The sequence below is a fragment of the Lachnospiraceae bacterium GAM79 genome, assembly GCA_020735665.1.
Taxonomy (GTDB): domain Bacteria; phylum Bacillota; class Clostridia; order Lachnospirales; family Lachnospiraceae; genus Coprococcus.
Genome location: CP085928.1, coordinates 2,092,501 through 2,150,171 on the forward strand (window position 1 = coordinate 2,092,501; position 57,671 = coordinate 2,150,171).

Consider the following 57,671-nt stretch of genomic DNA (forward strand, 5'->3'; position numbering starts at 1 on the left):
TTCATCTTCCTCTTTTTCCTGTTTACCGCATGTTTCATTCTTCAAACTTTAACGTTGTCTCCATCCGATCTTTTCCTGCAACCGCAGCCGGAAATATCTTTCTTACTTCATCTATATACTGCATCGGTTTGATCAGCGACGGACTGTAATGCGTCAGCCACATCCGTTTTACTTCTGCCTCTTTCGCAATCTCTGCCGCCTCATACATCGTCATATGCCTGTGGGAGACTGCTTTTTCATATTTATCCGGCTCCCCATACATACCTTCGCAGATAAACAAGTCTGAGCCTGCCGCATGTTTTGTAATAAGTGGTGTCGGACGAGTATCTGTACAATATGTGACCTTAAGTCCTTTCCGGTCCGGTCCCATAACCATATCCGGTGTATAGAGCCTGCCGTCCACTTCTATCGTCATGCCCTTCTGCAATGTATTCCAGATCTGCATCGGAACCTCCTGCGCACGCGCACGTTCCACATCAAATTTACCGGCACGGTCAAGTTCAAATGAATATCCATAACAGGTAACATTATGGTTTACTCGATATGCATTTGCCCGCAATCCACATATCTCAAATTCTTCTTCCTCTTCTGTCAGTTCTTTGAACTGAATCTCAAACGGAAGCTCCGGCGCGATCACACGTAGAGAATTCACTACTCGCTCCAGCCGTTTCGGACCGACCATCAGAACCGGGTCCTTTCGCTCTGCGTTTCCGATCGTCAGAAGCAATCCCGGCAGTCCACTGATATGATCTGCATGAAAATGCGTGAACAAGATCACATCGATCGGTTTAAAACTCCACCCCTGCTGTTTGACTGCTACCTGCGTTCCTTCACCACAATCAACTAATATAGAGCTGCCATTATATCGTATCATCATGGATGTCAACGCTCTGTACGGAAGTGGCATCATTCCGCCTGTACCAAGCAAACATACATCTAACATATTCTATCCTCCAACTTCTATCTCCGCTCTGTCTGTAAACCGCTTTTCCCGTAAGGAAAAAAGAGTCATTCTATATACAAATGACTCTCTGGTTCTACATATATTCTGCCGTTTCTTCTCTCTGTACCGGTACTGCAAAGCTGCCTGACAACCGATCATAGCAGTCTTCACATATACAGATCCTGTGGGTTTCTCCATCTTTTTTTGAGAAGTAGCCCCACTTTTTTGAAATTATAATTGCATCTTCCATCAAAATGTCATTTCTGACTGACAATTCTTTCCCACACATATTACAACGTATTACTTCTATCATGATCTCCTCCTGATCCTCCGATTGCCCGGTGGTCTCTGTATCTTTTCTATTGTCGATTATAATAAAAAAGGCACATCTTTTGTAGTGGGAATTCCTGTCATCTATATATTATGAATGTGAACACTTCAGTTCCATAATAACAGCATCTTCTGTTGGTTTTTTATAATAATCTTTCCTTCTGGAAATCTCATCAAAGCCTAGCGATTCATACATTGATATTGCTGCATCATTAGACTCACGAACCTCTAAGAAAATCTTTTCTCCATCGTCTTCTACACACATACGAATCATTTCCTTCATCAGTCTGTGTCCGATTCCGCATTTCCTGTAATCTTTATCAACAGCAATTCGAAGCAGTTCACAATCCTCGCATGGTGCGGTAAAAATGCAATAACCAACCACCTTATCATCCTTCGTTGTGTCAACTGCTGTAAGTACAGTATCATATGTTCCATACATGGATGTAGCAACCATCTGCTCATTCCAGGAACTCATAAATACTTTTTCTCCCAGAGAAACAATATCAAGCAACTGCTCCTCATCGCCTTCTCTTATCTCAATGTTGTCTAAATAGGGCCCCGCCGCCCCGCCATCACTGACGCTATTACTCATTTCCTTCACCTTTCTCTTTTCTTTCTCTTTCTGCCTGAGACATTCTCAGATATTCAGGAGCAAAATCGTCTCCATTTATATACTGTTCATGCGCATACCGGCAAGCTCCGGCATATGCGACTGATCCGGCTCTCTGTTTGTTCAGATGTGCCGGTGCCAGACACGCATGTTTCATCTTTGACAGGATCAGAGATCCATACACCTGTATGCCATCACCTGTAAACTGCACTTCTTCATCTTTTTCAAGAAGCAGATCGATCAATTCATTCACATCCATCGGTATCTGCTCCATCTCTGTAACCAGATTGCCTGATTTATCAAATCTGTACAATCCGGTATAGACCTGATTCCTTCTGGCATCCATGATCGGACAGATAAGTCTGCCACTTCCCCAGAAATTATATGCAAGCCCTTCCAGTGTCGGTACAGGTATGATCGGCTTATCAAGTGCAAGCGACAAGCCTTTTACTGTCGCCGCTCCGATCCGCAGTCCTGTAAATGAACCGGGTCCTGCTGCGATTGCTATCGCATCTACTGTATCAAGCTCAATGCCTGCTGCTTTTACAACCTCATCCAGCATCGGAAGCAAGGTTTGTGAATGTGTCTTTTTATTGTTTACCGTAAATTCTGCAACCAGATTGTCATTTTCTAATAAGGCAACGGATGCAACCAGCCCTGAGCTGTCCAGAGCAAGGATCTTCATAGTTTTAAACCTCTTCTATCGTTATCTTTCTATAATCTACCCCTTTTTCAAGGTCTTTTTCAATCGTTATCTTCTGATAATGTTCCGGAAGAATCTCTTCGATCAGATTTGCCCATTCGATCAGACATACGCCATTACCATATACCATCTCATCATAGCCAATCTCTTCCATCTCATCTACATCTCCGATTCGATAGACATCAAAATGATATAGCGGAAGTCTTCCATCATCATACTCCTTTACAATCGTAAATGTCGGACTGTTCACAATATCATCGACACCTAGGCCTTTGGCAAATCCCTGCGAAAATATCGTCTTTCCGACACCCAAGTCTCCAAAGAAACAGAAAACCTGCCCCGGAGCAGCCTGTTCGCCAAGCTCCCGCCCGATTCTGTATGTGTCTTCTCTGCTGTTACTTTCCTTTACAATCATCATAAATCTATCGTAATCTTCTTTCCTTTTACTTCGTATGGTCGATAAGCAACCCCGGCCATATCAAACATTCTCTTCGATGCCATTGTACTGTCAGTACTTGCATATTTATCCGACAGATAGATAACCTCCTTTATTCCGCACTGAATGATCGCTTTCGCACATTCATTACAAGGGAATAAGGTTGAATAAAGTCTTGCATCTTTTAAACTGCCGCCTCTGTAATTCAGGATGGCATTCAATTCCGCATGGCATACAAAGAAATATTTATTGTTCAATGGATCACCGATCTTTCCCCATGGCATGATGTCATCTTCGCATCCGGCAGGCATACCATTATACCCTTCCGACAGAATACGATTATTATCGTCTACGATACATGCGCCAACCTGAGTTGACGGGTCTTTACTTCTCTCTGCCGACAGCAGTGCAATTCCCATAAAATACTGATCCCAGCTAATGTAATCGGCTCTTTTCATCGGTGTCCTCCTTTTCTTTCTATCTGAGTATCTCGTTATTTCCATATGCAGATAACACATTTTTCAACGGTCATCTAAGGTTATACAACTTTTTTCTCTAAAATGCTACTCTGATTATGCTGTAAATTTTATCAATTTTAGCTATAGCATCAGCAAAACTGCCCTCAGTCATGGCTGAAGTTATAAATGCAAGTTCTCCATCTATGCCTTCTGCTGTTACATATGTCACATCACCAAATAATTTCTGAACCTCTTCTTTGGTAATAGAATCCGCACTCACACGCACAAAGAAACGATTAACCGCATCTCTGAAATCACCGATCGGAAGCGGCTCTGCATCCCAGCTTGCCATAATATTCTTACCCATATGTTTTACTTCGTCTACAACATCGGATACAACGGCGGATGCTGTTGGAAGCTTTCCTGCTCCTCTGCCGTAGAACATAATATCATCTACAACATTTCCATGTACAAATATTCCATTGAATACATCATGGATACCGGATAACGGATGATTCTCATCTAACATCATAGGTGCAACGAAGGAATATAAGGTATCTCCTTCCTTTTTAGTCGTACCTACTAATTTGATCGATACGCCAAGTGCATCTGCATATTTGAAATCTTCTGTTGAGATCTTTGTGATTCCTTCTGTATGGATCTTAGTATAATCCAGATGTTTTCCATATACGATAGAAGTCAGGATTGCGATCTTTCTACACGCATCTCCACCTTCTACGTCTGCTTCCGGATTTCTTTCTGCATATCCCAGATCCTGTGCCTGCTTCAGCACTTCATCATAAGATGCACCTTCCTGATCCATCTTGGTCAGGATATAATTTGTTGTTCCGTTTAAGATACCTGTGATCTCTGTTACTTCATCTGCTGTGATAGAGGTATTTAATGGACGGATGATCGGAATACCACCGCCAACAGATGCCTCAAATAAGAAATTCACATTGTTCTCTTTTGCGATCGCAAGTAATTCCGGTCCGTGAGAAGCTACCAGTTCCTTATTGGATGTTGCTACACTCTTGCCTGCTGCAAGGCACTGTTTTACAAATGTATAGGCAGGATTGATTCCTCCCATTACTTCAACAACAACCTTTACTTCATCATCGTTTAAGATGTCATTGAAGTCATGTGTCAGTATCTGCTGTACAGGATCTCCCGGGAAATCTCTCAGATCAAGAACATACTTGATGTTAATCTCTTCTCCTGCTCTCTTATTGATGATCTCATGGTTTGTATTGATAACCTCAACCACACCTGAACCAACTGTACCATAACCTAACACTGCTATATTTACCATGTGGATGTCTCTCCTTTTGCATTCTTTTTTGTATATTACTACTCACTCCGGCTGCACCATTTTAAATATGCATTCATAAATCCGTCGAGTTCTCCATCTAAAACTGCGGCAACATTTCCGCTTTCTTCGCCTGTCCGGTGATCCTTCACCATCGTATACGGCTGCATAACATAAGACCGGATCTGGCTTCCGAATCCATTCTCCAATATCTCACCTCGAATGTCCGAAATCTTATCCAGGTTCTCCTGTTTCTTGATCAGATACAACTTAGACTTCAGCATCTGCATAGCCTTGTCCTTATTCATATGCTGTGAACGCTCATTCTGGCATTGTACTACGATACCGGTCGGAATGTGCGTGATACGAACCGCCGATGATGTCTTATTGATGTGCTGTCCACCGGCTCCGCTCGATCTGTAAGTATCGATTCGGAGATCATCTTCATTGATATCCACTTCCAGATCTTCCTCTATCTCCGGTATCACATCGCAGGAAGCAAATGAAGTCTGTCGCTTGCCTGCTGCATTGAACGGTGAAATACGAACCAGACGATGTACGCCTTTTTCTGATTTCAAATATCCGTATGCATTCTGCCCGCTGATCTGGATCGTAACCGACTTGATGCCAGCCTCATCACCTTCCAGATAGTCAAGTACTTCCACCTTAAAACCATGTTTCTCCGCCCATCTGGTATACATTCTGTATAACATCGATGTCCAATCACAGGACTCTGTTCCACCGGCTCCTGCATGAAGTGTCATAACGGCATCATAACCATCAAACTCACCCGACAGCAGAAGACTGATCCTGTAATTTTCGAATTCCTTCTGAAATGCAGTCAGCATCTCACCGATCTCCTCTATCATAGAGGAATCGCCCTCTTCTTCCGCCATCTGAATCAGGGTTTCGATATCCGAAAAATCCTGTTCCAACTTCTGATATTCCTCCAGCGAATCCTGCAGCTTCTTTAACTGCCTAGAAACACTGGTTGACTTTGCTACATCATCCCAGAAGCCAGGCTGTTCCATCTCATATTGTAATTTTCCTATGCTGTCTTTTCTGCCAGCGATGTCAAAGTGAATCCCTTACTTCCATTAATGGTTGTCTGTACTGATTCAGTGTGAACTTAAACTGGTCTGTCTCTATCATTAATTTCTCACCTACTTTATCGGTTGCAGCTGCAACACATTATTTCTATTCGTTCCGTCCGCAGCAGTTCTTATATTTCTTACCGCTGCCGCATGGACACAAATCATTTCTTCCGATTTTTTTTGCTTTCTTTACAGGTCCTCTGGATACAGTATCATCCTTGTTTGTTCCTGTAACCTTATTTACTTCTTCACGTTCAACCTTCTGTTCAACCTTAACACGGAGAAGCAGTTTTACTGTATCCTCCTGAATTGCTCTTGTCATCTCATTGAACATGTCATAACCGGCAAACTTGTATTCTACAACAGGATCTCTCTGACCCAGCGACTGAAGCCCGATACCCTGCTTTAACTGTTCCATATCGTCGATATGGTCAGTCCATTTTCTATCAATTACCTTCAGAAGGATAATACGCTCGATCTCACGCATATCTTCCGGACTTGGGAATTCTTTTTCTTTCTCATGGTAGAGTTCCACAGCCTCATTATACAATCTCTCTTTGAGTTCTTCTGTGTCACCCTTTTTAATCTCATGCTCAGTAAGTGCGATTGGTTCTGTAAATGGAATGATCTCACGGATCATATTGTCAAGCTCTACAATATTCCATTCTTCCGGTGCCGCTTCTGATGAGCATACGATATCCACACATGCACCGATATCATCCTTGAGCATCTTCAGGATAACTTCATGCATATCTTCACCATCTAAGACTCTCCGACGCTCCTTATAAATGATCTCTCTCTGTTCGTTATTTACACGATCATACTCTAACAGATTCTTTCTGATCGCAAAGTTGTTACTTTCAATCTTCTTCTGCGCCTTTTCTACGAAGTTCGAAATCGTCTTATGCTGAATCTCCTCGCCCTCCGGAATCTTCAATGTATCATAAAGGCTCATAACACGTTCGGAACCAAATAATCTCATCAGATCATCTTCCAGAGACAGGTAGAATTTGGATTCACCCGGATCTCCCTGACGACCGGAACGTCCACGGAGCTGATTATCGATTCGTCTGGACTCATGACGTTCTGTACCAATGATACGAAGTCCGCCAAGTTCAGCAACGCCCTCGCCAAGCTTAATATCCGTACCACGACCAGCCATGTTCGTTGCGATCGTAACTGCATTCTTCTGACCTGCTTCTGCAACGATCTCTGCCTCAAGCTCATGGAACTTTGCATTTAATACCTTATGTGGAATCTTTTTCTTGCTGAGCATATGGCTGAGTTCCTCAGATGCATCAATATTGATCGTACCAACCAGAACAGGCTGTCCTTTTCTGTAACTCTCATTGATCTGCTCAACAATAGCGTTTAATTTCTCTTTCTTTGTCTTGAAGATAGAATCCGGACGGTCAATTCTCTGTACAGGAAGGTTGGTCGGGATCTCTACAACATCCATGCCGTAGATCTCTCTGAATTCTTCTTCCTCTGTACTTGCTGTACCTGTCATACCCGCTTTCTTCTCAAACATATTGAAGAAGTTCTGGAATGTGATCGTCGCAAGTGTCTTGGATTCTCTCTTAACCTTTACATTTTCCTTTGCCTCGATCGCCTGATGCAGTCCATCTGAGAAACGACGGCCCGGCATGATACGTCCTGTAAATTCATCAACGATCAGAACCTCATCATCCTTTACAACGTAATCACGGTCACGGAACATCAGGTTATGTGCACGAAGTGCAAGAATAATGTTATGCTGGATCTCGATATTCTCAGGATCGGACAGGTTCTCAATATGGAAGAACTGCTCTACTTCCTTTACACCGTTTGCTGTCAGCATAACGTATTTGTCTTTTTCATTTACAAGAAAATCTCCGTCTTCCTCGATCGCTGTATTCATCAGCATATCCATCTTGGATATCTCGCCATCACCTTCACCACGCTTCATACGTCTTGCAAGGTAATCGCACATTTTATAAAGCTCTGTTGATTTACCACTCTGTCCTGAAATGATCAGAGGGGTTCTCGCCTCATCGATCAATACTGAGTCGACCTCATCGATTACGCAATAATGAAGTCCTCTTAACACAAGCTTTTCTTTATAGATAACCATGTTATCTCTTAAGTAATCGAAACCGAGTTCGTTATTTGTTACATAAGTGATGTCGCATGCATATGCGTCACGTCTTTCATCATTTGTAGATGAATTCAAAATAATACCAACTGTAAGTCCAAGAAACTCATGAACCTTACCCATCCATTCCGCATCACGCTTTGCCAGGTAATCGTTAACTGTTACGACCTGAACACCCTTGCCCTCCAGTGCGTTTAAGTATACAGGAAGTGTAGATACAAGTGTCTTACCTTCACCGGTTTTCATCTCGGCGATACGTCCCTGATGTAATACAACACCACCGATCAACTGTACTCTGTAATGCTTGATGCCAAGCACTCTGTATGCAGCCTCTCTTACAACTGCAAATGCTTCTACCAACAGATCATCAAGAGTTTCTCCATTTGCAAGTCTATCTTTGAACTCTGTTGTCTTTGCTCTTAATTCCTCATCGGACAATGCCTGCATATCAGAATCAAGTGCTTCTATCTTGTCCACAATAGGAGCGATCTTCTTCAGTTCTTTCTCACTATGTGTGCCAAATACTTTTTCAAATAATCCCATTCTATTATTCTCCTAACTGTTTTCTTGGTTTCGTATCCAAATCTTGTTACTCAGGGTACATAATACCATCATATGAAATTTATATCAAGAATGAATCTGAAAAGCTTTGGTAAAGCATTATGAAATAACGCTAAAGCCCGATAACTTTTCACGCAAAAAAGAGCCGCCAGCGTTGATATTCTGGCGACCCTTCTCTTTATCCATAAATCTCTGCAGCTACACATCTGCCAATCCTTTCGGATCTGCTTCTGTAAGCTTCCTGTGTGGCAGGTTGAGATTAAAATTCCGGTTCGATCAATCCGTATGTGTTACCTTTTCTCTTATAGACAACATTTACTTCTTCTGTCTCAGCGTTTCTGAATACATAGAAATTATGTCCAAGCAGATCCATCTGGATGCATGCATCTTCCGGATACATAGGCTTTACTGCAAATTTCTTGCATCTTACGATCTTGATCTCGTCATCTTCATCTGTTTCTTCTTCTACAAATGAATTCTGGAGATATGCTGCATTCTGCTCCTTGTCGATCAGCTTCTTCTTATGCCTGTTCACCTGTCTCTCAATCACTTCCAGCACAAGATCGATCGATACATACATATCATCACTTACCTGTTCTGCACGAATGATATGTCCTTTCATAGGAATCGTAACTTCTATCTTCTGTCTGTCTTTCTCTACACTAAATGTAACCTGTGCAACAGCATCTTCTGCGAAATATTTCTCAAGCTTGGACAGCTTGTCATATACTGCATTCTTTAAGCCTTCAGTAACATCGATATTTTTTCCACTAATTATGTAATTCATGTTGCCCAACTCCTTCTTTTTCGGGGATTCCCGAATTGATAGTCTTATTATAGCATAAACCATCATTTTTTCAAGTCATTTTAAACAAAAGGAAGGCGTCTTCTTTCTGTTTTTTAGTCAAATTAACAATTAATTTATATAATTTATGAAAACTACACAAATACATCTGTATCTTTTTTCTGTATGAAAATATATCTTTAGCTGTAAAGACTCCTTTCGATAAAAATAAAAAAAGAAAAGCCGGTACATATCGGGAGGAACAACATATCCTCTCACTATATACCGGCTTTTCTTCTATTTCTGTAGTCCTTTATTGTCCAAGCAGTCTGACTGCCTTAACAGGTGTTCTGTAGTTATATACCGATGTCTTGATACCGGTTGCTTCTGTACTTGCATGTACTACCATGCCGCCACCTGTGTAGATCGCCACATGTCCGATATCTCCTTCTGAACCATAGAACAACAGGTCACCCGGTTCCAGTTCTGAAAGACTTACTTCTGTTCCGTAATAAGACTGAGCTGTTGCGGAATGTGGAAGTGAAATTCCAAAGTGTGCATATACTGATAATGTAAATCCTGAACAGTCAGCACCGTTTGTAAGGCTTGTACCACCATATACATAAGGGTTACCGACAAACTGTAATGCATAATTTGCAAGATCAACACCGGTCGATCCACTGGATGGTACAGGATCCGGAGTAGATGGAGCCTCTGTTGTAGGAGCTTCCGTCGCAGGTGCTTCTGTTGAAGGAGCCTCTGTCGTCTGTGAGCTTGAACTGCTGCCGTTGTCTGATGACTGACCGTCACCTGAGCTGTTGTTCTGAGCTGCCTGCTGCTGTCTCTGTCTCTCTGCCTCTGCTTCTTCCTGTTTTCTCTTTGCTTCTTCCTCTGCTGCTATTCTTGCAGCTTCTGCTTCCTCTACTGTTACAGCCTTTACCGTATTGTAGGATATCTCAACGTAATCGGAACTTACATATCCGCTTACACTGTCATCGATCTGGAGCTGTGTCCATCCGTCTGACTGACTTAACACTTCATATGTCTGTCCGCCGGGAATCTGGGTTACGCAATCACTGTCACCATCTGCCTGCTCACGAACATTCAAGGTCTCTGTTGTTATGGTAGCAAGCTTGCTGCAATGTTCTTCCGCATATGCTCCTGCATCATCACCGAACACCAGATAATCATTCTTTATGTATCCCTCGCAGTTACCGGATGCGATTTTCGTCCATGTATCACCTTTTTCTTTTACAAGAGCAATTCCGTTTGCTGCAAGTGTTCCAACCAGCTCGCCATCTTCACTTGCGGTTGCTCTGATATTTACAGAATCGGAAACTGTTGTAAGGCAACGATCCTGAAACTGCGGATACTTACATGTCACTTCTTCCGCCTGTGCAGATACTGTTTTATCCTTTTTTGTTGTCTTCTTGCTATTCTTCTTATCAGCTGTCTCTGTCGTTGTCTGTTCTTCTGTCTTCGCAGATATTGTATCCTCTGTTGTATCCAACTGAACAGATTCTACATAACGATCAAGAACGGACGAGATACCGATATTGGAATCATCATAAACACTGTTTGCTTTTATCACACCAAATGCTGTCGTTGCTGCCAGACTTACGGTCATAACTGCAACTGAAATTCTTCTGGTTGTCTTCGACATTTTATTACCTCCCATACAAATGCCATGTTGCCAAACATTTGTTACGAAAATGTTACATTTCTGGTTCATTATAGCAACATTACTAATGCTTGTCAACATGGCAATTCATGGATTTTATACGTTTTCCCTTAATTTCTTAAAATTTAAGATTTGTTACAGAGCTATGAAACAACTACTCCGTCTTTTGCTTTTACCGTAACAATTGCTCCGGTTTTCAGAATCTGTGTTGCATTTTTCGCTCCTATAATAACCGGGATATCCCTGCTTAAACCAACAATTGCTGCATGCGAATTCTTTCCGTCCTTCTCACATACGATCGCTGAAGCAGTTTTTAACTGCTCCATGATATTATTGCTGGTTTCTTTCATAACGATAATATCACCGGAATTGTAGTTTTTTATTAATTCTTCCTCTGAATCAGCTACACACAAGGGGGCACATACAGATTTTTCGTTTACAGAAACTCCCTTAACCAGAATGTGTCCAACTACATGTACTTTGATCAGGTTGGTTGTTCCGGTAACGCCAAGCGGAACCCCCGCAGTAATAACAACGATTTCTCCATCCTTAATATAATGGTTTCTCTTAGCCGCCTCTACCGAATGCTCAAACAGATCATCAGTATTATTCTCCTCTGCGATCAGAAGTGGCTGAACACCCCATGAAAGGTTCAGCTGTCTGCAGACCTTCTCAACCGGTGAACATCCGATGATCGGGCATTTCGGTCTGTATTTGGAGATCATGCGGGCAGTTTTTCCGGATTTGGTTACAGTTACGATTGCCGCCGCACCAAGATCGATCGCAGTTGTGCAAGTCGCATGAGAAATAGCGCTGGTGATATCCGGATTCTGGATATTTCCTCTCTCATAAAAACGTTTTGTATAATCAATATCTTCTTCTGCACGCTCTGCAATCTTGATCATGGTATGAAGTGCCTCTACCGGATACTTACCTGCTGCAGTCTCACCGGAAAGCATGATTGCACTTGTTCCGTCGTAGATCGCATTTGCAACGTCTGTCGCCTCTGCTCTCGTTGGTCTTGGATTCTTGATCATGGAATCAAGCATCTGTGTCGCTGTCACAACCTGTTTATCAGCATTGTATACTTTCTTAATGATCATCTTCTGGATAACAGGGACATCTTCTAACGGAATCTCAACACCCATATCGCCACGGGCTACCATAATACCATCTGACACGCGGATGATCTCGTCGATATTCTCAACTCCCTGCATATTCTCAATTTTGGAAATGATATTGATATTATCGCATCCATGCTCATCTAAGATCTTGCGGATCTCCAATACATCATCTGCAGTTCTTACAAAGGAAGCAGCAATGAAATCAAAATCATTTTCTATACCGAATATAATGTCCGAGCGATCCTGGTCGCTGATATATGGCATAGACAGATTTACGCGTGGTACGTTTACCCCTTTGTGATTTGATACCGGTCCGCCATTTACCACACGACAAACTATCTTACTCTCTGATACCTGTTCCACTGTCATCTCGATCAGTCCGTCATCGATAAGGATCGTATTACCCGGCTTTACGTCATTTACAAGGTTCTTATATGTGATCGAAACCATCTTCTCATCACCCTCTACCTCATCGGTTGTAAGTGTGAATGTCTGACCCGGTTTCAGTTCGATCTTTCCGTTTTTGAAATCTTTAACACGAATTTCCGGTCCCTTTGTATCAAGCAGTGTTGCAACAGGAAGATTCAGTTCTGTTCTGAATTTCATAATACGTTCCATATTGCGTTTATGCTGTGCATGATCTCCATGTGAAAAGTTAAATCGAGCAACATTCATTCCCTCGATCATAAGCCGTCTTAAAATATCATCATCATCCGTTGATGGTCCTAATGTACATATAATTTTTGTTTTACGCATACTGCCTCCTAATAGTTATTTTATAATATAATGAGAAACTGTTATCAGTCTCCATAATAATCTTCATCCGGTACATGTTCTTCCTGCGCTCCTGTTTCCGGTTTCTCCGGTATCCGCAGGATCTGATCTGCATATAATTTAATTGCTGCTATCAAATAAACAAATGTTATGATCACACACAGAATATACATAAATACAAACTGACCTTTTAATACATATCCGGCGATCAAAACAGCAGCCGCAAACCATGGGGTTCTGACAAGCGTTGATGCCTTTACAATATCTGAAAAACTGACCTCGTCACTTATACCAAATATTCGTTTTATTGCATTTATGATAAAGCCCCATATCAGAGTTGCAATATAATAAATAAATATTAACAATACTGCCATCACAAGCGTAATACCTATCAGAAACGGTGTATCATAGCGTCTTGTAAACGTAAGCAGAATCTCTTTATCATATATATCCCTCTTCTCGATTGACCGGAGATGACTGTATACGCTGCTCCAGCTGATACGAGTAGGCGCATCATCACTGTATAAAAGAATCTCCTGATTCGATACAACAACCATTGTTCTATAATGTCCCTCTTCCAACAGCTCATCGATCTCATCTGATTCTGTATCATAATCAGTAGAATCAATCCGGATATAAGCACCACCCGGTCGCTTCATCTCATACTTTTTCTTACAGTAAAAACCGTCCTGACTAACACTGAAATAAGCAATCCTGTCATCAATTGCATCTGCCAGTCGATTATATCCGATCTTTTTACTCACAGGAATATAGAAAACAACCATCGGCAGCAAAATACTGACACAAATAACCAGCACATGTATAGCAAACCAAGAGCTTTTCCTTCCTGTCTTTATATATTCCGACGGACGAACCAGGCCTTTGAACATTCCGGCAACCGTCTTAAAAAAACCTACTTTTTCTTCCATGTGTTTTTCCCTTCCGTATCAATTATTTTGTCGTTTTATTCCACAGATATTATAAGTATAACATCATCCGATCATCTTTTCACTAAAAAAATCCGTCTTTTGGGTAAATATTCAGTAAAGGCTCTTGACATATGTTTTACAAACGCAGCTTTTCTTTATATTGTAAATCTTAAATCACGTCCATATATTGACTTTTGTATGTAAAAAAAATATTATGTTTCTGTATGTAAAAATACAAAAACGTCTTTTTTACAATAGCAAAGGATTTATTTTTACATATGCTTATAAAACATTTTCACTCAAAACAAATGGGAGGTTATTTATCTTGAAAAAACTAGTCACAACCATCCTGTGCGGTATGCTTACCGGCCTTGCAGCATTCTCTATGCCAAAAAATGCCGGACATGTATCCGCACAGACAGCTTATACCTATCAATCACAATCCGGCGTTTCCGCTTCCGGCAGCCATACGGACTCATCTTATGAAGACGCAATCAACACTATGGTTGCAAACGGAACCTTTGATCGTTCGTCCCTGACGGATGCACAGGTTGCATATATCAATCAGAAATACGGCGAAGATCCTGAGGCATTCAGCGAACTGCAGAAACAGTCAGATTATAACAGCAGTCCATCTCTCGCAGCCATCAACACCGGCAGTTATTCCCATGACAGCCAGTTCGACGGCTACGATGTGATCGATGGTATCGACATCTCCAGATGGCAAGGAAAAATTGACTGGAAAAAAGTAAAAGCAGATGGTGTCAAATTTGCGATCATCCGTGTAGCGCTTCGCACAACAGAATCCGGTGTACTGGAAGCAGATGCATTATATAAGGAAAACTTACAAGGTGCTATCGACGCGGGTCTGGATGTAGGCGTCTATATCTACTCACAGGCAATCAGCACAGCGGAAGCCAAAGCGGAAGCTGACTTTACAATGAACCTGCTCAAGGGTTATGACATCAACCTTCCTATTGTTATGGATTTTGAATATTATACAGGCAACACCGGCAGACTTGCACGCGCACATCTAAGTGTTGCTCAGGCAACAACGATCTGCAATGCTTTCTGTAAAGAGGTGGAAAGCAAGAATTATACCGCTATGGTATATGCCAACAAATCCTTACTTACAAATGATGTGAATTCAAATGCGATCGCAAAGAACTACCAGATCTGGCTCGCCCAGTATCCGGGATGGGACAGTGCGACCGGAAGCATTCATGCATCATTTGATGGTAAGTACTCCTACTGGCAGTACACATCTTCCGGTTCCGTCGATGGAATCGCAGGCAGAGTCGATATGAACTTCCGTTATGTCAAGAAACCTGCCGCTGTCAAGAACCTGACAAGAAAGACCGCCAGCATGTTAAGTATAACTTTGAAATGGAATAAGGTTCCATATGCTTACGGCTATCAGATCTATCGTTTGAATAAAGAAACCGGAAAGTATGAGAAGATCGGCAAAACAACCGGTGCCTCAAAGACGACCTACATCGACAAGGATCTCGAGATCAATACTTTATACAGTTATCAGGTCCGCGCTTATTATAAGTTGAAGGATGGCAACTATTATGGTGCATATTCCACTCCGGTACATGCAACCACACAGAAAAAGACAGTTACAAATGCAGCTGTATCCAAAAAGGCAGAGACATCCCTCACAATAACATGGGACGCGCAGACAGAAGTCAGCGGCTACCGGATCTCCAGATTGAATGCGTCAACCGGAAAATATGAAACCGCTGCCTATGTAGAGGGCGCTTCTTCAAACACATGGAAAGACACAGATCTTAACTGTGGTACTTCTTATTCATATAAGGTTCGTGCCTACTATGTAGAAGACGGCAAAAAAGCTTATTTTGATTACTCAAATGTCGCAACAGGAAACACAAAACCGGGCAAGGTATCCGATGTAACGGTATCTGCAACAAAGAATTCCGCTACAATCCGCTGGAATCCACAGGTAAATGTATCCGGCTATAAGATCTATGTGAAAAACGATGCAAATAAATGGTCACATCTCAAAACGATCAAGAACAAAAATACAACATCCTTCACACACACAGGTTTAACCGGCAATAAAGAATATACTTATTCCGTCATTGCTTACTATACAAAGAGCGGCAAAAATACAAACACCGATCGTTCCGATTCCGTAACAGTACTGACCAAACCGGCAGCTGTTAAGAATTTCAAAGCCGAAACCATCAAGGCTGACACCGTGAAGCTGACATGGAAGAAGGAAAGCAATATCGACGGCTACCGTCTGTATGTAAAAGAAGATGTAGCCGGTTCTTCATGGACAAAGATCGCAACGATCACATCTGCAAAAACTACAACATTTACACAGAGTGGTCTTACATCCAATAACGGCTATAAGTTCCAGATCAAATCATACAGGAAATATAACGGCAAGACGTACACCGGTGAAAGTGTTACAACATCCGCAAAGGTAATTCCCCAAAAGGTAACAAATGTAAAGGTTAAGAGCTATGGCTCCAAACAACTCCTGTCATGGGAACCTATCAAAGGTGTGAATGGCTACTACATTTATCGTTATGATACTAAAGCAAAGAAATATAAGAAGATCAAAACGATCAACAATGGAACCCAGTTCATCTACTGTATAAATGCAAAGGCATCATCCAAATATAAATATCATGTTACTGCATTTAACAAGATCGGAAAAACTGTATATAAAGGAAAGCGTTCCGCTGCCGCTTCAACTGTAAAAACAACTCAGAAGGTTAAAGTTGCATGCGGTGTATTAAATGTAAGAAAGGGTGCAAATACAAGCAGCAAGATCCTGACAACCGTTACAAACGGCAAAACGCTCACTGTAAAGGGCATCCGCACAAGCCGCGGCACAAACTGGTATAAAGTTTCCTTTAAAAAGGGACGCAAAAGCTACACCGGCTATGTATCCGCAGACTATGTAAACCTTAAATAAGCAATTCAACTAATAAGTAAACATACAGTATAGTATATAAAAAAGATGTCATTACTATTATGAAGCAAGCCTTATCCGAGGCTGGTACTTAAGCAGCGTATTTTGCTGCTTTATGTACCACTGCACGAGGATTAGAACGGAAGTGTCTTGCGTAATAATATGTAATAGCATCTTTTTTATTTTAATTTATAATATATATTTACTTATTAGTTGAATTGCCTAATGAAAAGGTATAGCCGATTCCGCGGACAGTCTGAATGTAGACCGCATCCTCTTCCAGCTTATCGCGCAGACGTTTGATATAAACAGACAAGGTATTATCATCTACGAATGCTTCATCTACATCCCATAGCCGTTCAATCAGCTGTTTTCTGGTAAGTACTTGATCCGCATGTGTCACCAGTTCTTTTAATAAACGGAATTCGCTCGGTGTACAGTCTACATTTCGTTCTTTCTGATAAATCTTATAAAGCCTGTTATCAAGTCTTGTATGTCCGAATATAATGTCCGCTTCCGTTTCTTCCTTCTTTTCTTTTGTATCGGAATTATATTTCTGCCGACGCAAGATAACTGCAATCCTTGTCAGAAGTTCTTTTACGCGATAAGGCTTTGCAATATAATCATCTGCCCCAAGTTCCAACCCCTGTACCAGATTCACCTCATCAGAAACCGCCGTCAGGAATATGACAGGAACATAATTATCATGTTCTCTTATATATCGGCAAAAATCATAGCCATTTCCATCCGGAAGCATCACGTCTAATAATACAAGATCAATGTCCGGCTGTAACAGTGCTTTCGCTTCTGCCAGATTCGAGGCTTTCACGACTTCGTAATTTTCAGTTTTTAATGTATATTCTGTTCCCATTGCAAGTGCAAAATCATCTTCCACCAACAAAATCTTTTCATTTGCCATCTCTCATACCTCAATTATTTATCAAGTGCAAAGAAGCATACCGCACTCACCAGACTGATCATAACGCCCGCTGCCAATAGATAAAATCCTGCTCCGTATCCGGCAGATCCTGTATAACCGCTTTCGTGCATACTCTCTGTAGTGTCGTTCAATATTTCACGAATTGCCCGGATCGTCTGATGGTGTCTTATAATAAATAATCCAACACCCGAAGCTACAACAGGAATAAACATATTCAGATTAAATATATTCCATGTATCATGGTCTCCTGCAAAATAGATCAATATCAATACAATTCCGGCAATTCCCGCAAGTAAAATAAAATATGGCACAACACGCGTAAAAAAGTTGATTTCTCCCATACCGCTATATTGTGTTGCCAGCTTTTTCAGATTCAATAAAGGATACCCCTGCTTCAAAGTTTCTACATCCTGTATCGTAAAACGATATCTGAAATACGGAAAAAAACCGGACAAAAGTATACAGATCATGCCAACCAGATACATCCGGCTGAACTTATTTACCTTCATACACCCTCCATGTCAGATATTATTTGATACGGAATGTTGCCTTCACATATCCATCTGCAAACAATACATAATCCCTGCCATCATATGCCCATTTCAGTTCTTCTTCTGCATATGATGGTTCCACAAACTTCACATCGATTCTCGCCACATCATCTGCCTTTACAGCGGCGGTACGAAGGAGAAGCATCCCCTGTACAACCGGATGGTCGGTCAGATGAATCTTGTTTTGATCACCCGTCTCCTTACTGAAGCTGTAAACCTCTTCTTTTGAAAATGTATGAAAATCCTCTGCATTATCATAAGAAGCCGCTTCCACTCGTTTCAACTCTTTCTCTTTATCAGATGGTTTTACCAGAGTTACCGTAAATTTCTCTACAGGTGACTCTACACCATCCACATAACCAAGGATCGGAAGAATATACATAAATGCATTCTCCTTTACGGCTCCGAATTCGTAGCGGATGCTGCCTGCCTGTCCTGCCTGCTCCTTCTCTGCCATATATGATATCTTCCCGATAAATGCTCCCTGATAAGTGGAGGCATCCATCTCTGTCATCTTCGTGCCAATCGCCATCATTCTGTCATAAATATTCATGTTGTACCTCTTTCTTCTTAAAACAAATTATTTGTCCGTAAATCCTTTATGCCGGATCTTATTTTCATTCTTTTTTATAATATAATTTTCTTCTCGAAAATTCAACAACCGCAGTTAAATCTTACATCCCGACACTGTTTCGTCCCACCGGCCGACTGAATCCTCTGTATATAGACATTAGCAATATTTTCGTTATGAATTGTACTTTGCCAGCGAATGCGGGTGCATGTCCGAGCCAAAGGCGAGTTTGCACTGAAGCATGAGCGGATCAGGCAAGTGCAATGCATAGAAAATATGCGAGTCTAATACAGAGTATTCAGTCGGCCGGTGGGACGAAACAATATCGATTAAAAGTCCATGCGGCTGCCGGGCTTTGGTGCTCCGACCTCATACCCCTGCTCACGTATCATCTGCAGATCTGTCTCAAATGTAATTCCTGTCGTTGTCAGAAAGTCACCGCTGATAACCGCATTTGCACCGACTCGAAGTGCCGCCTTTCCATTATCAGGCAAAAATGCCCTTCCGGCAGCCAAGCGGATAAATGTATCCGGCAGAACAAACCGAAAGATTGCAACCGTACGAAGAAATTCATCTTCTTTCATCGGTTCCTGATGCTCAAAATAAGTTCCCGGAATCGGATTCAACATATTGATCGGAACAGAATCCACATCCAGCTCTCTCAAGGAAAATGCCAGATCAATTCGATCAGAAAGTGTCTCTCCCAGTCCGATCAGCCCGCCACTGCACACCTTCATGCCGGCTGCTTTCGCCGCACGGATGCTTTTTCTCTTATCATCTGAGGTGTGCGTAGTACATAAGGTCTTAAAGAATTCATCCGATGTCTCCATATTATTATGAACCATCGTCATCCCTGCTTCATGCAGCTTCGTGAAATCCTCCTTATCCAACATACCAAGGGATGCGCACACATGGATATCCGCAGTTTTTCTTATATCCGCAACATTTGAAACAGCAAGCTCTACCTCTTTTTTCGACAGTCGCCTGCCAACAGACACCAGTCCATAACGATAAGAGCCTCTGCACTTATCCTGAACCGCTATATCCGTCAATACCTTCTCGCCCAGCACACATTCTGCCGGAACTTTATCCTTTGCTCTTGTTGACTGTGCACAGTACAGACAATCCTCGCTGCATTGTCCTACCTTGACCGCCGCCACAGAACAGACATCACAGACATTTCCACAAAAATGCAGTCGTATCCGGTCTGCTGCTTCAGATAGCTCTGTCAGGTCAGCTTCCATAAGCAATCCGGCTTCCTCTCTGCTGATGCGATAACCATTCACTATTCTTTCCTCTAACTCTTTCAGTTCTTCCTTTTTCATCATTTGCTTATTGTCCTTTATTAAGAAATATTGCCCTTTTCTTTAAAACACATAATAGCTTAATAACTTCATCCAATCTTTATTAATATACCATCTAAACAACATCTTGTGAACTCCCCAATGTTCCGCATCGCCCCCTCTCGACTTGTGTTTTGCTCCACCTCGCGCCTGCCCCCCCTCACGGCTGTCCACCACCCCCCACTTCATGTCTGCTCCCTTCCGGTCGGATTCTTTGCATATAAACATAAAGCAATATTTTCGTTATGAACTTGTACCTTGCCAGCGAATGCGGGTGCATGTTTGAGCCGAAGGCGAGTTTGCACAGGAGCATGAGCAAATAAGGCAGGTACAATTCATAGATAATATGCGAGTTTATATGCAAAGAATCCAGCCGGAAGGGAGCAGACATGAAGTGGGGGGGTAGTGGACAGCCGAGAGGGACAGGACAAAACCTTAAATCTCATTTTTTCGGCATTATTCTCTTTTATGTTTTTCTAAAATATAGTAGAATTAATTCGTATGGGGTCATTTAAGGTCGACCCGCTGGAGGTTATGTATTTATGATTAATATTTTAGTAGTTGAAGACGAAAAGCCAATCGCCAATCTGATCAAAATGAGTCTTACAAAGGCGGGATATTCCTGTACCTGTATCTATGACGGTCTGGCTGCAGCCGATATATTAGAGGAAAATCCGTTTGACCTGGTTCTGCTCGACATCATGCTTCCGGGTGCATCCGGTTATGATGTCCTTGAATATATCAAGCCGTTAAAAATCCCTGTAATCTTTATCACAGCAAAGAATTCCTTAAACGACCGTGTTATGGGTCTGAAGATGGGAGCCGAAGATTATATCGTGAAACCATTTGAGATTGTCGAGCTTCTTGCAAGGATCGAGGTTGTACTCCGGAGATATAATAAGCTGAATACAACGATTGCCATACGTGATCTGATGATCGATACTGTCGCAATGAGCGTTACCAAAAACGGCAGGGAGATTCCTCTGACAAACAAGGAATATGAACTGCTGCTGTTATTTGCACAGAATCCGGGCGTTGCCCTCTATCGTGAAACGATCTATGAACGTATCTGGGGCGGCGACTATCCATGCGACAGCCGCACAGTTGCGCTCCATGTTCAGCGTATGCGTAAAAAGCTCGGACTGGAGGACTGCTTAAAAACCATTAACAAGATCGGATATCGTCTGGAGATCTAAAAAGGAGTTTCTATGAAATTTAAGCATAAACTGGTATTATGTATGGTTGTACTTCTGGGACTGTCCTTCGGTCTGGGAGGAACCATACTGATCCACCGATCATTCAAAACCTCGTTATCTTCCACCATCGACAGCGACCTGCTAAATTATGAGAGTATTCAGAGTACTCTGCTGATTGCTGTTGATACAAATTCTGTATCATCTTATATCGACATGTCTAATATCATCAACCAGCTTTCCGCCCAGGGCAACTCCAACCGCAAGAATATCATTCTTCGAAATTCGGATATGGAAGTCGTAAGCATCATGAATTCATCCTTTACATATAAAGAAATGAAACCATCGGATGAAAATACCTGTAATTCAATCATTTGGAGAGAAAATAATAACTACTATCTGCAATTATGCAGTTCCATGGATATCAATACAGAAAATCTGGACATCTCACAGATGGACATTGTCTATGACATCACTTCCGTGTATGCTGCTCGTGCGCAGGAACAGAATACATTCCGTCTGCTGTTGATCGTGATCTTCGTTGTCGGAAGTATCACATCCATGATCGCAGCCAGCCTGCTTACAAAGCCGTTGGAAAAATTATCATCACTTGCGCAGCATATCTCCCACGGTGATTACTCTGCCCGTCTGCACATCCACTCCAGCGATGAGATCGAGGCACTCGCAAATGATTTCAACAACATGGCAGATACTATCGAAGATAACATCTCAGAGCTTCATTTCTCTATGGAAAAACAGGAACAGTTTATGGGAAGCTTCGCACATGAATTAAAGACCCCTATGACTTCGATCATCGGTTATGCCGATCTTCTGCGAAGCCAGAATATGAGTGAAGACGAAACAAATGAAGCAGCCAACTATATTTTCTCAGAAGGAAAACGTCTGGAGAGCTTATCCTTGAAATTACTAGATCTGCTGGTCGTTAAGAATCAGGAAACTATATTGACACCGACTGATCCGGCTCTTGCGGTCCGAAATGTAATCAATGTTATGAAGCCGGAGCTGGCAAAGGAACATATCACATTAAAGTCAAGCTGCCGAAAGGGCTGCTGTATGATGGACATTGACCTCTTTCAGTCTCTGATCATCAATATCATTGATAACGCCAGAAAAGCGATCGACGACAATGGTCTTATCCATGTAGCCGGAACTGTAAGGGATGATAATTATGTAATCATTATCAAAGATAACGGACGGGGAATGCCACCGGAAGAAATCACACGAATCAGTGAAGCTTTCTACCGAATCGACAAATCCAGATCCCGTGCGCAGGGCGGCGCCGGACTCGGACTTGCTATTTGCAGCAAGATCGCAGAGATCCATCAGGCTAAGATCAAATACAAGAGCGCCGTCGGACGTGGTACGGTTGTCACTATTACATTACCAAATATAAAGGAGGCGGCACATCATGAGTAACAAAGAAAATAAAGAATCTGTCATTGCTTCCTATGAACTGACCGCTGCCCATAAGGAAGACGATGATATCTCTGAATCAGAAGTAAATGATATGATAAATGAGAGTGAAGAAGGTACTGTTCCCTCTGTCGAGCATACCGGAAAAGCACGCGGTATTCTTCATTTCCTCTACAAGAATCTTCTCTGGTTTATAATATGCATTGCAATTTTTATGATCTGCATCGTTGCCTCGAATCTGTATTTTCGTATTCAGGACTGGAAAACATTGAATTCCGTATCCAGCCATGAGATCAGTCCGAACAATCTCGATGTAACAAATAAACTGACACTGCTGGAGAAGATCAACATCATAAACGGAGAATGTTATTACACCGATCTGAACTTTGATTATACGGACAAGCATTCCTACAGTGAGATTCATGATATAACCGTAAATGAACTGACATCGTATTTCTCAGATTATTTTTCCTGTGATTTTACTGTAAATGGTATCTACGAGATGTATATATCCAAATATCTCGCAACCTCAGACGAAGATTCTTACCGCAGTTTTACGATATGGGTGGTTAATATCTACTATTTTGGATTTGAAATGAATTGCCTCCTGGATTATGACACAAACAAACTGATTACATTTACAATGAATCTGGATCCTAATTCCAACACTTTCTATAATGAAGAAAGTCTGGTAAAACTGAAATATTACAATGATTATATACTTCCACTGTATAACTTTTTAGGAAGCCATGTCGGTAATTCAACTACGTTCAGTGACACTTGTTTCGACCCCCTATACGATATATTAATCTCTTATTATGAGCTCAGCTTTGAGAAAGGGTCCGGAAGCGGTGCAGGTATGACTCCAACAGAGATACCGGATTCTGATCTGCAGCTATTTGAAAAGCTAACAGGAACACCTCTGACTGCTCATACCTATTATACTTACACTACTGAGATCACTATGGAATTAGACGTCGATACAACAGAAGAATACAACTTTTATATGAAAAACGGATTGTTCTTCTACCAGATGAACCGATATTTTTATAATTAACAGATGCTTAATACTTCTTTATAAGAAATATGCAGAATTGATGCATTTTTTTGCAGATTATGATGCATAGAGGTTTTATAGTAACATCATCAAGACAAGGGATGGTGCTTATGGAGTATTCAAGCAAAGAACAGAACAGGAATGAGCGCAGCACTTACGCTGAGACAGAGAGGTCTTTCGCCCGCTGCAATTATCTCAAAGTTAAGTTTGGTATCTTTGCAACATGTTGTTTTATTTTGTTTGTTGCCATTTTGCTCAAAGGTACCATCCTATAATCTCTTGAGCCCCCTCATATTTCAGACTAGCTCCAGATGCGTTTCCCGGCATCTGGAGTTTTTCATTTATCATCTTCATTTACGGTCTCATCTTTCCTGTTATTTTTTTGACGCTCAATCTTATACTGCGTCTGTCTGCGCTTCGCTGCGATCCTTTTCTGTTTCTTTTCGGCTTCCCGCTCAGCCGAACGGTCGGGAAGAATCCCACCGGCTTCCAAGGCTCTCGGCCATGGTCCAAGAAATGATTTGATCGCCGCAACTTCTTCTACCGTAAAATCTGATTTCTTCGGATACCTGTTCAACCTCTTATAAGCTTCCTGAAGCATTTCTATACAGTCTTCTCTCATCGTAAATCTGTCAGCCATAAAATGAATATGTCCCCTTTCTGCGTAATTGCTCTTTCTATAATAAATACCGGCTGTCACATCGTCAGATTTGTATATCCAACTTATGACAGCCGGTATCAAGATCCTGTTATGATCTTATATTATGATCCAATCATTTGCAATTCCGTATTACTTTGTCTTTACGGTCTTTACCTTACTGTAAACGCTGTAATACTTCTTGCCACCGATCTTCTTATATGATCTTACCTTTACATAATATTTCTTACCCTTTTTCAGGTTCTTTATAACAGCACTTGTCTTCTTGCTGCTTACTGATGCGCTCTTAGCGTTCTTGAATGACTTATTTGTTGCATATGTGATCTGGTAACCACTTGCGCCGGAAGCTTTCTTATAAGAAACCTTGATTGCCTTGGTCTTATATGCTGCAGCCTTCTGTACAGTCGGTGTTGCAGGTACAACGATCAGGGTGATCGTGCCTGTTCCCTTCTTGTAATTAGCTGTTGCTGCGGCTGTTACTTTGATCTGTACCTTGCCCGGCTTCTTAGCTGTAACAAATCCGGACTTCTTGTTTACGGTTGCAACCTTCTTATCAGAAGATGTGTAAGTAACTGTACCCTTAACAGATGGTCTTAATGCAATATATTTATTATATACATAGATTGTCTGTGATGAGATCGTCTGTGGTGCCTTCTTGATCACAAATGTACTCTCTGCTGTACCTGTATAACTACCCTTACCTGTAACAACTACTTTTGCAGTTCCTGCATTCTTGTTATCAGAATATTCTACAGTATAATCATCTGCTGATAATTCTTTGCCACCAACAGTAACTGTAACAGCCGGCTCCTGTTCTTTGCCGGTATATGTAACATCCGAAACTGTGACTACTGTATTTTCAGCAGTAATCTGAACGCCCTCATTCTTCTTAACAGTCAGACTTATAACCAGTTCTGCTGCCTCATAATTATCTGTCTCAGCCGCCTTGATCGTAATATCAGCAGTACCAACTGCCTTTACTGTTACCAGACCAGTCTCGTCTACAGAAGCTATGTCATCCGCTGAAATAGTGTATGTAAGTGCACCCTTAGCCTCAACTGCAAGAGCAAATGGTTCTGCACCCTCTACTACTTCCAGCGTTGTAGATGCAACTACGATTTCCTGCTTTGCCTTTTTAATCTCAAAGGTTGTCTGAACCTGTCCACTATATTCATTCTTACCTTTGATCGTACAGGTAGCAGTTCCTGCATTTACATTATCGGTAAATATCACATCATAGTTCTCTGCTGTCAACAGCTTATCATCCAGATATACCTTTACTTCCGGTTTTACTTCTTCTCCTGTATAAACAGCTTCTGCAACTTCAATCTTTGTATTGTCTGTTGTCAATACCTTTTCTATTGCAAGCTTATAATAAGCGGTTCTTCCTGCTCTGGATGTGATATGGAATACAACTCCATCTGTCAGATCCACGCTGTCTGAAAGACCATCTACTGTTACATAATGAGAATCTGCTTCTGTCTTATAATTAACTGCTAACTTCGTAATATCTGAACCAGTTATACGATCTGACTTAATCTTTACAACAAATGGATCTGCTTCTGTACCGGCTCCGGCAAGTGTCTCACCATTTACTTTATAAGTATAACTTGGCTGCCAGTTGTCATCATATGCTGTCTCTGTCTCAAATGCAAATGTATTATTCTCAACTGTAAGTTCTTTTAATACCGGGAGTCCTGCATATGCAGATGCTACATCCGCACCTGTAAGCTCATAATGGAATTCCAGTGTATCTCCATCATTTAATGTAACTGTTCCCAATCCACTATTTGTAAAATCATCATGGTTATATGAGAACATCCAGCCTGACATTGTATATTCAGCCTGAACAGTCAGTCCATTAATAGATTCCATATATGGTCCATATCCTGTATCTGTCAGAACATATGGAATATTGTTCTCCTTTAATGCCTTTTCGACAGCATCCACTGCAGTCGCTGCATCAACTTTTACTTCATCAAGGACAACACCATCAGAAGATGCTCCCTCAATTCCTGCATTTACTGCGGTATAATCATATATACCGACCTTTACAGTTCTTACTTTATCGATAGCTTCATTCAAATCATTATATAATTTTATAAATGCCTGTTCATCCTGTGTTGTCAGAACCTTTGAAAGAATATCGATAACAGGAGCAACACGATCAAGTAATTCTTTATCTGAAGCTCTGGAAACAGTCTCTGTTGTCAGTGCTTTTACCGCTGCTATATCAGAAGCAGCTACAAAAGCAGCCTGATCCTCAGTATATGTATTTCCTACCTCATTCGTACATGAATATACAGATCCGGATATTATCATATCCTCTGCCTCTCCTGCAAATGCTGTAACATCTGTTGTAGCACCGCTTCCTGTAACCGTTCCGGCACTGTAGCATCCTGTCATCTCTGTGCTGGCATTATTTGATTCTCTACCATTGAAGATACCTGCGATTCCTCCAACATACTCCTTACCGGAAATCTCACCTGCATTATAGCAGTTAATAATCTTGTCTCCAGGAGCAAATGCATTGTATTCATCATGAGTACCAAGAATGCCACCCACTCTGCTCTTTGCTGTAATAGTACCATAGTTTGTACAATTCTTTATCGTAATATTGCAGCTGGACATGGATCCTAAAATACCACCTACAGTTCCACCATTCTCAGCTTTGATCGTACCATAGTTTACACAATTCTCTATTACTGAATTCGTTAAGCTGCTTGTATTACAATATCCTACAATTCCACCAATATTAGCATAAGAATTTGTTCCTGTGTATGTAATATTTACTTTAGAAACACAGTTTGAGATCAATGCCGGATTATCTTTTGTTCCCTGATTGAGATAACCAACAATCGCACCGGCAGCTGTCTTGGTAGCTATATAAATATTACCTTCTACTGTCAGGTTTCGTACCTGTCCCTTTTCCAATCCAAAGATTCCTGAATAAGATGTATCGTTCTGATACAGATTCTTAATCGTGTGCCCCTGTCCATCAAAAGAACCCGCATAAATAGTATTAAAATCACCAATCGGAGTCCATTGATAACCTGCAAGATCAATGTCTGCCGTTAACACTACATCAATTGAAGCCTTCTTATTCACATTTACTTCATTTGCAAACCAGTAGAACTCAGCTCCGCTTCCGATCTGATATACACCATCAACCTGCTTTGGTTCTGTCTTTGTCGTTCCATCCCATGCAAGTTCAGAAGATGGAGTCAGGTATAACTTCTGCACAAGACCGCCTGTTGTATCCTCCGGAATCTCAAAAGATCCTTCTTTATACATATAACCTGCAGCCTTAATAGCATATGAATATGTTCTGCCCACAAGTCCCTTGAATGCGCCGTCTGTTACAGTTGTAACATTTCCTTTTTCATCCTTTACGCTGATTGTGTAATCTTTAATCTCATTCTGTGTCTTTCTGTCATTAACACTTAATGAAACATTTACAAATCCTGCATCTGCAAGCTTAAATTCCATCTTTGGAAGTCTGCCCATATATGCGGTACCTGTACCGGCTGCCATCTGCATAGGTTTTCCAACAGAATGTTTGATCTGTCTGTGTGAACCATAGACTGAACCGAATCCTGATTCAAGAAGACATCCGTCTAAAGTAAATGTATCCTCTGTATAATAAGTTGGAACAGTAACTGTTACTGTCTGTGCAGCCGGAGTAGCCGCATATGGATACTGAGTTGTCTTGCTCTTATATACATTACCCTCATCATCTGTCAGATAGATAGTACCATACATATTATATACACCTGCCAGTTTGTTAGCAGGAATATATGTACCATTATAAGAACGCTTTCCGTCTTCTGTTCTCTCACCATAGGAAATCACAATAGAATCACCTGCTGTAAGCTTATCCGCAGTTATATCATTTCCATCGGCATCTTTATAGGTATATGAAACCTCTACCTCTTTTGCACGAATTACCTGATAGGTACTAACTCCGTTCTTTGTAACTTTAACAACATTAGGACCTTCTGTCAGTCCTGCAATCGTATAGCTTCCATCCTCATTCTCTGTAATATCTTTTGCCGAGAAACCACCATATGTCAGTTTTCCACCAACGATCTCCGGACGAAGAACGGATACAGATACTCCGCTTTCCGGTGCAAATGTATACTCTGCACCTTCTGTTCCCTTCAGATAATAAAGAACATCAAGCTGTGAATCGATTCCGTCTGCTGCAGTTTTTGCCTTTTCTGAATTCTTTCCTTCGTTGATTGTCATATTGGTCTGAATGCCGGTTCCATCCTGATCAACAGTTACTACAACAACACCTGTATTTTCCGGCCAGATCGCACTGAAGTTTGTTCCGCCCATATTTTTGCTTGCCATATTGATCTCTGCATCATATGTTACCAGAAGAAGTGCTGTTCCTTCGGATTTCGCCTGAATCTCTGCGACCTCGGAATGGGCTCCCGGTGTAACTGAAATTACATCGTTGGAAGGGTTTCCATTTTCATCAATAACTGTATAATGGAAATCCGGTTCTGCTATTTTAGAATTCATAAAGCTTTCAATCGCCTGCCAGTTACGGAAACATTCCAGACTATACTTCTCACCCTTCTTCATAGAAAGATATCCACGCTCATCTGATGTAAGATAAATATCTGCAACATCATACAGGTTCTTGGATAGATCATGATATACAGTATCCGGATTGTAGGAATCATCCCCAATATACATATCTGCTTTTGTAACTGTATAATCTGCATCCTGACTTGTTGAAACCCAGTTCCAGTAAGTTACACCGCCTGCACCGGATACACGATAATAATAAGTAGTACCACTTCCGAGATTATACTCATATGTATCATAACCTTCTTCGTCAGATTCTATCTTTGTACCTGTTTCATCTCTGTAAATATAATAGGTTGACAGGATTCCGACACGAAGCTCAGCTCCTTCCGGTACAGTAAATGTTACCTTTCTTGCTGCCGGTGCGGATATAGAATATCCATAGGAACGGCTTGAAGTGATTGTATTGGATACCACTTTCGAAGCATAAGCTGACACATGCTCTCCTAAAGGTGTAACCGTCACCTCAACCATATCAGCAGCATAACAAAGTGCTGCATATCTCGCATAATCAGTTGCAGTTGCTGCCTGCATCAGTCCAAGAGACACATGACGATCTACACTATCCGGTGACATAACCTTAGATGTGATTGTATAATCTTTGCCTTCTGTCCAGTATACCTTTGAACCGTCAACTGTGTCTGCATTTGTACAGGCAATTCCTGTTACGCTATATAATGTATATGACTGCTTAGCATCATTGGTAACAACCAGATCGATTGAACCCATATCTACCTTTTTATCATTCACTAATTTATAACCTGATAAACGATATGTTCCTTTTTCAAGTCCAACTGTATATACATGATTACTGTCCGGATGTCCAGCCGCCACTGTCTTTCCATCTGCATCTGTAAGAGTCATATATGGTGCATCGTTATTCATTTTGATTGATACAAGATTTCCGTTAAGTTTTTTGATTTTCAATTCCGCATCTGCAACATCATCTGCTGATGCATTCAGGTCTGTCATAACTGCCAGAAGCTCTGCATTTAATGATGCATCTTTGGCAATTTCTTCTTCATTCTCTGCATATAATGTATACAGATCAGTCTTATCCTGTGTTACATAATATGCCTCATTTCCTTCAAATCCACATCCAATATCTGCTCCATAACCGGCAAGTGTAAACTGCCAACGAAGAACATTGGTATTTGCTCCGGTTCCCTGGTCTACAAGATATGCTCCTGCACTTGTGTTGCAAGATACATTATCATCTGTGATCATCCAGCCTGACCATGATGTGTAATCAAATTCTCCGAGTCCGGAACCGGTTTTGTCATCCAGCTCCAGATCATTTCCATTGTTACGTGTCTTATATGCATCCAAGAGTGCTGTTGGAACTTTTACAGTTCCTTTATCAATGCCTTTGATATTTGCCAGATAAAAGTTGCTGTCATTGTAGGCACTTGATCCTGCAGGCTCTGTCTGAAGTCCTGCTTTCTTGAAAAATGCATAAGTTGCCTGTGAAACGGTCAATTTAGACAGATCAATGTCTATCCCTTCCTGTTTCCAGACATTTCCAATCTCTTCATAAGACATACGAGTCGGTGTGATATAAAATCCCTGTCCGATCGTAAAGCCCTCAAGAGACAGCACAACATATTTTGTGCTGTAATCGGTCGTACTTTCATCTTCTTCCGCTGCCGCAACATTCTGAATACCATAACCTGCATTTACTGCAAATGGCACGAATAAAACTGCGCACGCAAATAAAAACGAAAGCACCAGTGTCCTGATTCGTTTCATTTCGTAGATTCCTTTCTTTATAAATATGTAATTGTTGGTTCCAAGCAGGGGATTATTATTCTTCATCATCTGCTTTTCCCTCGCCCAAAAGCTGTATAGGCAATAATGTCTTACTGCCCATCTCCGCCGATCTGGTTCCTGTCTTATACAGGTGGCGGAAAAATCTCATGAAATCTGCGGGTATTCTGACTGAAAGGCTGATGCCTTAACACAGTAATGGCGGTTGCACCGGATTCTCACCGAATTTCCCCCTGATCAGATACGAAAAAGACTGCATCTGAGCAGATTCTATCATTATGAAATTTACATGCTTTATCTTAATTCCTGCCCTGCCAAATGTCAACAAATATCCTGTTATTTGCGTTATATTGTCATGTACTCCCTATTCTCTGCATAGATATGAATAACAGCGTATACCGGGTGATTTCCATGAAGCCAGCAAATGCCTCTATCCTAAGAAAAATCAATCGCAAACTTGTATTCGGTCTGATCTTCTTCTGTTCCTTATCGGTTCTCCTGCTTTTTTATTATAAGCCGGGTACTTCTCCTGATACAGATAATCAGTCAGCGCCGGTTCCCGAAATAGTTCCTGATACTTCAGAGACAAATGATACGTCATCCAAATATGTCATTACTCTTGACCCTGGACACGGCGGCTATGATCCGGGAAAGATCGGGGTAGATGACTCTCCGGAAAAAAATATCAATCTACGTATCACCCTTGCCTTAAAACAGAAGCTGTCCGACATGGGCTTTATCGTCTATATGACCAGAGAGGATGACAGTTCCCTGAATACCGAAGCAACAGGAACGATGAAAAACTCAGACTTGAACCATCGTATTCAGATTGTTGCAGATCATCAGTCTGATCTGTTCATCAGTATCCACCAAAACAGTTTCACCGATCCTTCAGTACATGGCGCTCAGGTTTTCTATTTTACAGGCTCAAAACAGGGGAAGCTGCTCGCCGAAAGTATTCACAGCTCGATTCAATCCAATATCGATCCCGATAATGAAAGGCCTGTAAAAGGAAATGCCGAATACATGATCCTGAAAAAAAGCCCCTGTCCTGCCGTCATTGTTGAGTGCGGTTTCTTAAGTAATCCGGATGAATGTAAGGCACTTACTTCTGCCGATTATCAGGATGCCATGGCAGCGGCGATAGCGGAAGGCATCTGGTATTTTATAACAGAATACGGTGATACACTGACAGAATAGAAAAAGGCAGGGACACCTTATATGCGCCCTGCCTTCAATTATTTTGTGCATGGTCATATCAGCAAATTTTTCTTTTTGTAATCTTCTACAAATTATCTGCTGATATCTATTTTGATTTATTTGGTTAAAGTTTCTTTCTTATATGGAAAATTGACTCTGTCTGCCCACCGATTCCCATGTGCATTCTTACATAATCAAACTGTGATGTGTGAATATTAATCATATCATGGACAACCCTTTAGGCATAAACAGCATTTGTCATATACAGATCATTAAACGGATATTCACAGGCATAAAAAATCCACCTGTGCCGAACCACATGAAAGGTTCATAAGACGTCTGTATTTATATTACCCTATCTGAAGCCGTTTGCCAACCCATTTTTTTAAAATTATGGTCAAACCGCAGTCAAATATATGAATTATGAACCCAATCTCCTTTTGTTACATAATTTATACTGTGGATATATCTTTATTCATTACACACAGATTTTTTATAAATTATTTCATATTTTTTCACATTATACCCTATTTACTTGTTCGTTAAATATGGTAAACTATAGGTGCGTTTTAATACACAATTGCATGACTTGTTTTCTACCCATCCGGGTAACTATCAGAAATGGGGTGATCCTATTGAAAATTGAACGCTTAAGTGAAAATCAGATCAGATGCACATTGAATAAAGCAGATTTAGCAGACAAACAATTAAAAATATCCGAACTCGCATATGGTTCTCCAAAGGCAAAGGAGCTGTTTCGCGAAATGATGCAGCAAGCATCCAACGAACTCGGATTTGAAGTTGATGATATACCTCTGATGATCGAGGCCATCCCAATCTCATCAGAATGCCTTATATTGATCGTAACCAAGGTTGAGGATCCGGAGGAATTAGATACCAGATTCTCAAGGTTCACAAAAGATACGGATGCTGATGATACCGACTATGACGATGAAGAAGATGATTACGATGACGAAGATCTTACTTTTTCCTCCGATGACGACGATAACGTCATATCCGGTCAGATCAATATCGGAATCAACGGAGATTCTTCTCAGGTACCGGAAGCAATCTTTAATGCTCTGGAAGGCTTCGTAAACAGCTTATCAAGTATCGCAGGTGATAATGCAGAGATCACAACGAATTTTGATACCCCTGCATCCACTCCTGAATCAAAGGAAGAAGAAACACAGAAAGCCTTGACAAGACTTATCGTGTTTGATTCATTGAATACTGTGATCCAAGCCTCCAAGCAGATTGCCGGCTTTTATTTCAGTACCAACACATTATATAAGAATCCGGTAGATAAGCGCTTCTATCTTCTGTTCACAAACGACCAGAATACCATACCGGAATTCAATCGTGTCTGCTATATACTCGGTGAATACGGTTCATCTCAAAAGATGACGTCAGCGACACCTTATCATTTCAAAGAACATTATAAGATGGTTATTGAAGATGAGGCAGTACAGACACTGTCTGCTCTATAAATATTTATTCATGGGAAGCTTGATTCCTGTATATTTTTACAATTGAAAAGATTCAGATACAGCATTTTCTGTTACATCCGAATTTCTGTACAAAAAAAGAACCATTCCTGTCAATACTCTTTCGGGAATGGTTTCTTTTTTACAGATCTGCTGCTCGGGCTGTTACAAATCACTATGCCTGCTGCTCCTCTTTCTTTGCAAGATAATCATTAATCTCAACTTCCAGCTCTGCAGCATCTAAACCGTGAACGGCTGCTGCTTCCTCTAATGTCTCTCCTGCTGCTGCAAGGCATCCGATACAATGCATACCTGCCGCCATAAGAATTGCAGCATTTCCTGCATCTACTGCTAAAATATCATTTATAAGCATATCTTTACTGATCTTTGCCATGTGGATATTTCCTCCTGTTTCCTGTATTCTTCATTGATTTTATGACATTTTTCGATTCCAAAAATATCTTCATTATTATAGTATACACAATTTTAATTGTCTATCCTTTTATATGAAAAAAAGCTAGGCAAACTCAAGTTAGCACAGACTAATTTTTTACAAATCACTTCATTTCACTTGATATAAAAAACTTTTTGATTTAGAATAGGTAACGAGATGTGATTATTATTACTAAAAGGAGGACAATCATATGGCATTCGTAATTGGTGATTCATGTATCGGTTGTGGTTCATGTGCAGGTTCATGCCCAGTTGGAGCTATTAGCGATAACGGTGGTGTTTTCGTTATTGATGGTTCACAGTGCATTTCATGTGGCGCATGTGCAGGTTCATGTCCTGTTGGAACAATTTCAGAGGAGTAATCCACACAGAACGTTGTTATCATAATATAGAAAAGCTGCCGGAATCGGCAGCTTTTCTTTTTATTTTATATACGGCAGAACTCAAACCTTTTGTGTAATGTCTTTGACCCCTTCTGTATATCTTTTCAATTCTACTCCTGAACATAGGAATAAAGTTCATTATTTCCCTTACTCATAGAGGCTTCATATTCTTTTCTTGACACCCGCACTTCTTCATCCAGTACAGGATCATAGTATCTGACCGCCTCACTGTTATAGCTGACGATCAATACATACCTTCCGTCATTTATCCTGCTGATAACCGGAATACCCCTGCCGATATATCCAAATACAAGATCTAATGAAATACCGGAGATATCTGCACCCGGATATTTACCGAGTACAGTGAGTGTCTCTACCGGATCTGTATACGATGCCTTCATCTCATCGTATGTCAGATCTGTAACGCCCTCATAGATCAGTGTCATATAAACGCAATCCCAAATGGAAGCTTCCACACTCTTTGAGCTCTGATGATAGATTGACGATGCAATCGTATTATACTCCTGTGTCTCTGACTGTCTGTATACGACTTCGCCATCTTTGGATACTACGATACCCGATATCTTTGTTGCCCGATTGATTGCATCTCCTGCCTTATCATAAATACCTGTCAGCCCCAGGTTATCATATACCATATATCCTGCATACTCATCTTCAACTGTAATAAGCATATCTGAGGAACGATTCGTTACAGTATTCTTCGTTATATTCAGATATGGTACATATGTCAGATAAATATTCGATGGAACCGTAAAATAAAGCTTTGATATACCACCGGATGAACTTCTTGTCACAGTCTGTATTCTTGCTACAGCATCATCTTCTTTGAAAGTGATGAAATCATCGTCTGTCTGCTTAAAATTTTCTCCTGACTTCACTCCTCTGGTCATATAGATCAGATTATCTTCAATCCGAACATCTACAATATAAGTATCGCCCTTTTCGTACTCTTTGATCTGTTCTCCATTTTCATCCACAATAAACAATTTATAAGACGGTATCTTGCTGTATACAGATTCTGCCAGTCCCGCCTTTGCAAATGATTCCTGATCCAACTGCATAGAATTATCTGCCACATCACAGATTCCATAAATCATATCTGAATTCTTAAAGCCATAACATATCAGACTCTTACCTGCACCGGAATCAAAAGTATATGTCTGTCCGGTTTTCAGATTCACCATTGTAAGAACGGAATTATCCGTACTGTTATCAGAACTGTCATATGCGATCACTTCCATATTATCTGATACATATACATGATCGAGTGATACCTGATCTATAAAATAAGATAACTGTTTCTGATCCACATTAATGCAATTCACTTTATTTCCAAGCATAAAATAAAAATTAGTACCATCATAATAGGTAAGTCTGGATACTTCATCCTTCATTGCTGCATATGGCTCATTGCATTCAGCAAATACCAGTTCAGTCACTTCCATAGTTGCAGCATCATAAGAACACAGACTGATTCCAAGCTTGCCTTCATGTGCGCCACGGTTCATATAACCATATACCGCAAACTTGATATTTCCATCATCATCCATCGATATAATGTTAATATCATAATGATCATATGTGTTTCGAACATTCTCCACATCATCCATCCAGAAACCAAATACCATAGATATCTGATTTTCAGAATAATTATACAACCACAATTGTCCATTTCTTACAAATGCGATTTTCTTATTATCTGAACTGTATTTGTAGTCTAATTTCTTATCCAGAACAATACCGATCTCATAGACATTATTCTTATTATCGACACCGGTTCTGTTGAAATATTCATCCACATACCGATCAAAGTTCATAACCGAGATCGTACCCTCATCAGCAGATGCTTCGCCATCTCCGGAGCCTGTATCTCCGGTTGAGTCCTCTGCTCCGGCACCAGTCATATCACCGGTTTCCGCACCGACTGTCGTGTCATCCGGCTGCAGTTCTTTGTAACTCACACGATAGTATTCCCTGATAGAGTAATAATCTGTTTCTCCGTTTGAATCCTCTGTCATCGTTACATAGTCTAATTCGATCACGGCATAATTTACATCAATCTCTTTAATCTGTGGAATGATCGATGTAATACGAATCGGGTTCATTCCGCTCCAGATCAGATCCTTGTAACTGCTGTTCAGATTCATATGTCCCATGGATACGCTATCATCATCTTGCCCTTTATATGCCTGCATATACGGATAGATCAGGGATGCTTCTTCATAAGTATCAAACTCAAATGTTGCAGCATTGAATTTCTGTACAAAATCAAGCAGCTCATCTGCGTGATAATTGTCATTGATCACAATTCTTGTATAATATCGAACCGTTTCTTCATCCTTTCCGTCAAGCTTGAATACAAGCATATATTCTGTATCCGGCTTTATATCCATACGAATCTCGATATCAAACATCTGATAGCCGTTTTCTTCCCCATCCGATTCAAGATCACCATTCTCGATCAATGAGTCACCCGATATCGATCGAAGCTCATAGCTGTAATCTTTTGCATAACCATTCTTATCATCTACTGCAAGCCGCACCTTCTTATCATCTGTAACCGGGGTAATGCAGTCTCTGAACAGAGTGGTATCAACTACCGTTGTATAACCATGAAGGCAGTTAATATATCTGCCCTCATAGTCTACATATACTAAAGGCAATGTGGCATTCTCCATTTCCATTGCCAGATTCTTATATTGTCTATTCTGAAATTTATCAACTAAAAAAATAGTAATCACAAAGAAAACTGCCATTACTATTATTCTCATAATAAGTGTTCCTATTTTCTTCACAGGTAAAATCGTCTCCTACATCTTCTGTAGCGCTCACGTCTACAGTAAAATTCATTACAGATCAATGTTTCTATCAAATTACGCATCATACAGTTACCACAACCATTTCCCCTCGGTACATACGGAGGTTCTGATGGTGCCGCTTCCATATCCAAGTGGATATCAATATCCCGATCGGGAAGTTCCGCATAGACATCTCTTGCTATTTTACGGATAACCTCTGCATCCGGATATTCCGCAAACATCGGACTTCCGGCATATTCCAATTTATCACATTCTTCTTCTACCATTGCACTGATGCGCCGTACCCGTTCAGGGTACATCTCTTTCAGATATGCCCAGTCCTTTTCCGCACGGCTGAGATCTTCATTTGGATCATCCGGCAGGAGCAGACCTGACATACCTCTTGTCAGACTATATACATTTCCATTCTTTATCAATCCTCTTATATTCGTATCCTTACCGTCATATGGAATGTATTTGAATTCGTTCTGCATACAAATCTCCCTGTCTACAATCTTAATTACTATTAGTATATATGCAGACAGAGAGACTTATGTTACTGAAAAACTGTTTTTCTCTGAATTTAATCGCCAAATGAGATTCCAAGCGTTTTTGCCGCCAGTACAATATCGTCATCCGGAGATACATATTTGAGCTTTCCTGCTGATTCTGATAATGGAATAGCAGTTACCATATTATCCTTGAATACAACGAGCTTTCCGAAATCCTTTGCCTTGATCAGCTCCGCAGCCTTTGCACCGAATCTGGATGAGATCACTCTGTCATATGGGCATGGGCTTCCACCTCTCTGTGTATGACCGGGAATCGCGATACGGATATCCTGTGTTGTGAACTCCTTGAGCTTGTCTGCCATCTCATATGCAACAGATGGATACGGAGAATTTGCGATTACTTCCTTTCTCTTTTTCTTTGGAAGCTCAGCAACCTCTTTGGAGATTGCTCCTTCTGCTACTGCAACGATAGTAAAGCCTTTATTGTTCTTCGTTCTCTTATCGATTGCTTCATATACTTTCTTGATATCATATGGGATCTCAGGGATCAGGATAACATCTGCGCCACCCGCAATGCCTGCGTGTAATGTGATCCATCCAACCTTGTGACCCATAATCTCTACAATAAAGATACGATTATGGGATGCTGCTGTCGTATGAATACAGTCAATCGTCTGTGTTGCCACATCAACAGCACTCTGGAAACCAAATGTCATATCGGTTCCCCAAAGATCGTTATCGATCGTCTTTGGAAGACCGATTACATTTAAACCTTCCTCGCTTAACAGATTTGCTGTCTTCTGCGAACCATTTCCTCCTAATACACACAGACAATCCAGCTTCAGCTTCTTGTATGTGTCCTTCATGGATTTCACCTTATCAAGACCATCCTCTGTCGGTTCTCCCATAAGTTTAAATGGCTGTCTGGAACTACCAAGAATCGTTCCACCCTTTGTCATAATGCCTGAGAAATCATCCGGCTGCATCTTGATATACTGTGCTCTCATCAAGCCCTTATATCCATTCAGGAAACCATAAATCTCTACTTCATCAAATAACTCGTACAAACCCTTTGCTACACCACGCATGGTTGCATTCAGTGCCTGACAATCGCCGCCACTGGTAAGTAATCCAACTCGCAACATTCCTAAACACCTCTTTCTTCTTTTATATGTAAAACATTATTTAATTGTCCCTATAAATATACTCTGCCTTCTAATGCCCGAAGAAGCGTCACTTCATCAATGCATTCCAGATCTCCGCCTACCGGTACACCACTGGCTATCCTGCTCACTTTGATGCCTGCCGGCTTGACCAGCTTCGATATATACATCGCCGTTGCTTCACCTTCCGGTCCCGATCCTGTTGCAATGATCAGTTCATCTACATCTCCCTGTAACCGCTTCATCAATTCTGCGATCTTGATATCTGCCGGTCCGATTCCCAGAGATGGATTGATCACTCCATGCAGTACATGATACACACCATCATACTGATTCGTTCGTTCATATGCTGCCAGATCCCTCGGAGTCTCAACAACCATGATCACCTTATGGTTTCGATTTGCCGATCTACAGATCGGACAGAGATCACTGTCGGTAATCGTATAACAGTTATTGCAGTATCTTATCTTCTTCTTTGCATTTACAATCGAATCTGCCAGTGCCTGCGCACGTTCCTCCGGCATACTGATTATGTGGAATGCCAGTCTCTGTGCTGTCTTTGCTCCGATACCCGGAAGTCTGCCAAGTTCTTCGATCAGACGGTTTACTTCACCACCATATATATCCATTAGAACGGTAAGCCTCCAAGACCCATACCGCCGGAAATCTTATTCATATTCTCCTGATAATCTTCATCCTGCATACGGAATGCTTCATTGACAGCAGAAATGATCAGATCCTCTAATGTCTCGATATCATCAGGATCAACAACTTCTGGATCCAGCTTGATCTCCATTAATTCCTTCTTACCGGAAACCTTTGCTGTAACAACTCCGCCACCTACAGAAGATTCATATATCTTGTCTTCTAATTCCTTGGTAGTTGTCTCCATCTGTTTCTGCATTCTCTGTGCCTGTTTCATTAAGTTGTTCATGTTACCAGGCATCATACCCATATTATAGCCGCCTCTTTTAGCCATTTTATATGTCCTCCTTGATTCTTAACTCTTTTTTATGTTTTTATTCATACTGAATAGCAAAATTGATTTTCGTAAGATCATTCGCCTCGATCTCCTGTGCTGCATCACTGTTCTTTGAGACAACCTTCAACTCGATCTTTACCTGTCTTCCGGTCACTTTCTCTATATGCTCCCGTAATGCTGCCATTCGTTCTTTTCCTTCAAAATAAGCGATTGCCTGCTTATTATCTTCATTCTGAACATATGCCAGATACAGACCATCCTTGGCTTCATTAATATTGATTCTTGCTTTCTCCAGAAATTTCTTCGTAATATTCTGATATCCATCCATGATGATATCCCATTGCTCTACGAACTCTCTTAATTCATTATAATTCGCTTCCGGCAGTTCTTTCTTCAGCTGTTCTGACAGTTTCTTCGATGCTGCTTCTATATCTGCTTCTCCCATTGCAGGTGCCTTTCCTATCTGCATTCCTTCCTGCTTCAGTCTTGTGCAGATCTGATCCAGCAATTCCTGTGATACTGCTCCGGCACCCTGCACTGTTGCTCCTGCCGATGCTGTAACACCTTCTGATACCGAGCTTCCTATACCATTGTTCCCGGCAACCACTAATCCGGCAGCTCCACTCTCTAACTTCTGTTCCAGAACTCGGACCCGGTCAAGCAGTGCACTGTAATCTGTCTCCATCTCCGGTTTGCATAATTTGATCACTGCAAGCTCCAGAACGATACGCTTCTGAACCGCATATTTGATATTTGCCGATGTATCCGAGAATATATTGATATAACGAATGAGTGCATCCGTATCGATCTGTGCTGCAAGCTGTCTTAACCGCTCCAGATTCTCTGCTGACATATCAAGCTTCTGATCTGCCTCCGGTGAAACCTTCACCAGCAGTACATTTCGAAGAAACCATGTGAATTCTGAAACGAACCGGGACAACTCACGTCCCTGCCATACGACCTCATCTACCAGATCGATCGCGCCGACAACATCGAGCTTTATCACGCAGTCAAGCAATCGGGCAAATACATCGATATCGACTGCACCGATCGTATCCAGAACATTCTCGTATGTCAGTTTTTTACCTATATTAAAGGCTATACACTGATCCAGAATACTAAGTGCATCTCGCATAGAGCCATCCGCCGCTTTGGCGATATAATCAACTGCTTTCTTCTCAGCTTCGATCTGCTCTCTGCCAAGCAGCTCCATCAGACGATCACTGATCGTTTCTACTGAAATCCTGCGAAATTCATACTTCTGACATCTTGATGATATCGTAATCGGAATCTTATGTGATTCTGTTGTTGCCAATATAAAGATGACATAAGCCGGTGGTTCTTCCAACGTCTTTAACAGAGCATTAAACGCTCCCTGTGTCAACATATGAACCTCATCGATGATGTATACCTTATATTTTCCTTCCGATGGCGAATACTGAACTTCCTCTCGGATCTGTCTGATATTGTCTACACCATTGTTAGATGCCGCATCGATCTCGATCACATTCATGGATGATCCATCGGCGATTGCACGACATGCCGCACACTCATTACATGGACTACCATTTATCGGGTGCTCACAGTTTACTGCCTTTGCAAATAACTTAGCTATGGATGTCTTTCCGGTTCCTCTGGTTCCACAGAACAGAAATGCATGTCCGATCCTGTTATTTATGATCTGATTCTTTAGTGTTGTTACAACATGATCCTGACCCTTGACTTCTTCAAAAGTATCCGGTCTCCATTTACGATATAATGCCATATAAGACATGACGATTTCCTCCAAAATACAACTAAAGATATTATATCCGAAATGGTGATTGATAGCAATTATTAGTTTTCAAGGTGCTGGGCTTTTTCTATCCTATTTATTTTCGTTTCTTATTTCCGTTTCTACAGATCAATAATATCATGGCTGCCAAAAGAGCAGCTCCTGCTCCGATACAGGCAATCAATAAGAGGCTGGTCTGATCACCTGTCTTCGGGGTTCCTGATTCATGTATCTGTTCGGTCGTCTGAGTCGTCAATTCTGCAGTAAGCTCTTCCGTATCTTCAGTGGTTGCTTCCGTGGTATTCTCAGTTGTTATTTCGGTGCTGTTTTCGGTTGTAATTTCAGTACTGTTCTCCGTCGTTACCTCAGTACTGTTTTCGGTTGTTATCTCGGTTGTATCCTCGGTTGTATCCTCGGTCGTTGTCTCGGTTGTATTCTCGGTCGTTGTCTCGGTTGTATCCTCGGTTGTCGTCTCCGTCGTTGTTTCTACTGAAAGTATCGTCTGTCTTACTTTTTCTTCCGGATGCTCCGGTGTAAGGTGCTTATAATATATTACAGGATCAAGCGCAAAGCCTTCCGATTCCTTCACCTCCACAACCGCATACCATCCAAACGGAAGTCCTGAAAATACGCATTCTTCCTGATCTGCTGAAATCGCAACCAGACTGTCATCCGGCATACGAAATTGATTTTCCACACCACAGGAATTTAAAATCTCCGGAATTCCAATTGCTGTCAATGTCTCATTATTCGTCTGTTGTCTGAGTTTCGTCGTAAAGGTTCCGACTTTATACCGTTCATCATACGGCTGATCTTTGCCGGTTACCATATATACCTCATATACCGCACCCTCAAGTGAGAAACGGGTATCATGGTCTGTTATCTCCGGAGCTTCGCTTACTTTTTCAAGCCTTAATTCTCCGGTCTTAGCCGTATCCGCTACGGTTATCTCATACCGATAACTGCCCTCATCGTTTGGATCACGATTCTCTAAGGACATATCTACTTTTTGAGGTGTCAGATTTTTCTCAAAATATGCATTTCCCGAAATTTCGACCAGATAATAGATACCAGCCGGTAGTCCGTCTAATGTATATTCATCCTTCCTCGTAAGAGCAATCGTTGCTCCGTCGGTCGGGGCAAATCCTTTATTTATATCTGTCACCTTGCCCTTTCCATCCTCCTGTATCTCAAATTCTCCCGCATATCGAGCATCCTCCACAGAGCAACCTCCTGTCGCATCCGCCATATATAAACGATAACGGATTCCTGCAAAAGAATACTCGGATGAGTGTGCGGCATATAACTGATCGGTCGTTTTATTCACCGATAAATTAATCTTAGAATTATGAACCTGAAATTCGTACTCCGAACTTTGCGTTGTAATCTCATGATAAACAGCTTGTGCCGGACAGAATCCCCGTTCCGTTGCACTCACAGCATCCTCCACCAGCACATACCAGCCAAGCGGAAGATCATAAATATCCCGACATAATGACCAGTCAATGTCTTCACCCTTATAATCACTCTTTATTCCAAGTGTTATTGCCTCAGATGTCAGACTGACAGGTATTCCTTTTCCCTGTGCATTTACCATATACTCGCCTATTAATATAGAACTTCCTTCTGCATCGTAGGCAGTCTTATCATTCGGAACTTTATATAGTCTGAATCGAACTCCCTTCGTCTGTGATATATCTCCAAAATATGTCTTTATCAGGCGCAATTTTCCCTTTTCCATATCTTCGCTGACAGATGCATCCACCTGAAATGTGCTGTTCTTTTTTAATGTAAAACTCTTAACTTCCGAATCAACCCGATAGCCTGTATGAACGATTCCCGCGGTATCGTATGGATAGACATTTGCATCCAGATAGCCATAGGTATTTCCTTTTGCCGCATACCATCTCGCTTTACCGTCTCCGGTATAAACGGTATCCCGTTCTCTGTAATAATAAGTATACGAACTGTCCTTTTCCAGATTCAACTTTGTCCAGTAGTATATGCATGGCGTATATTTATACTTTGTTATATAGTGTTGTCTTGCCGCTTCACTGTCAAATACTACATTTGCACCATCCTTATCCTGATATGCCTTTCCATCATAAGATACAACTATGTTTGAACCCGCTTTGTCCGTACAAGCTTTGTCAGAATAGACAGTATAGCGGATTCCTGCCATATTATAATAAGGTTCATCTGACGGAAGCCTGACGGCTGCCGGATTTACCGGATTCTTTTCTACTGTAAATGAACCATCTGTCAGACTTTTTCCCCAGTCAACAGTCATCGCAAATGTATATTCATATAAAACACCTGCAAAGCACGACTGAATCTTTTTATTATCCGGCACTACCGCATATGTAGTAAATCCATACTTCTCAGCTGCTGTCTTTGCTATCTTAGTGTTTCCCGACGTCTGAATATCTGCTGTAAACAGGAATCGATCTCCCGCTTTTAACCGCACTGTACTTCCACCTGTACAGGCTTTCCATTTGCTGTCTTTTACCGTATCATTCCATGTCACACATATCCAGAATGTCACGCCCTGACCGGAAGGAACTTTTACTGAAAAACCGTTCTCTGTTCCTCCTGACACCCGGATAACCTCCGTTCTTTTCTTCCGCTTCTGTTCAGGGGTATTATCACTGACATAAGCTGTTTCTGTTGTGCTCATATTATATGTATACTTCAATCTATTTTCTGCTGATGTCGGTGCAATATTCGTTACTACCGGACCGGGAAGCTTCCCGCCGATCATCAACTCTGCCTGTGCTCGCGTCAGCGGAGATGTCCCACTTATCGTCGCATCAGAATGACGGATTGAATTTAAAAGATTTTGAATAACAGTCTGTGACTTCTTCTCTTTATATCCCTGATATAATGCTTTTCGAATATTGCTATTCAACATGCTTCCATTATGTGCATACTGATCTGCCGCATCGTCACTATAAACGGCTGCTCTTGTTCCCCTGCGATGAACACCATCTGCCAGCGTCTCACCATACCACGGCATCTGTGCATCTTTGTCCCCACAATATACAGAAAACAGTTTGCTATAAGTATTGCCCTTATATCGTAATATTCGGTAATCCTTACAGCTGTTTTCTGCTTTCATTCTTCCAAGCCTGTACTCTTCTATGTCTGATTCTATGAGCTCCGGTAACGCCTGTACCGCTAACGCCATCTCAGCGGTTTCACCCGTTGTACTATCAGCCGTTTCCATAGCATCACTGCCTGTTGCAATAACTATCTGTCTTAGTGTCAAACCACCACCGGCAAAACTACCCAGCATTTCTGATCTGCCAAATGCATAAATCGACAAACATATACATACCAATACCACACATATTATGCCTGTTATCACCCGTCTTCTCCGGTTCCTCCGTCTTCTCCGTTTTCTTTCTTCTTTTTCAAACTTCATAGCGTCATCATTTCCTCCTCGTCTGTATAATTAATCGTCCCGGATCAACACACCCGAAACTCATAGCGTTCGCTTCCAAATGAAACCTCATCACCGGGGAATAACAATACCGGATATCCCTTCTTCAATGGATAATCATTGACACATGTTCCATTTGTTGACTCAATATCTTCCAATATAAAATTTGCATCTGCATAAGCAAGCTTCGCATGAACCCGGCTGATACTCTCACCATGTAGTCGGCAGTCTGCCATATCTCCTCTGCCGATCAACGCCGGAATCCGGGTCACATACACCATTTCCGGCTGAGAACTATAACCGGAAAGTGAGACGAACATCCCATACGGCTGTCCGGTATTTAACACCTGTGTATCCGCTGCATTTTCGTCCGTACATATCTCGCACGATTTATCAAATAATCGTAGCTTCTCTACATCGCTCTCAATTTCATCGTCCGTAATGTCTTCTGTTTTCTGTTCTCTAAAAGCTGTATGCTGCAAAGGTTCTTTCGGGTATTCTTCGTATATCCTGTTATCTTCTGTCCGTTTATCAAGCTCTATATATGCCAGCAATTCCACAGCCAGCAATATGCATATGCCTAATAACGGCTTCGTATGTTCCACCCGTCCATATCTTCGACATTGCAAATAAGCCATTATGACCCCAGCTAAAAACGTCAGAATCATACCACCTATAATCAAGCTCTTATATATATTCCATTGATGTCGCATACTGATTCCCGCCCTGCTTCCTAAGTCGCTCAGGCTACTCTTTTCGATACTTACCTGATCTTCCGATTCCGAATCTTCCCTGCTCATATTCCAGACAGCTTCCATATCCCTGCAAACATCATCTATCTGAGATCCGCCCCCTTTTTTCTCTGCATATCCGATTCCCGACATTTGAAAGGAACCATCACATGATAAGATCCGATCAAGTTCTGTCCCTAACTCTTCCGGATCAACATATTCTTCGACTATTTTCTGATACAGATCATACACCTTATCTGCCTGAACCCGATTCGTATGATCCATTCTACCAAGGTACTGTTCCATCAATACCCGCATCTGCATCCGCACACTTATCTGATATCCCGGCAGATAAGTAAAAACAAATTGTTTCTTATGGTTATCAAAAAATATGTATTCTTCCTGTAGAACCAGATCGTTCATCACCAGCAGATAACGTCTGAGTTCCCATATTACATGAAACACCGCCTGAAATACCCGCATGATTTCCTCCGGTGAAATCGACATAGATGCATACGAAGGATCCGAAGTCGGCTGTGCCGGCATGGATGCAAATGCTGCATCCATATCCATCATACCGGCCACATATTCTGTAAGACCGCTTACCTTATAACAGGGATACCCCTCACCATCTATATAGCGAAGACGCATATCGAGAATACCGCTTATATGATTTCTCTGTAACATCTCCATCTCATATGATGGCTGACATACAACATCAGATAACAACATATATACATCAAATCCATCTGTGTCATAATTCTTTTCCATATAGCTGCCACCTCCTGAGATTATTCCCTGTATCCCGGATCTCCTCCTCCAGTTTGATTTTATTCTGACTGACTTTTTTATTGATCAGCAGTCCTATGCCCAGATGGTTTTCTTCATATTTCACCACAGTTTTTCGTCTTCTTACAGAATAGAACAGCTTTCCGCTGCCCTTATTCTCAGATACACTGACCTCCAACTCATCCAGATTGTTCATATATTCTGATAATGACTGAAATATCTGTTGTTCCAGTATCTCATCTCCTGTACCAGCCTGCCCGGCTATATAGCTTTCTTTATTGTATGTAATGGCATACGCTTCTCCCCGCGCAGCTGCCCGGTTGATCTGCATGAACATCATATTAATTGCAATAAATACAATAGTGATAACGATCGGCATAAGCACACACATTTCAACTATGATCGAACCGGCGTCACCCTTTATACGCTCATACGGCCTGTTATTCTCCATAACCATACTTCCATATTCATACGCCTTGTCAGTCTTCATAGCCATACATTGAGTTTTTCTGCCCTTCTCCATATACATATCCCCTTTCTGTCTTCTATCTGCCACATTCAGAGCAATAGGGAAGCCCAGTCACATCCGACCTGCGAACCCTTGTCACCGTACGTTTCAGTCCTGAACACCCTATCGATAGATGATAACGGTCACCCGTCTCTGTCACATACACCGCAGAATCTGCATGTTTTCCTTCTGCACATAATTCACAGGGAGATAACGAATTCTGTATCTGGTTCAAGTTCGTTTGCCGGATCGTCAGCCGGATGTGATAACAGTTTCTGCTGGTATGGCAGACATCACCTGTCTCTGCAATATATACATAACTGTCATCGTTATCTGCTCCGTCCAAGATCAGACCCACATATGCTTTCTGGCAAATCTGCTCAGAAACCTTCCACCTGATTATTCCGATAAATGGAATCTCCTGCTGCAAGCCATACCCAAGCCGCAGATAGATGCATCCATCAGTCGTATCGTAATCCGCCTGACTTATCCGTATCCCGCTACTTCCACCTGTTACATATCGGTCAACCATATCCGTATCATCTATATAGGTATGAAGCACCATCCCTGCTGTAACAGCGTCTAAGCTCGCGTCAGCTTCTGAATCTGTCAGTTCCATATATTTGGTCTCTGCCATATACTGTGCAGTCTCCTGCATCGCTTCATATACCAGCATTCTGGTCTGAAGGAGATTCCCAATCTGGAAGCAGGCAAATGCTGCCAATAAAAACAGCGGTAACACCAGCATGGCTTCTAATGTTGCACTTCCCCGATTTCCTGTTTGTTTCTGATCTAAAGGGATGGTCTTATACACTCTCTTTGCCCTGCGCATGGCACCAAAATCTAACTTTCCGTGGAGAGACGGGGACATTATACATACAATTATTCTTTTTACGTGTATCACTACCATATTAACCATGCCGCCTGACAAGCAAGAGAGCATATAACACCACCCCTTATCTTACTTTGTAGTAGTTTTTTCAGACCCTCTCCAAGGTCCAAACGATCACCAAATGTCACAAGACATTACTATCTTGTTCCAATCCTGATACGACATATCTCTGCAAACATCTTGATTCAACATATCTCTGGCAATTATCTCTGTCCCTGATATGAAGCCTCTATAGCAATGCTGAAATTTGTCCCATGCTTCCGGATATCAAGGTCTGCCGTGTATGCACAGATACAGTCTCTCATCAAAAACTCCGGCTGTTTTTCCCTTACAACCATCTGCATAACATCACACATGCGCTCATATATGACATCTCCTTTTTCTGCCAGAAACAGGAATAAAAATGTCCGGTAATCAACACCATCCGCACCTGAATAATCCATCCGATCAAGTTCAGTAAGCTTACCGATACTGTCAAAATCTACAGTCCACTCCGCGCCTGTCTTTACAAGCGGAATCTTATGGCCTGCAAGTAACGAGCGAATCTCCACCAATGTCTCCGCATAAGACAGACATGCCACTAACAGATATTTGGCGGCTCCATATGTAATTCCCGGTGCAAGTGATAATGTAAGTGCTATACTATCGATCTCTGCCATCTTCTCCGGGTCAGTCAATAATACCGCCATATTAACAGGCATCCTGTGAAGCACTATCCGGTTTACAACGGCCTGCAGGTTATCATAATCATTGTCCCGGCCTGCGATCAGGTACTCGACTTCGCATTGCAACGGATGTCCCTTTCCATCGGTTCTTGTAAAATAATCAAAGCACGTCAGCCCATATAGTAGTTCTTTCCCTGCATCTGTCATCTCCGACAGACCATTTCCGGCTTCTCCACTCTCGGATGAGCCGCTTCGGGTCATCTTCTGCATATCTGCTTCCAGACGATCAATATCCTCAAATGAAGTATCCACGCTGCAATCATCCTCACCATCTGCACGATCCTGTCTGCTGTCCGAATCCTTTTGTCCGGTATGGGACGGAAGCTCGCTCATTTCTATCTTCACACCTGATACACCAGAATTCTCCGGAAGTACCAGATCAAGCAATCCATGCTTCATCTCTCTTTGTAATACTTTTCTTGGATCTTCACCTTGCCAGTCACCGGATTTCTCACTTTCTTCCAGCTTCCCTGTTGCAATCTCCTGTGCCATAGTCTCAGCCGAACGATCATCCAACTGCATCCATTCTCCAATATCCTTTACTGCCTTTACCTGTAAATACAAAGTCATATAATCGCGGATCTGCTCTCTTAGCAGCGCACAATGTGAATCCATCACAGATTTCATTCCGGTAAGACTGACATCTTGTATCTGAAATCCATATGACGAAAGTGTATAATCCAGATAACGAAGCATTCTGTCTTCCAATGCTCCCTCTCCTCTGCCTGCATACGTTTTATCCAGCAAAAGCACATGATATTCCTCAAATATCTGCTCCTGATAATCGGCTTTGATATGCTCGGAGGCTCCTTTCGCAGCCTCCGATACCCTTGCTCTGTCCATATGAAATTCAACCACTCCGATAGCCGCAAGGAACAAAACCAGAAGACTTATCAGTATCAGACTGAGAAATACTGTGATCTGTCCCTGATTTCTCATTCTGACCTCCTTATCAATAGATCTTCTTTGCACTCTTACCGATTGATTTCCATATGTTATTTACAAGCGTCGTAATCTTGTTCTGAAAGATCAGAACCATTGCGATCAACACCACAATAAAATCCAGTACCTGCCCCGGAATGCTTGAAAATAATTGTCTCATCTTTCACATCACTCCGATGTGTAAATTATTTTTCTTTTTAATTTAGTAAAAAAGCAGGCTCTTGGATATCCTCTTGTCCAAAAGTCTGCTCTCTTACTTTATGTAAAATTACCTATTTTCTTTCAACCTCTGATTTTCCTCTTCTAGTAATTCTATCTGCAGCTCTAGCTCTTTAATTCGTCTCTTGTATAAAATCATTTGTCTTTTCAGCTGCTTATTAACTTCCTCAGTCGCTCTATCAAAAATTGCCTTTTTAGGGTTATAACATTCTCCCTGCTTCAATTGTGCATCTTCTACCATTTGTTTGGCCTGCAAATTTCTATAAAAATAGCTCCTATCCACCCCTGCATATTTTGCCAATGCAGTAATTGATATCCGCTCCTTTCTTCGAAGCATCGCATCAATCTCTCTCTGAATAATTTCTAAATTCTCTTTTTCTTGCTGTTTCTTGAGCCCTACAATTTTATCATACTTCATTTAACATCACTCACACCTTCCTGTTGTCTTCGCAAAAAATCTAACTCTGATTCTAACTTTTGATTTTCTGCTTTCAATTTTATAATCTCGATTCTCATAGCTAACAATTTTTCCTTATACTCATCAAGGAGTTCCACTTCGTCTATGTTCATTTTATAGCTTTGATTTTGAATATCAACAGCTTTATGTACTTCTTCTTTGATTTTTGGATTTCTGTAAAAAAACGAGTTAGATAAGCCTGTTCTTTTGCATAATCCGGAAACTGTAATCCTTTCGCCCTCATTACGCATTCTTTGAATTTCATCCATTGCTAGTTTTACTTTTTGCCTGCTTTTTTCCTGGCTCATTTCGATGATTTTATTTGCCTTCATCCTTAATCACAACCTTTATAGTTTTTTTAACAATGCAATTTCCTTTCGATCCAACCGTTTCTTCAATGTGTCCACCTCTTTTTGAAGTATACTGCACTTTTGGAGAAGCTGCTCATTTTCAGCCTTTAACCTTTGATTCTCTGACTGGCAGCTGTTAAAATCCTTCTTCAATTCCTGAAAATTATAATCTGCAGCATTTCTTTCTTCAGATGGCTGCTGTACATCTATCCGCCGTGGCTGTTTAATAGCTTCCTCCAGTTTCTGACGGACTTGCACATTCTTATAAAAAAATCCTCTTGATAAACCTGTCCAACGAACCAATTCTGTTACAGAAATCGGCAGCCCTCTGGCACCCATATCATCGATTGCCCGAATCGCCTTTTTTATTTTCTGCTCACTCTCAGCTTTGTTAACGGCTATCATCTTATCATATTTCATATCCATCCCACTCCTTTACCACATCCATTAAAATCATATCGATTTTCTCTCTGACTGCCCTCGTTTCATCCGCCATTATCTTGTTCCCAATCTTTCGGTAATGATGTACACTTTGTAATGTTTTATGCCCCAAAAGCCTTGCGATCATCCAGTCGTCGATATGCATCTCTGTCAGCTTTTTCCCATAACAATGTCGGAATGTATGTGTTCCAAAATTCAGCAACTCTCCATTCTCATCCCGAATATCATTTTTCCTAATCATCTGCATGACTCGATGTTGAAGCATGCTATACTGAAATGGTCTCAATGGATCCTCTTTTTTTACAAAAATATATTTTGTCTTTCCATAATGTTCCTCGGTATAATCAATTGACTTTATAATAAGCTGTGCTATTTCATCACTAATTGCTTTTTCAAATGTAATTGATTTTACCTGCTCGATTCGTATAAAATATCGATTTTCTCTTATACTCAAACAGTCTGTTTTTAGTGTAAGCGTATCCGAAATTCGTGTTCCCAGCAGCTGATGAAGGATTAACGCCCTCGCTATTTGTTCATCCATCTGAAAAATGTTTTCATTCAGCTTCTTTATGGTCTCGTCCGAGTAAAACTTAAATAGATATCTTGGCGTGCTAGGAAAATCTGTACTTATAAATAGGTTTTTAATATCCTGCCTATCATAATGATTTCCCACATCTTCAATTACCCTTCGTAGACCATATAAATCAGAGCGATAATTTTTCCTCTCCTTTGCCTCTGTCTGAAGATAGATCAAATAGCTTTCCATAATATCCCGTGTCAAATCTAGTAATGATATAATCTTAGGATACCTTAATGCCAGATATCTACAAAATCTTTTAGTCGCTACCATCTCAGCCATAATACTTCCTATTGCCATATATTTCAAATGCATAAAAATTACTGTTTTAACTTCTTTTCGGATTGTTATTTGACTAATTCCTTTAAAATTTATAGTCTTTACATTCTTTATCGGGTTGCTGCGGAGAGGAAATTCAAACTTGTCCAATTCCCACACATCTCTCTCCTGTTCTAAGCACCCCCCATCTTTCTGAGAATACCTCAGAATCTTCTTCATATGCTTTATTATGCCAGGTGTTTCTGTTGCTACAATTTCATAAACGCTTCGATACTTCTTACTTGTAAGGGCATATCCCTTTTCCATCATCCAACTCTTTAGCTGCAAAATAATCTTATTCTCGTCTTCATATCTCAGGATTTTAATATTCTTTTCTATAAGAAAATTCCGGATATTATTAAAATATAATATTTCAGATGCCAAACTACTTGGAGCAAGTTTCTTTCCCCTTTCCCAGACAAAATCTTCTAGGAGCTTTCTTACTTCTTCTGACGGAAGTCCCTCCAAGTCGAAGTAACGGTCTTTCCGAACCCTCATTCTCTTTTTTTGTTCTTCAGTCGCATTCTTATAGCAGTCTAATTCATAGATATGTATCTTATTTTCCAGTTTTTTCACCCCGTTTCTTTGGAATAATTCCAGTTGCAAGAAGATTTTCTGCCTGATTGAAATATTCCTTATTCGCCTGTTCGATCCGTTTAGGCATGTAGTCTATATACTGCTTTGTCATATTTTCATTGTTATGCCCTAAATAATCCCGAATCGTCTGAATGGACACTCCTTCATCATAGAAACTACTTGCCAATGTATGCCTGTAATCATGCGTCTTGAATGTTTCGCCCGAAATATGTATTCCATACTTCTTACAATTTGCTTTGAAGCCCTTAACAAAGGTACCAGTCCTATATGCCCCGCCATCCTTTGATTTAAACAGGAAATCGGTAGGTTTAATATGATGCTTTTTTATATAAATTTTCATAATTTGATAAAGCACCAATGAAATTGGTATCATTTTCTCCGTTTTCATTTTAATTTGATAAACCTTAATCCATGCATCTTCCCCATCCCAATAATACGCACCTCCTTTTAATGTACATACCTCACTGATCCGTAGTCCTGTTGCCCATAAATTTAGGAAAATAAGTCTTTGTACTTCCGGAAAAAACTTTAGCTTTTGTAATATTTCCATATACTCATCTTCCTGAACACTTCGATCATGGTGATATGGAAAAACTTTCTGGATGTAATAATTCGGATCAAAAATTATTCTCTTGATATGTCCTTTAGCATTTAAGTACACAAAAAATCTGTGAATATCAAATATCTGTCTGTTTACTGTTTCTGCTTTAATTTCCTCTTCCTGCAGAAGTTTGAAATACTCTGCTATCTGTTCTTCCGTAATTTCACATATGGATTCCAATGTGTTAAAGTAAACTAGAAATTTTTTAATATAACACAATTGATTTCGTATATTTCCAAGTGCTAAATCACCGATACCTACTTGATATTTCATATACTCTTGCAGCAATTCTCTGTTTCTCTCATTCGTCACTTCGTAAAAACTGAGTCGCTGCACAGGATTGCTTGGATTTACACGCTCTGGTGCAAAATTAAATCTTTCCATATACCAGACATTTGCATGCCAGTGAATTTCTTTTCCACTCATAAATAGTATTTTGCGGCTGTTATCCACAATCTGCATACTATTCTTCACATTTGCAACTTTCCTGGCTACAATTGTTTCCAATTTCTTTATTTGCTCCAGTTCAAGCCGCTCGATATCATCAATTCCTTCCTCTACGCAAAACTCATACATCCACCTTAAAGGAAGTAGATAGCGCACTCTGCGATCCTTGCTGTCTTTTATATTTCTCAAGGCATAGCATAAAATCTGAAAAATTTGTTTTTTTAAAGTTTCTGGCACCTTTTGACTAAAATCCCATACCAGTTCGCTTTTATCTTGGATATAATCAAAATCTGATGCTATGTCCTGATCCGGTATATAGGGAAGAAAAATCACTTGCCCTTCATACTTGAGCCGCTCTTTATTTCTTCCAGAAAGGGTTTCCATTTCTTTTCGGATATCAAACTGTTTGATCCGATCCAATGTCTTCAAATATTCAAGACCTTTAGAGGAAGTTTTTGTCCTGCGCAACTCACTTTCATACAGTTCTCTGATTCTATAATCAATTTCCTTTACATGATGAATTCCCTGCCGTATCAAGAAATTCCTGACATTTCCTTTCAAGCGTTCTTGCACTGTATTGCACTGCTCAATTTCATCCAACAACTCTTTATACTCTTCTTGGATGAGAGTCTTCTTCAAGTTTCGCAGGAACCCAGTTCGCTCAAATACCTGTTTCTTTGTAAAATTCCCTGTTTCACGCAAAAAGATTTTATAATTACGGAAATCCTGTTCTTCTATAAGGAAAACATCATATATCCCTACACCTTTTAGGTAGGACTCTGCACACTCCCAGTATGTACTCGGTACATTTATATCTGTTATCAACTGGTTGTGAAGATAATCCGCTTTATCCTGTGATTCCGTATTCAATAATCTTAATGCAATCACATACTTCTCCTCCTTCCCTAAAGTAATTTGTCAATTTCATAAATGGACTGATGTTTTCTATAAAATTCATCACTGACATCCATCAACTCCTGATCCGATATATTTAAATATCTCATTGTTGTTTCTATATTTCGATGCCCAAGCGCTTGACTGATAAGTTCCAGCTTCCATCCAGCCTTCCGGCGAGCATTTGCAAAATAATGCCGCAGCATATGTGGTGTTACTTTAATCCCAGTCTTCTTCTGCAGCCGTTCCATCAATGCATAGACGCCTGAGTCCTGCATCGGTTTTCCTGCATAATCTCCCGAAATGTTAATAATCAAGTATTCCTGCTGGAAAATAAGGTCTTTATATTCCTCTATATAAAACTGCAGAATTTCAAAGGTGGCATCGCTGATTTTTGCCTTTCTGTATTCTGCATTCTTAGCCCTGGCTCCATTTTCATTATCTTCTCTAAAATTGACATACAGTAAGTGTCTTTCATAATCAATGTCTGTCGCATACCGGACTCCCAAAAGTTCCCCGATGCGAAATCCCGTTTCTGCTAATAATAAAAGCAGGATTTGATCGCGACAATTGGCACATGCCTTTAATAAAATCACGATCTTATCCTGCTCTATGGTCTTCCCTATATGTCCTTTTTCCTGTAGATATCCATGAAATGTATTCCGATATAATGTTCTTTTTACTCCCACTGAATTATGTACAATAATTCTCATATCAGAGAGGACTTTCAATTGCTTTGTAGATTCATCCTGCTGTCCAGAAAATCTATAAAATCGGAACACCTCTTTTAAATACGCATTACAGGTCTCATTATATGGTTTCTTTTTGTAACTATCTCCACTATGCAATCCTGCCTGTAACCATATCAAATAGTCTGTAAAGTGTTCCTGCTGCTTATTATATGGCATCTCCCATACATCATCTAACTGAATGCCAGTCTCATCTATATAATTCAGATAGTATGAAATGGCTCCTGCACTTCTTCTGATAGTGTTAGGTGACAATTTTGATCTTTTTTTATGCATTAGATACTTGGAGGGCAGTAATACTATATCCTGGCTCTCCTGTTCACGAATGAAATAATATTTTTCGTGATTATCTATCTGGGAATCCACAATATACCTTGCCATATTACTTTACTCCTTTCCTCTAACGCTATACACAGTATACCGTGTTACTCTTCTCATAGCTATCACACAATGTAACAATCTTTCCTTTTCAAACGAAGCATTATCAATAAACAACGTCAATCGATTTGATAACTCCCTGCTATTCCAAATGCAATACCTGCAGTTAACAAAAATCCAATAATTCCAACTGCCGCAACAATCAATATCCCAATCATGATCGTTCTACCTCCTCAACAATCTCTATAACATCTGACATTCTGCCATCGTAACCTCTTCATCTTCCATAGCAAAATATTCATCTGCCACATTGCGTTCCACCGCCAAAATCTCTCCAGCCTCCTTCTCTCCCAGCTGGATCGGCGCCAAATACTCAATAATTCTCCCACATAATTTCTGGTCCGGACAAACATCCAGCATCCCCATACAGGTATTCACAATCAGGCGATCCAACACATCGGTAATCACTATTTTTTTAGCATCATATCCTCTCGCACCGATAAAATTTGCCAAGTTCTCCGGGGTCAGTGCCAACATATATTCTTTTCTGGCTCCCCCACCATATGGATACTCATAGGCATATCCCATCGTTTCTGTGTCCATGATCCGTTCTACCATATTCTTTTCTTCTGCTCTCATAAAATCTTCTCTCCTATTTTTTCAACTGCCAAACTCAATTTTCCCTTCCAATGGCGAATATGCATCGACATCATAGCTTTCCTGAAGGATCTGAAATCTTGCGAGCTGCATGGATGATCTGGACAGCCTGCCACGGTTTACAATCAAAAGAACATCTACCTGTTCTCTCTGAACCGCTTCTATAAAATGACGAAATCCATTTCGATTCCAAAGCGGAGTTGTCCCCACATCACTGGAACTTCCAACCAGTTCAAATCCCATCTGCTCTCCATAATCAATCAGCTGTTTAAACTGACTTTTTAATGCACCATTTCTATCTTCCGGTGCATCAATCGCACAATAGATCCACGCACGTTTTCCCTGACCCATTCCTGCCTCCTGCTCCTTTTCCAAACACCCTTTATGTTCTTCTCTGTACTGTTACACCAAAACTCACGAGAATTGCCTCATCTACTTTACGCATCATGGCTCCACTCAGACTTCCTACATACCCTCTTAATCTTATCCGGTCAATCGTCCTTACCTGCTCCAATAAAATAACAGAATCATTATGGAGTCCTCTTACATGATTTCCCAATTCGATATGTGTAGGTATCCAGTGCTTATTAGGCCGACTTGTAATTGCTGCCACAATGACGGTTGGACTGTAACAATTACCAACATCATTCTGAATAATCAAAACCGGCCGGATTCCCCCCTGTTCAGAGCCTATTACCGGCATCAGGTCTGCATAATATATATCTCCTTTTTTTATCGTAACACTTCCCCTCCTTCCATCTACTTTGGACTACGAATGTTCCTACTCTTTATGAAAAGTCTCTATCTCTATGTAATTCTGCCGTCATATGGCAAATGCCCTTTTTCCAGCTTACGCTGATGACCTCGCCTGCCAAAAGTTCATCAGCTCGGATTCCCTTTCCCAGCTCCTTCTTGGCTGCTTCTTTCTGCCCTTCCAAAAGTATGGATTTTACCTGGTCAGAATTCAGAAATAAATATCCTTTCGATGTCATAAAATGAAAATTGCTGTCAGAATATAATTCCATAAATTCTTTGACACGCATATACATCTTCCTCCTTATCATTTTGTGATTTAGAACACAAGGATAGCGGCAGCCTTATCCAGCTGATCTATCTTTCCTTTTCCGCTGGATAAATATAAAGCTGCCGCCATAGTTTCTGTTAAAAATCACTTGTTCTTCATTTTCAAAAGTTCCTATTCGACACAACTTCCCGGAACCAGATATCGGAAATACTGATATTCCTGTT

The 57,671-nt window shown here is 41.0% G+C and carries 50 protein-coding genes and 1 riboswitch (1 of these 51 running past the window's edge); of the genes, 8 read left to right on the forward strand and 42 right to left on the reverse strand.

The features are described 5' to 3' along the window. The 14 genes from tsaD to LK416_09480 form a co-directional block, all read right to left on the reverse strand. Positions 1–5 carry the start of a tRNA (adenosine(37)-N6)-threonylcarbamoyltransferase complex transferase subunit TsaD gene (gene tsaD / locus LK416_09415; protein UEA73879.1) on the reverse strand. Its footprint begins 1,027 nt before the window's first position, so 5 of the gene's 1,032 nt are visible here — the first part of the coding sequence; its start codon is at positions 3–5; its stop codon lies off the left edge, out of view. A gap of 29 nt (positions 6–34) precedes the next feature. After that, on the reverse strand, positions 35–943 hold the full coding sequence (locus LK416_09420; GenBank protein ID UEA73880.1) for a ribonuclease Z: 909 nt from the start codon (positions 941–943) through the stop codon (positions 35–37). A 94-nt stretch (positions 944–1,037) separates the two neighbouring features. Next, a complete protein-coding gene (locus LK416_09425) occupies positions 1,038–1,256 on the reverse strand; it encodes a hypothetical protein (GenBank protein UEA73881.1) in 219 nt (72 codons plus the stop codon). Between the two features lie 108 nt (positions 1,257–1,364). After that, positions 1,365–1,868, reverse strand: coding sequence for a ribosomal protein S18-alanine N-acetyltransferase (gene rimI / locus LK416_09430; GenBank protein UEA73882.1), 504 nt, complete (start codon positions 1,866–1,868; stop codon positions 1,365–1,367). Further along, a complete protein-coding gene (tsaB, locus tag LK416_09435) occupies positions 1,861–2,571 on the reverse strand; it encodes a tRNA (adenosine(37)-N6)-threonylcarbamoyltransferase complex dimerization subunit type 1 TsaB (GenBank protein ID UEA73883.1) in 711 nt (236 codons plus the stop codon). The genes rimI and tsaB overlap by 8 nt, the downstream gene beginning before the upstream one ends. Before the next feature lie 4 nt (positions 2,572–2,575). Further along, positions 2,576–3,001, reverse strand: coding sequence for a tRNA (adenosine(37)-N6)-threonylcarbamoyltransferase complex ATPase subunit type 1 TsaE (tsaE, locus tag LK416_09440; protein UEA75901.1), 426 nt, complete (start codon positions 2,999–3,001; stop codon positions 2,576–2,578). 2 nt (positions 3,002–3,003) lie between these two features. Next, positions 3,004–3,483: a dCMP deaminase family protein gene (locus tag LK416_09445; GenBank protein UEA73884.1), complete on the reverse strand. Its 480-nt coding sequence runs from the start codon at positions 3,481–3,483 to the stop codon at positions 3,004–3,006. A 97-nt stretch (positions 3,484–3,580) separates the two neighbouring features. Next, entirely contained in the window at positions 3,581–4,795 is a 1,215-nt protein-coding gene (locus LK416_09450) for a homoserine dehydrogenase (protein UEA73885.1), read from the reverse strand. A 38-nt stretch (positions 4,796–4,833) separates the two neighbouring features. After that, positions 4,834–5,944, reverse strand: a protein-coding gene (gene prfB, locus LK416_09455) for a peptide chain release factor 2 (GenBank protein UEA73886.1) whose coding sequence is annotated in 2 segments (ribosomal slippage) — positions 4,834–5,868 and positions 5,870–5,944 — 1,110 coding nt in all. Because the reading frame shifts where the segments join, the coding sequence is not laid out codon by codon here. 45 nt (positions 5,945–5,989) lie between these two features. Then, positions 5,990–8,563 (reverse strand): preprotein translocase subunit SecA, encoded by a 2,574-nt coding sequence (gene secA, locus LK416_09460; GenBank protein UEA73887.1) that lies wholly within the window; start codon positions 8,561–8,563, stop codon positions 5,990–5,992. A gap of 277 nt (positions 8,564–8,840) precedes the next feature. Continuing rightward, positions 8,841–9,368 (reverse strand): ribosome-associated translation inhibitor RaiA, encoded by a 528-nt coding sequence (raiA, locus tag LK416_09465; protein UEA73888.1) that lies wholly within the window; start codon positions 9,366–9,368, stop codon positions 8,841–8,843. Between the two features lie 310 nt (positions 9,369–9,678). After that, the gene (locus LK416_09470; GenBank protein UEA73889.1) at positions 9,679–11,028 is read right to left on the reverse strand and encodes a C40 family peptidase; all 1,350 of its coding nucleotides are present in this window, start codon (positions 11,026–11,028) and stop codon (positions 9,679–9,681) included. 161 nt (positions 11,029–11,189) lie between these two features. Beyond that, complete coding sequence (gene pyk, locus LK416_09475) at positions 11,190–12,926, reverse strand: pyruvate kinase (GenBank protein ID UEA73890.1); 1,737 nt, start codon at positions 12,924–12,926, stop codon at positions 11,190–11,192. Between the two features lie 44 nt (positions 12,927–12,970). Further along, on the reverse strand, positions 12,971–13,873 hold the full coding sequence (locus LK416_09480; protein UEA73891.1) for a DUF1189 family protein: 903 nt from the start codon (positions 13,871–13,873) through the stop codon (positions 12,971–12,973). A 325-nt stretch (positions 13,874–14,198) separates the two neighbouring features. Between LK416_09480 and LK416_09485 the strand changes: the two genes are divergently transcribed. Continuing rightward, positions 14,199–16,826, forward strand: a complete 2,628-nt coding sequence (locus tag LK416_09485) for a fibronectin type III domain-containing protein (GenBank protein ID UEA73892.1) — start codon at positions 14,199–14,201, stop codon at positions 16,824–16,826. Between the two features lie 199 nt (positions 16,827–17,025). Here the strand turns inward: LK416_09485 and LK416_09490 are convergent, their stop codons facing one another. The 4 genes from LK416_09490 to bioB all read right to left on the reverse strand — a co-directional run bounded on the left by LK416_09490 (position 17,026) and on the right by bioB (position 20,213). Continuing rightward, entirely contained in the window at positions 17,026–17,742 is a 717-nt protein-coding gene (locus LK416_09490; GenBank protein UEA73893.1) for a response regulator transcription factor, read from the reverse strand. A gap of 14 nt (positions 17,743–17,756) precedes the next feature. Further along, positions 17,757–18,272, reverse strand: coding sequence for a hypothetical protein (locus tag LK416_09495; protein UEA73894.1), 516 nt, complete (start codon positions 18,270–18,272; stop codon positions 17,757–17,759). Between the two features lie 19 nt (positions 18,273–18,291). Next, positions 18,292–18,867, reverse strand: coding sequence for a hypothetical protein (locus LK416_09500; protein UEA73895.1), 576 nt, complete (start codon positions 18,865–18,867; stop codon positions 18,292–18,294). Between the two features lie 347 nt (positions 18,868–19,214). Next, the gene (bioB, locus tag LK416_09505; protein UEA73896.1) at positions 19,215–20,213 is read right to left on the reverse strand and encodes a biotin synthase BioB; all 999 of its coding nucleotides are present in this window, start codon (positions 20,211–20,213) and stop codon (positions 19,215–19,217) included. Positions 20,214–20,770: 557 nt separating this feature from the next. Between bioB and LK416_09510 the strand changes: the two genes are divergently transcribed. From LK416_09510 to LK416_09520, 3 genes are read left to right on the forward strand one after another with little or no spacing between them, the layout of a single operon-like run. After that, entirely contained in the window at positions 20,771–21,424 is a 654-nt protein-coding gene (locus LK416_09510; GenBank protein UEA73897.1) for a response regulator transcription factor, read from the forward strand. A gap of 12 nt (positions 21,425–21,436) precedes the next feature. Next, entirely contained in the window at positions 21,437–22,858 is a 1,422-nt protein-coding gene (locus tag LK416_09515) for a HAMP domain-containing histidine kinase (GenBank protein ID UEA73898.1), read from the forward strand. Further along, positions 22,851–23,912 (forward strand): hypothetical protein, encoded by a 1,062-nt coding sequence (locus tag LK416_09520; GenBank protein ID UEA73899.1) that lies wholly within the window; start codon positions 22,851–22,853, stop codon positions 23,910–23,912. Before LK416_09515 ends, LK416_09520 begins: the two co-directional genes overlap by 8 nt. A gap of 337 nt (positions 23,913–24,249) precedes the next feature. On the opposite strand, the gene LK416_09525 is transcribed toward LK416_09520, so the two are convergent. Beyond that, positions 24,250–24,552, reverse strand: a complete 303-nt coding sequence (locus tag LK416_09525) for a hypothetical protein (protein UEA73900.1) — start codon at positions 24,550–24,552, stop codon at positions 24,250–24,252. Positions 24,553–24,702: 150 nt separating this feature from the next. After that, entirely contained in the window at positions 24,703–30,987 is a 6,285-nt protein-coding gene (locus LK416_09530) for an Ig-like domain-containing protein (GenBank protein UEA73901.1), read from the reverse strand. 88 nt (positions 30,988–31,075) lie between these two features. Continuing rightward, positions 31,076–31,220: riboswitch (cobalamin riboswitch) on the reverse strand. Positions 31,221–31,347: 127 nt separating this feature from the next. Between LK416_09530 and LK416_09535 the strand changes: the two genes are divergently transcribed. Continuing rightward, positions 31,348–32,136 carry an N-acetylmuramoyl-L-alanine amidase gene (locus LK416_09535; protein ID UEA73902.1) on the forward strand — a complete coding sequence of 263 codons (789 nt, stop codon included), beginning with the start codon at positions 31,348–31,350 and terminating at the stop codon, positions 32,134–32,136. Between the two features lie 626 nt (positions 32,137–32,762). Further along, positions 32,763–33,626, forward strand: a complete 864-nt coding sequence (locus LK416_09540; GenBank protein UEA73903.1) for an adaptor protein MecA — start codon at positions 32,763–32,765, stop codon at positions 33,624–33,626. A gap of 172 nt (positions 33,627–33,798) precedes the next feature. Here LK416_09540 and LK416_09545 read toward each other — a convergent pair whose 3' ends face one another. Next, the gene (locus LK416_09545; GenBank protein ID UEA73904.1) at positions 33,799–34,017 is read right to left on the reverse strand and encodes a DUF1858 domain-containing protein; all 219 of its coding nucleotides are present in this window, start codon (positions 34,015–34,017) and stop codon (positions 33,799–33,801) included. A gap of 250 nt (positions 34,018–34,267) precedes the next feature. Here LK416_09545 and LK416_09550 point away from each other — a divergent pair, with 250 nt between their 5' ends. Further along, a complete protein-coding gene (locus tag LK416_09550) occupies positions 34,268–34,438 on the forward strand; it encodes a 4Fe-4S binding protein (GenBank protein ID UEA73905.1) in 171 nt (56 codons plus the stop codon). A 131-nt stretch (positions 34,439–34,569) separates the two neighbouring features. Here the strand turns inward: LK416_09550 and LK416_09555 are convergent, their stop codons facing one another. From LK416_09555 to dnaX, 6 genes are all read right to left on the reverse strand, one after another. Next, positions 34,570–37,251, reverse strand: a complete 2,682-nt coding sequence (locus tag LK416_09555) for a hypothetical protein (protein ID UEA73906.1) — start codon at positions 37,249–37,251, stop codon at positions 34,570–34,572. 20 nt (positions 37,252–37,271) lie between these two features. Further along, complete coding sequence (locus LK416_09560) at positions 37,272–37,772, reverse strand: hypothetical protein (protein UEA73907.1); 501 nt, start codon at positions 37,770–37,772, stop codon at positions 37,272–37,274. Between the two features lie 89 nt (positions 37,773–37,861). Then, positions 37,862–38,935, reverse strand: a complete 1,074-nt coding sequence (locus LK416_09565) for a 6-phosphofructokinase (protein UEA73908.1) — start codon at positions 38,933–38,935, stop codon at positions 37,862–37,864. Positions 38,936–38,985: 50 nt separating this feature from the next. Next, on the reverse strand, positions 38,986–39,582 hold the full coding sequence (gene recR / locus LK416_09570) for a recombination mediator RecR (protein UEA73909.1): 597 nt from the start codon (positions 39,580–39,582) through the stop codon (positions 38,986–38,988). Then, entirely contained in the window at positions 39,582–39,932 is a 351-nt protein-coding gene (locus LK416_09575; protein ID UEA73910.1) for a YbaB/EbfC family nucleoid-associated protein, read from the reverse strand. Before LK416_09575 ends, recR begins: the two co-directional genes overlap by 1 nt. A 40-nt stretch (positions 39,933–39,972) precedes the next feature. Next, positions 39,973–41,709: a DNA polymerase III subunit gamma/tau gene (gene dnaX, locus LK416_09580; GenBank protein UEA73911.1), complete on the reverse strand. Its 1,737-nt coding sequence runs from the start codon at positions 41,707–41,709 to the stop codon at positions 39,973–39,975. A 1,828-nt stretch (positions 41,710–43,537) separates the two neighbouring features. Between dnaX and LK416_09585 the strand changes: the two genes are divergently transcribed. After that, the gene (locus tag LK416_09585) at positions 43,538–43,834 is read left to right on the forward strand and encodes a YitT family protein (protein UEA75902.1); all 297 of its coding nucleotides are present in this window, start codon (positions 43,538–43,540) and stop codon (positions 43,832–43,834) included. A 1,343-nt stretch (positions 43,835–45,177) separates the two neighbouring features. Here the strand turns inward: LK416_09585 and LK416_09590 are convergent. The 15 genes from LK416_09590 to LK416_09660 form a co-directional block, all read right to left on the reverse strand. Then, positions 45,178–46,653 carry an FHA domain-containing protein gene (locus LK416_09590; protein ID UEA73912.1) on the reverse strand — a complete coding sequence of 492 codons (1,476 nt, stop codon included), beginning with the start codon at positions 46,651–46,653 and terminating at the stop codon, positions 45,178–45,180. Continuing rightward, positions 46,637–47,194, reverse strand: coding sequence for a hypothetical protein (locus LK416_09595; GenBank protein ID UEA73913.1), 558 nt, complete (start codon positions 47,192–47,194; stop codon positions 46,637–46,639). The genes LK416_09590 and LK416_09595 overlap by 17 nt, the downstream gene beginning before the upstream one ends. 22 nt (positions 47,195–47,216) lie before the next feature. Further along, the gene (locus tag LK416_09600; protein ID UEA73914.1) at positions 47,217–47,993 is read right to left on the reverse strand and encodes a pilus assembly protein; all 777 of its coding nucleotides are present in this window, start codon (positions 47,991–47,993) and stop codon (positions 47,217–47,219) included. Positions 47,994–48,274: 281 nt separating this feature from the next. Continuing rightward, positions 48,275–49,735 (reverse strand): DUF5702 domain-containing protein, encoded by a 1,461-nt coding sequence (locus tag LK416_09605; protein ID UEA73915.1) that lies wholly within the window; start codon positions 49,733–49,735, stop codon positions 48,275–48,277. A 13-nt stretch (positions 49,736–49,748) separates the two neighbouring features. Next, entirely contained in the window at positions 49,749–49,898 is a 150-nt protein-coding gene (locus LK416_09610; GenBank protein UEA73916.1) for a hypothetical protein, read from the reverse strand. A gap of 108 nt (positions 49,899–50,006) precedes the next feature. Continuing rightward, the gene (locus tag LK416_09615) at positions 50,007–50,375 is read right to left on the reverse strand and encodes a DUF6262 family protein (protein ID UEA73917.1); all 369 of its coding nucleotides are present in this window, start codon (positions 50,373–50,375) and stop codon (positions 50,007–50,009) included. Continuing rightward, positions 50,372–50,746 (reverse strand): DUF6262 family protein, encoded by a 375-nt coding sequence (locus tag LK416_09620; GenBank protein ID UEA73918.1) that lies wholly within the window; start codon positions 50,744–50,746, stop codon positions 50,372–50,374. The genes LK416_09615 and LK416_09620 overlap by 4 nt, the downstream gene beginning before the upstream one ends. Before the next feature lie 15 nt (positions 50,747–50,761). After that, positions 50,762–51,184, reverse strand: coding sequence for a DUF6262 family protein (locus LK416_09625; protein ID UEA73919.1), 423 nt, complete (start codon positions 51,182–51,184; stop codon positions 50,762–50,764). Then, positions 51,174–52,706: a site-specific integrase gene (locus LK416_09630; GenBank protein ID UEA73920.1), complete on the reverse strand. Its 1,533-nt coding sequence runs from the start codon at positions 52,704–52,706 to the stop codon at positions 51,174–51,176. The genes LK416_09625 and LK416_09630 overlap by 11 nt, the downstream gene beginning before the upstream one ends. Beyond that, entirely contained in the window at positions 52,657–54,633 is a 1,977-nt protein-coding gene (locus LK416_09635) for a site-specific integrase (protein UEA73921.1), read from the reverse strand. The genes LK416_09630 and LK416_09635 overlap by 50 nt, the downstream gene beginning before the upstream one ends. 17 nt (positions 54,634–54,650) lie before the next feature. After that, positions 54,651–55,769, reverse strand: a complete 1,119-nt coding sequence (locus LK416_09640; GenBank protein UEA73922.1) for a tyrosine-type recombinase/integrase — start codon at positions 55,767–55,769, stop codon at positions 54,651–54,653. 240 nt (positions 55,770–56,009) lie between these two features. Then, positions 56,010–56,405 carry a hypothetical protein gene (locus tag LK416_09645; protein ID UEA73923.1) on the reverse strand — a complete coding sequence of 132 codons (396 nt, stop codon included), beginning with the start codon at positions 56,403–56,405 and terminating at the stop codon, positions 56,010–56,012. 21 nt (positions 56,406–56,426) lie between these two features. Next, positions 56,427–56,774 (reverse strand): recombinase family protein, encoded by a 348-nt coding sequence (locus LK416_09650; GenBank protein ID UEA73924.1) that lies wholly within the window; start codon positions 56,772–56,774, stop codon positions 56,427–56,429. A 31-nt stretch (positions 56,775–56,805) separates the two neighbouring features. Continuing rightward, a complete protein-coding gene (locus tag LK416_09655) occupies positions 56,806–57,159 on the reverse strand; it encodes a type II toxin-antitoxin system PemK/MazF family toxin (protein UEA75903.1) in 354 nt (117 codons plus the stop codon). A 52-nt stretch (positions 57,160–57,211) separates the two neighbouring features. Further along, complete coding sequence (locus tag LK416_09660; protein UEA73925.1) at positions 57,212–57,466, reverse strand: hypothetical protein; 255 nt, start codon at positions 57,464–57,466, stop codon at positions 57,212–57,214. Positions 57,467–57,671: the final 205 nt, after the last annotated feature.

What these genes read in the sequence shown, in the direction of transcription:
- LK416_09420 (UEA73880.1), bottom strand. Translation starts at nt 943, where the DNA reads ATGTTAGATGTATGTTTGCTTGGTACAGGCGGAATGATGCCACTTCCG.
- LK416_09425 (UEA73881.1), bottom strand. Translation starts at nt 1,256, where the DNA reads ATGATAGAAGTAATACGTTGTAATATGTGTGGGAAAGAATTGTCAGTC.
- rimI (UEA73882.1), bottom strand. Translation starts at nt 1,868, where the DNA reads ATGAGTAATAGCGTCAGTGATGGCGGGGCGGCGGGGCCCTATTTAGAC.
- tsaB (UEA73883.1), bottom strand. Translation starts at nt 2,571, where the DNA reads ATGAAGATCCTTGCTCTGGACAGCTCAGGGCTGGTTGCATCCGTTGCC.
- LK416_09445 (UEA73884.1), bottom strand. Translation starts at nt 3,483, where the DNA reads ATGAAAAGAGCCGATTACATTAGCTGGGATCAGTATTTTATGGGAATT.
- LK416_09450 (UEA73885.1), bottom strand. Translation starts at nt 4,795, where the DNA reads ATGGTAAATATAGCAGTGTTAGGTTATGGTACAGTTGGTTCAGGTGTG.
- secA (UEA73887.1), bottom strand. Translation starts at nt 8,563, where the DNA reads ATGGGATTATTTGAAAAAGTATTTGGCACACATAGTGAGAAAGAACTG.
- raiA (UEA73888.1), bottom strand. Translation starts at nt 9,368, where the DNA reads ATGAATTACATAATTAGTGGAAAAAATATCGATGTTACTGAAGGCTTA.
- LK416_09470 (UEA73889.1), bottom strand. Translation starts at nt 11,028, where the DNA reads ATGTCGAAGACAACCAGAAGAATTTCAGTTGCAGTTATGACCGTAAGT.
- pyk (UEA73890.1), bottom strand. Translation starts at nt 12,926, where the DNA reads ATGCGTAAAACAAAAATTATATGTACATTAGGACCATCAACGGATGAT.
- LK416_09480 (UEA73891.1), bottom strand. Translation starts at nt 13,873, where the DNA reads ATGGAAGAAAAAGTAGGTTTTTTTAAGACGGTTGCCGGAATGTTCAAA.
- LK416_09490 (UEA73893.1), bottom strand. Translation starts at nt 17,742, where the DNA reads ATGGCAAATGAAAAGATTTTGTTGGTGGAAGATGATTTTGCACTTGCA.
- LK416_09495 (UEA73894.1), bottom strand. Translation starts at nt 18,272, where the DNA reads ATGAAGGTAAATAAGTTCAGCCGGATGTATCTGGTTGGCATGATCTGT.
- LK416_09500 (UEA73895.1), bottom strand. Translation starts at nt 18,867, where the DNA reads ATGAATATTTATGACAGAATGATGGCGATTGGCACGAAGATGACAGAG.
- bioB (UEA73896.1), bottom strand. Translation starts at nt 20,213, where the DNA reads ATGATGAAAAAGGAAGAACTGAAAGAGTTAGAGGAAAGAATAGTGAAT.
- LK416_09510 (UEA73897.1), top strand. Translation starts at nt 20,771, where the DNA reads ATGATTAATATTTTAGTAGTTGAAGACGAAAAGCCAATCGCCAATCTG.
- LK416_09515 (UEA73898.1), top strand. Translation starts at nt 21,437, where the DNA reads ATGAAATTTAAGCATAAACTGGTATTATGTATGGTTGTACTTCTGGGA.
- LK416_09520 (UEA73899.1), top strand. Translation starts at nt 22,851, where the DNA reads ATGAGTAACAAAGAAAATAAAGAATCTGTCATTGCTTCCTATGAACTG.
- LK416_09525 (UEA73900.1), bottom strand. Translation starts at nt 24,552, where the DNA reads ATGGCTGACAGATTTACGATGAGAGAAGACTGTATAGAAATGCTTCAG.
- LK416_09530 (UEA73901.1), bottom strand. Translation starts at nt 30,987, where the DNA reads ATGATGAAGAATAATAATCCCCTGCTTGGAACCAACAATTACATATTT.
- LK416_09535 (UEA73902.1), top strand. Translation starts at nt 31,348, where the DNA reads ATGAAGCCAGCAAATGCCTCTATCCTAAGAAAAATCAATCGCAAACTT.
- LK416_09545 (UEA73904.1), bottom strand. Translation starts at nt 34,017, where the DNA reads ATGGCAAAGATCAGTAAAGATATGCTTATAAATGATATTTTAGCAGTA.
- LK416_09550 (UEA73905.1), top strand. Translation starts at nt 34,268, where the DNA reads ATGGCATTCGTAATTGGTGATTCATGTATCGGTTGTGGTTCATGTGCA.
- LK416_09555 (UEA73906.1), bottom strand. Translation starts at nt 37,251, where the DNA reads ATGAGAATAATAGTAATGGCAGTTTTCTTTGTGATTACTATTTTTTTA.
- LK416_09560 (UEA73907.1), bottom strand. Translation starts at nt 37,772, where the DNA reads ATGCAGAACGAATTCAAATACATTCCATATGACGGTAAGGATACGAAT.
- LK416_09565 (UEA73908.1), bottom strand. Translation starts at nt 38,935, where the DNA reads ATGTTGCGAGTTGGATTACTTACCAGTGGCGGCGATTGTCAGGCACTG.
- recR (UEA73909.1), bottom strand. Translation starts at nt 39,582, where the DNA reads ATGGATATATATGGTGGTGAAGTAAACCGTCTGATCGAAGAACTTGGC.
- LK416_09575 (UEA73910.1), bottom strand. Translation starts at nt 39,932, where the DNA reads ATGGCTAAAAGAGGCGGCTATAATATGGGTATGATGCCTGGTAACATG.
- dnaX (UEA73911.1), bottom strand. Translation starts at nt 41,709, where the DNA reads ATGTCTTATATGGCATTATATCGTAAATGGAGACCGGATACTTTTGAA.
- LK416_09585 (UEA75902.1), top strand. Translation starts at nt 43,538, where the DNA reads ATGAACGATTCCCGCGGTATCGTATGGATAGACATTTGCATCCAGATA.
- LK416_09590 (UEA73912.1), bottom strand. Translation starts at nt 46,653, where the DNA reads ATGGAAAAGAATTATGACACAGATGGATTTGATGTATATATGTTGTTA.
- LK416_09595 (UEA73913.1), bottom strand. Translation starts at nt 47,194, where the DNA reads ATGGAGAAGGGCAGAAAAACTCAATGTATGGCTATGAAGACTGACAAG.
- LK416_09605 (UEA73915.1), bottom strand. Translation starts at nt 49,735, where the DNA reads ATGAGAAATCAGGGACAGATCACAGTATTTCTCAGTCTGATACTGATA.
- LK416_09610 (UEA73916.1), bottom strand. Translation starts at nt 49,898, where the DNA reads ATGAGACAATTATTTTCAAGCATTCCGGGGCAGGTACTGGATTTTATT.
- LK416_09615 (UEA73917.1), bottom strand. Translation starts at nt 50,375, where the DNA reads ATGAAGTATGATAAAATTGTAGGGCTCAAGAAACAGCAAGAAAAAGAG.
- LK416_09620 (UEA73918.1), bottom strand. Translation starts at nt 50,746, where the DNA reads ATGAAGGCAAATAAAATCATCGAAATGAGCCAGGAAAAAAGCAGGCAA.
- LK416_09625 (UEA73919.1), bottom strand. Translation starts at nt 51,184, where the DNA reads ATGAAATATGATAAGATGATAGCCGTTAACAAAGCTGAGAGTGAGCAG.
- LK416_09640 (UEA73922.1), bottom strand. Translation starts at nt 55,769, where the DNA reads ATGGCAAGGTATATTGTGGATTCCCAGATAGATAATCACGAAAAATAT.
- LK416_09645 (UEA73923.1), bottom strand. Translation starts at nt 56,405, where the DNA reads ATGAGAGCAGAAGAAAAGAATATGGTAGAACGGATCATGGACACAGAA.
- LK416_09650 (UEA73924.1), bottom strand. Translation starts at nt 56,774, where the DNA reads ATGGGTCAGGGAAAACGTGCGTGGATCTATTGTGCGATTGATGCACCG.
- LK416_09660 (UEA73925.1), bottom strand. Translation starts at nt 57,466, where the DNA reads ATGCGTGTCAAAGAATTTATGGAATTATATTCTGACAGCAATTTTCAT.